The following is a 43,683-nucleotide window of genomic DNA, read 5'->3' on the forward strand; positions in this document are numbered from 1 at the left end:
GTCGTCAAGGCGGTCGTGGTGCGCACCGTCAAGGAGCGCCGCCGGCCCGACGGCAGCTACATCAAGTTCGACGAGAACGCCGCGGTGATCATCAAGGCGGACAACGACCCGCGCGGTACCCGCATCTTCGGCCCGGTCGGTCGCGAGCTGCGCGAGAAGAAGTTCATGAAGATCGTCTCGTTGGCTCCGGAGGTGCTGTAGATGAAGGTCCACAAAGGCGACACCGTCCTGGTCATCTCCGGCAAGGACAAGGGTGCCAAGGGCAAGGTGCTGCAGGCGTTCCCGACCCGCGAGAAGGTGCTCGTGGAGGGCGTCAACCGGATCAAGAAGCACACCGCGGTCTCGACCAACGAGCGGGGTGCGCAGTCCGGTGGGATCGTCACCCAGGAGGCCCCGATCCACGTCTCCAACGTGATGGTCGTCGACTCCGACGGCAAGCCCACCCGCATCGGCTACCGGCGGGACGACGAGACCGGTAAGAAGGTCCGCGTCTCCAAGCGCAACGGCAAGGACATTTAGCGATGACGACCGCAGAAAAGATCCAGCCCCGGCTGAAGCTCCGCTACCGCGAGGAGATCCGGGACGCGCTGAACAAAGAGTTCAACTACGCGAACGTGATGCAGATCCCGGGCGTGGTCAAGGTCGTCGTCAACATGGGTGTCGGTGACGCTGCCCGCGACGCCAAGCTGATCAACGGCGCGGTCAACGACTTGTCCCTGATCACCGGTCAGAAGCCGGAGATCCGCAAGGCGCGCAAGTCGATCGCCCAGTTCAAGTTGCGTGAGGGGATGCCGATCGGCGCCCGCGTCACGCTGCGCGGTGACCGGATGTGGGAGTTCCTGGACCGGCTCACCTCGATTGCGCTGCCGCGTATCCGCGACTTCCGCGGCCTGTCGCCCAAGCAGTTCGACGGCAACGGCAACTACAGCTTCGGGCTGTCCGAGCAGTCGGTGTTCCACGAGATCGACGTGGATTCCATTGACCGGCCCCGTGGAATGGACATCATCGTCGTCACGTCGGCGACGAGCGACGACGAAGGTCGGGCGCTGCTGCGGGCCCTCGGCTTCCCGTTCAAGGAGAACTGATCAGATGGCGAAAAAGGCTCTGGTTAACAAGGCTCAACGCAAGCCGAAGTTCGCGGTGCGCGGCTACACCCGGTGCAACCGGTGTGGACGTCCGCACTCGGTGTTCCGCAAGTTCGGCCTGTGCCGGATTTGCCTGCGCGAGATGGCGCACGCCGGCGAGCTTCCCGGTGTGCAGAAGAGCAGCTGGTGAAACGCGGTAGGCCCACCATGGGAACCGCTGCGAGGAAGGTGACACCCCAGTCATGACGATGACAGACCCCATCGCGGACTTCTTGACCCGTCTGCGTAACGCCAATTCGGCGTACCACGATGAGGTGACTCTGCCGCACTCGAAGATCAAGGCCAACATCGCCGAGATCCTCAAGCGGGAGGGCTACATCAGCGACTACCACGTCGAGGACGCCCGAGTGGGCAAGGCGCTGGTGGTGCAGCTCAAGTACGGGCCGAACCGTGAGCGCAGCCTCGCTGGACTGCGCCGGATCTCCAAGCCCGGTCTGCGGGTGTACGCAAAGTCGACCAATCTGCCGCGGGTGCTCGGCGGCCTGGGGGTGGCCATCATCTCCACGTCGTCGGGTCTACTCACCGACCGCCAGGCAGCCAGGCAGGGCGTGGGCGGCGAAGTCCTCGCGTTCGTGTGGTGAGGGAGTAGTAGACATGTCGCGAATTGGTAAGCAGCCCATCACGGTTCCTGCCGGGGTGGATGTGACGATCGACGGGCAGAACGTGTCGGTCAAGGGGCCCAAGGGCACCCTGGAGTTGACCGTGGCCGAGCCGATCAATGTCGCTCGCAACGACGACGGCGCGCTGGTGGTGACCCGCCCCGACGACGAGCGCCGCAATCGCTCGCTGCACGGTCTGAGCCGCACCCTGGTGGCCAACCTGGTCACCGGGGTCAGCGAGGGCTATGTCCGCAAGATGGAGATCTTCGGCGTCGGTTACCGCGTGGTGCTCAAGGGTTCCAACCTGGAGTTCGCACTCGGTTACAGCCACCCGGTGGTGATCGAGGCGCCCGAGGGCATCACCTTCGCGGTGGAGACCCCCACCAAGTTCTCGATTTCGGGGATCGACAAGCAAAAGGTCGGCCAGATCTCGGCGAACATCCGCCGCCTGCGCCGCCCGGACCCCTACAAGGGCAAGGGTGTGCGCTACGAGGGCGAGCAGGTCCGCCGCAAGGTCGGAAAGACAGGTAAGTAGTCATGGCGCAAGCACAGGCAGACTCCGCCCGTAAGCCGGTGGGGCAGAGCGTATCCGCAACTCGGCGCGTGGCCCGGCTGCGTCGGCACGCGCGGCTTCGCAAGAAGATCGCGGGTACCGCAGAGCGTCCGCGCCTGGTGGTGCACCGCTCGTCGCGGCACATCCACGTGCAGCTCGTCAACGACCTGACCGGCACCACGGTGGCGGCCGCGTCGTCGATCGAAGCCGATGTGCGCGCGGTCGGCGGTGACAAGAAGGCACACAGCGTGCGGGTCGGTCAGCTGATCGCCGAGCGCGCCAAGGCGGCCGGCATCGACACGGTGGTTTTCGACCGGGGTGGCTACACCTACGGCGGTCGGATCGCCGCCCTGGCCGACGCCGCACGCGAGAACGGACTGGCGTTCTGATGAAAAGCTTTGTGATGCACAACAGTGGAAGGACCGCATAATGGCGGAGCAGCCGACCGGGGCAACCGCGCAGGGCGCTGGTGACACCCGTGATAACCGCGGCGAGGGCCGCGGTCGTCGTGACGCCGGCCGCCGCGACGGCGGCCGGGGCGGTCGCGACGGTGAGAAGAGCAACTACCTGGAGCGGGTTGTCAACATCAACCGTGTTTCCAAGGTCGTCAAGGGTGGTCGCCGGTTCAGCTTCACCGCGCTGGTGATCGTCGGCGACGGCAACGGCATGGTCGGTGTCGGATACGGCAAGGCCAAGGAAGTTCCCGCGGCCATCGCCAAGGGCGTCGAGGAGGCCCGCAAGGGATTCTTCCGGGTTCCGCTGATCGGTGGCACCATCACCCACCCCGTGCAGGGTGAGGCCGCAGCCGGCGTGGTGCTGCTGCGTCCGGCCAGCCCCGGTACCGGGGTCATCGCCGGCGGTGCGGTGCGCGCGGTGCTGGAATGCGCGGGCGTGCACGATATCCTGTCCAAGTCGCTGGGTAGCGACAATGCGATCAACGTGGTGCATGCCACCGTGGCCGCACTGAAGATGTTGCAGCGTCCCGAGGAGGTGGCGGCCCGCCGCGGCCTGCCGATCGAGGATGTGGCGCCGGCGGCGATGCTGAAGGCGCGTCGGGAGAGCGAAGCGCTGGCGGCCGCCGCCGCGCGCGAGGGATCGGCATAAACCATGGCAGAGCTGAAGATCACCCAGGTGCGCGGCACTATCGGCGCACGCTGGAAGCAGCGGGAAAGCCTGCGCACCCTGGGGCTGCGGAAGATCCGCCAGTCGGTGGTGCGTGAGGACAATGCCCAGACCCGCGGGCTGATCCGGGTGGTTAACCACCTCGTGACCGTAGAGGAGGTCGGCAAGTGACCATCAAGCTGCATGACCTGAAGCCGGCGCCGGGTTCGAAGACCAAGCGGACCCGTGTCGGTCGAGGCGAAGGCTCCAAGGGTAAGACCGCGGGCCGCGGCACCAAGGGCACCAAGGCACGCAAGAACGTGCCGGCGACCTTCGAGGGTGGCCAGATGCCGATCCACATGCGGCTGCCCAAGCTCAAGGGCTTCCGCAACCGGTTCCGTACCTCCTACGAGGTCGTCAACGTCGGCGATCTGGGGCGGTTGTTCCCCGAGGGTGGCACCGTCGGGGTCGACGAGCTGGTCGCCAAGGGTGCGGTTCGCAAGAACACGCTGGTGAAGGTGCTCGGCGACGGCAAGATCGCCGTCAAGATCGACGTCACCGCGCACAAGTTCAGCGGCAGCGCCCGCGAGAAGATCAGTGCCGCCGGCGGTTCGGCCACCGAACTGTAGGCTGCGCGAGCAGACGCGAGAGCCCCGGCACGCCTGGCGTGCCGGGGCTCTCGCGTCTAGCCGGCGCCGCGAAAGTGCCGCCACGCAGACATTGTTCGAGTAGACCCCTGCGTGGACGCACTCTCGCGTCTGCTCGGCGCTACATCTGCGGTCGCGCCCCCAGCACGTCGCGGAACAGCGCCTGCCGCAGGGCGAACTCCCGGGGATCGCTGTAGAGGTGAAAGCCCAGGCGGTTCATCACGTAGCTGAACCCGACACCGGTGTCGGGGTCGGCGAACCCGAATGAGCCACCCAAACCCGGTGTTCCATAGGCCTTGTCGGAGGAGCCGAAGACCAAACCGCCAGCCGGTTTGGTCAGCCCCAACGAGAAGACACCAACCACCTTGAGCACCTTGTCGCGCTCGCCGCGGGTGGGCGGCGCCGGCGTGGCAGCCAGCCCGGCGAGCACCTCGGGGCCCAGACCCAACCCCGCATCCGCGGTCGCCGCCGCGCCGTAGAGTCGGGCGATGCCCGAGGCGGTCCTGATCCCGTTGGCGGATGGGATTTCCACCGCCCGCACCTCGTCGCGGTTGTAGTCGCCTGCCCACGGGTTCACATCACTGGGCAGGCGACCGGCCCGGGCCATCAGGCCGGCCGGGTTGAGCGAGGCGGCAAGCAGCTGCGGCGGTATCGAGTTGACGTGCAGCAGAGCCTCCGCACGCGAGAACTGGTGCAAGTGCGCCACCCGGTCACGGGACACCGAATCGGGTAGCCCGATATGCAGATCCAGCCCGAGCGGACCGGCGATCTCGTCGGCGAAGAAGCGGCCCAGGGTGCGCCCGGCCGGATCGGTGCGACGGATCAGCTCGGACTCATACCAGCCCAGCGTGATCGCGTGATAGCCGTGCCTGGTCCCCGGCGCCCAGATCGGGCGCTGGACCGCCAGGATCGGCGCCAGCCGCTCGGGGTCGGCCACATCGGCCAGGGTGGGGGCCGGTTTCATCACCGGCAGGCCGGCCTGATGGGCCAGCAGTTGACGCACCGTCACCTGGGCCTTGCCCGCCTGGGCGAATTCCGGCCAGTGATCGGCGACCTTGTCGTCGTAGCCGAACAACCCCCGCGACACCGCCAGCCCGACCGCGAGGGCGGCGACACCCTTGGTGCTGGAGAACACGTTGACCATGGTGTCGGGCTGCCACGGCTGTTGAGTCAGGCCGTTGCGGTAGCCGCCCCACAGATCGACCACTTTGACCCCGTCGCGATAGGCGGCGACGGCGGCGCCGACCTCGCGTCCGCCGGCGAAATTCGTGCGAAACGCGTCGGCGACCTTGCCGTAGCCCTCATCGACGTCGCCGCCGATCAGGTCCGGCGAAACCTTGACCTTGAGCACCATCCGGCGTTTATACCGCGACCGGGGGCCTGTGATCACCGAATCGCGGGGAATCGGACGGCGTCGGTAGGCTCGATGGCATGTTCTCCTTGGTTCCCGGTTTGCCCGGCCTCGATGATCTGCGCGACGTGGCCCGCCGGGTCGACACCGCCCGCCACCACGGCGTGCCCAACGGCTGTGTGCTGGAGCTCGACCTGCAGTCGGTGCCGCGCGAGACCAGCGGATTCGATCCGCTGGCGATCATCAGCAGCGGCGGACGGCCGCCGGTGCTGCGCGACGTCGTCGCCGCGATTCATCGGGCCGCGGAGGACCCCCGCGTATCCGGACTGATTGCGCGCGTGCAGATACCGGCCGCATCAGCGGGGCCGGTGCAGGAATTGCGCGAGGCGATCGCGGCGTTCACCGCCGTCAAGCCTTCACTGGCCTGGGCGGAGACCTATCCGGGCACACTGTCCTACTACCTTGCATCGGCGTTCGGTGAGGTCTGGATGCAGCCGTCGGGGACGGTCGGGCTGATCGGCTTCGCCACCAACGCGATGTTCCTGCGCGGTGCGCTGGACAAGGCCGGCATCGAAGCTCAGTTCGTGGCCCGAGGCGAATACAAGTCGGCGGCAAACCTTTTCACTCAGGACAGCTACACCGACGCCCACCGCGAAGCCGACACCGCGCTGGTGCAAAGCCTGCATGCGCAGGTGCGGGCGGCCGTCGCGCAAGCCCGTGACCTCGACGCCGACGCCGTCGATCGGCTGGCCGACCGCGCCCCGCTGCTGCGCGACGACGCGGTGGACGGCGGCCTGATCGATCGGATCGGATTCCGCGACGAGGCCTACCTGCGGATCGCTGAACTGGTTGGTGCTGAAGGCATCTCCAGCGCCGACGGCGACGGTGCACCCCCGCGGCTGTACCTGTCGCGCTATGCGCACGCCACCGCCGACCGGCCAGGACCCAGCCTTCCGGGGCGCAAGCCCAAACCGGCGATTGCGGTCGTGACGGTCGCCGGCGCCATCGTGAGCGGCCGAGGGGGGCCGGGCGTGCTGCCGGTGGGCGCCAACTCCAGCGCCGGCGGCGACACCATCGCCGCGGCGCTGCGAGAAGCCGCCGCCGACGACGAGGTGGCGGCGATCGTGCTGCGGGTGGACAGCCCCGGTGGATCGGTCACCGGGTCGGAAACCATCTGGCGTGCGGTTGCCGAAGCGCGCAAAGCCGGCAAACCGGTGGTGGCGTCGATGGGATCGGTGGCCGCATCCGGCGGCTATTACATCTCGGCGATCGCGGACGCGATCGTCGCCAACCCGGGCACCATCACCGGTTCGATCGGCGTGGTGACCGGCAAACTGATTGCGGCCGGACTCAAGGAACGTCTGGGCGTCGGCAGTGACGCGGTGCGCACCAACGCCAACGCCGACGCCTGGTCCACCAATGCGCCGTTCACCGCCGCGCAGCAGGCCCAGGTCGAGGCCGAAGCCGACCTGTTCTACGCCGACTTCGTCGCCCGGGTCGCCGAGGGGCGAAAGCTGTCCGTGGACGCGGTCGAAGCGGTGGCCCGGGGCCGGGTGTGGACCGGAGCCGACGCGCGGGACCACGGCCTGGTCGACGAACTCGGCGGGCTGGTCACCGCGGTACGCCGCGCCAAGGTGTTGGCCGGACTGCAGCCCGACGCGGAGATCCGCACGTTCAGCTACCCCGGGTCGTCGATCTGGGAGTTCCTGCGGCCCCGGCCGTCCTCGCAACCGGCCGCGGCGTCGTTGCCGCAGGCGGTCGGTGCGCTGCTGGTGCGCTCCCTGATCGGGGTGGTGGAGGAGACCCAGCACCGGGTGAGTGGCGCCAGCGTGTTGTGGCTGGGGGAGAGCCGGTTGTAGCGCCTGGCCGGTTGTCGTCCCACCAGTCCCATCCGTCCCGGATTTCGGGGTAGTTGGTGTTGCGCCCGAGTTCGAGCGACAACCACGGAGAAAGCCCTGGTGGGCGGTGATCGCGCGGCCTACGAGTCATCACTCGCGACCCTGGCACCCCGTCCGCCTCACTCGCCTCAGATTGTCGCTCCTGAGCGAGTGCCCGCGTCAGAGCGACAACGCGTTGTCGCTATCAGCCGGGCACCGGCTCGCCATCGACGCATCGTGAGATGCCTGTGTCGCATGGGACGGTGAGCACGCGCGGCAGCCTGCGAAAACGCCGAAATGTCGCTCGGACGCGGGCACCCCAGCACATGCCTGAGCTGCCGCGACCAAAGTGACAGATGAGATCAACGGCCGACGAACTCCGGTGTGCCGCGGGTCAAAAACGCCTGCACCCCGATGGCGGCGTCCTCGCTGGTGAACAGTCGCTGCACGGTCGGCACCAGGTCGGCCTCGGCGGCCGCGTCACCGGCACGCACGGCCTGACGCGCGCTGCGCAGAGTGGCCTGCACACCCAGTGGCGCCTGGCGGGCGATGGTCTGGGCGATCTCGATCGCGCGGGTCAGCTGCGCGCCGTCGGCGACCACCTCCTGCACCAGGCCGATGCGGTGGGCTTCGGCGACGTCGAAGGTCTCGGCGGTCAGCAGCCAGCGCATCGCATTGCCCCAACCGGTGGCGCGGGGGAAGCGGATGGTGGCGCCGCCGAACGGGTAGATGCCGCGGGCGATCTCGAGCTGCGCGAAGGTCGCGTCCTGGGCGGCCACGACGATGTCGGCCGCCAGCATCAGCTCGATACCGAGGGTCAACACCTTGCCGTGCACGGCAACGACCATCGGTTTGGACAGCTGCTGACCATCCGTCTGCCACGGGCTGACACCGCCGTCGGGGACATGGGTCATACCGCTCTGGATGTCGGCGGCGACGTTGGCCAGATCCAGGCCGGCAGTGAACATGCTGCCCTCGCCGTAGAGCACGCCGACACGAACGGTGTCGTCTCGCTCGAGCTCACCGTAGGCGGCGGCCAGCTCGCGCAGCATCGTCGAGGTGAACGCGTTGCGCTTCTCCGGCCGGTTCAGGCCGATGATCTGCACGTGGCCGTCGCGGCGAACCCGCAGCGTTTCGTAGGTCATGGGACTCCTCGCCTCGGATTATGTAGAGCGCTATACATGGCTCGTTATGTATGCCATCATAGATAGACCTGTCGGTCAAGAAGATGGAGTCTCATGCGAAGCCCTCGCGAGCGGATGGTGAGGTCGGCGGCGATGCTGATCCGGGAACGCGGCGCCCACGCCACCGCGATCTCCGACGTGCTGGCGCACAGCGGCGCGCCACGCGGTTCGGCCTACCATTACTTCCCGGGCGGGCGAACCCAGCTGCTGTGCGAAGCGGTCGACTACACCGGCGACTTCATCGCGGCGGCCATCGGCCGCGCCGAGCGCAGCGTCGATCTGCTCGACACGTTGACCGCCTTCTATCGACAGCAACTGCTGGAAACCGACTTTCGCGCGGGCTGCCCGATCGCGGCGGTGTCGGTGGAGGCCGGCGAGCCAAACGACCGCGACAAGATGGCGCCGGTGATCGAGCGAGCCGCGGCGGTCTTCGATCGGTGGAGCACGCTGACAGCTCAGTGCTTCGTCGCCGACGGAGTGGCACCCGGGCGGGCTGATGAGCTTGCCGCACTGATGATCTCGGCGCTCGAAGGCGCGATCCTGCTGGCCCGGGTGCGCCGCGACGTGCAGCCGTTGGAGGCTGTGCACCGGCAACTGCGAACCCAACTGGAAGCCGAAACTTCAGGAGTGACGCCATGAGCCAAACGGACTGGCAGCCCACCGCCTGCATCCTGTGTGAATGCAACTGCGGCATCGTCGTGCAGGTCGACGACCGCAGCCTGGCCCGTATCCGTGGCGACAAGGCGCACCCCGGCACCCAGGGCTACACCTGCAACAAGGCGCTGCGGCTGGATCACTACCAGAACAACCAATCCCGGCTGACCTCCCCGCTGCGCCGACGCGCCGACGGCAGTTTCGAGGAAATCGACTGGGATACCGCGATAAGCGAGATCGCAGACGGCTTCAAGGGTATTCGCGACAGCTACGGTGGCGACAAGATCTTCTACTACGGCGGTGGCGGGCAGGGCAACCACCTGGGCGGTGGCTACAGCGGTGCCTTCCTCAAGGCGCTGGGCTCACGCTACCGCTCCAACGCGCTGGCGCAGGAGAAGACCGGCGAGTACTGGATCGACAGCCAGCTCTACGGCGGGCACACCCGTGGCGAGTTCGCCCATGCCGAGGTGTCGGTGTTCGTCGGCAAGAACCCGTGGATGTCGCAGAGCTTTCCGCGGGCCCGGACCGTGTTGCACGAGATCGCCAACGATCCGCAACGATCCATGATCGTCATCGACCCGGTGATCACCGACACCGCCAAGATGGCCGACTTCCATCTGCGGGTTCGGCCGGGGACCGACGCCTGGTGCCTGGCTGCGCTGGCAGCCGTCCTGGTTCAGGAAAACCTCTGCAACGAGACCTTTCTCGCCGAGCATGTCAGCGGTGTCGATGCGGTGCGCGCGGTGTTGCGCGACGTTCCGGTCGCCGATTTCGCGGAGTGTTGCGGGGTCGAGGAAGCGTTGCTGCGCGCCGCCGCCCGACGCGTCGCCGGCGCGGCCAGTGTGTCGGTGTTCGAGGACCTCGGTGTACAGCAGGCGCCCAACAGCACGTTGTGCTCGTATCTGAACAAGCTGCTGTGGATCATGACCGGAAACTTCGCCAAACGGGGTGCACAGCACCTGCACTCGTCGTTCGCGCCGCTGTTCAACCAGGTGTCCGGTCGCACCCCGGTCACCGGTGCGCCGATCATCGGCGGGCTGGTCCCCGGGAACGTGGTGCCCGAGGAGATCCTGACCGACCATCCCGACCGCATCCGGGCGATGATCGTGGAAAGCAGCAACCCGGCGCACTCCCTGGCGAACTCCGCGTCCTGCCGCGAGGCATTCGAGTCGCTGGAACTGCTGGTGGTGGTCGATGTCGCGATGACCGAGACCGCCCGCCTCGCGCATTACGTGCTGCCGGCGGCGTCGCAGTTCGAGAAGCCGGAGGCGACATTCTTCAACCTGGAATTCCCGCACAACACCTTCCAGCTGCGCCGGCCACTGTTCGACCCGCTTCCCGGAACACTGCCCGAACCAGAGATCTGGGCGCGGCTGGTCCGTGCGCTCGGCATCGTCGACGACGCCGATCTGCGGCCGCTGCGTGCGGCCGCCGAGCAGGGCCGCGAGGCTTACACCGCAGCATTTTTCACCGCGTTGGGCAGCAACCCGACGGTGGCCCGGCTGACCCCGTACGTGCTCTACGAAACGTTGGGCCCGACATTGCCCGAGGGATTGGCTGGCGCGGCGGCGCTGTGGGGTTTGGCGCAGAAGACGGCGATGACCTACCCGGACGCGGTGCGCCGCGCCGGGCACACGGACGGGAACGCGCTCTTCGACGCCATCCTGGACAACCCTTCGGGGGTGGTGTTCACCGAGCACGAGTACGAGCAGGACTTCGACCTGATCACCCACCCCGACCGCAAGATCGCGTTGGAAATCCCCGCGATGCTCGACGAGATCGCGGTCCTGAGCGATCGGCCGTCGCACACCACCACACCGGAGTTTCCGATCGTATTGTCGGCCGGTGAGCGGCGCGCGTACACCGCCAACGACATCTTCCGCGACCCGACCTGGCGCAAACGTGATGCCGAAGGGGCACTGCGGATCAGCGTCGAGGACGCCGCCGCTCTGGGGCTGGCCGACGGTGACCGGGCGAAGATCACCACCGCGGCCGGCAGCGCCGAGGCCACCGTCGAGATCAACGACACCATGCAGAGCGGGCATGCCGCCCTGCCCAACGGCTACGGCTTGGACTACGTCGATGCCGACGGACGCCGCCAGGTTCCCGGTGTCGCACCCAACGCGCTGACCTCCACCGGCTGGCGTGACGCCTACGCCGGAACCCCGTGGCACAAACACGTTCCGGCCCGCATCGAGGCGATCCGCACGGCGGTCGACCAGGCGCACCCCGCGGAGTTGGTCGCGGCCGTAGACTGACGCCTGTGGGCAAGCGGGTGCTCATCACCGGCGCCTCCTCCGGGGTAGGGGCCGCACTGGCCCGGCGACTGGCCGAACAAGGTGCCGTGGTCGGGCTGATTGCGCGCCGCGAACACCGCCTGGCCGAGGTGCTGGCCGACTGTCAGCGCACCTCACCGGCCTCGGTGATGTGGGTGGCCGACCTGGCCGACACCGCGGCGCTGGATGGCCTGGCGGCGCACGCCTGGGATGCGCTGGGCGGCGTCGACGTGCTGGTCAACAATGCGGCAATCCCCAAGCGCCGCAGCGTCACCGCGCTCGATCCGGCCGAGGTGGAAACCGTCATGCGGGTCAACTTCTTCGCGCCGATGCGGCTCAGCCTGGCCGTGCTGCCGCGGATGCTGGCGACCGGCGCGGGCGTGATCGTCAACGTGTCCAGCATGGGCGGACGGCTGGGCATCATCCACGAATCCGCCTACAGCGCCAGCAAGTTCGCGCTGTGCGGGTGGAGCGAGGCGATGGCCGTCGACCTGCACGGCACCGGAGTATCGATCAAACTGATCGAGCCGGGACCCGTCGACACCGAGATATGGGATCAGCCCGACAACGAGGCTCCGCTGTACACCGGACCGAAGGTGTCGCCCGAGGACGTCGCCGACGGCATCATCGCCGCACTGGGCAGTCACCGCTTCGAGCACTACCTGCCTGATCTGAAAGCGGTCGTCGACGCCAAGAACACCGACCTGGACGCCTATATCGCCGGGGCGGCGGCGATGGCACCGCCATGAGGGCACTGGTCTACGGGGTGCCCCCCGAGCCGGTGTCAGCGCCGGACGCGTTGGCCCACAGCCCGATCGCGCTGCAGCAGATACCCGATCCGACCCTGCTACGCGATGATTGGGTGATCACCCGGCCGCGGCTGACCGGCATCTGCGGGTCGGACTCCAAGCAGATCCTGCTCGACTTCGGCGAGGGTGACGCCGACAACGCGATGGCCGCGTTCTGCTCCTTCCCGCAAGTCATGGGCCACGAAGTGGTGGCCGACGTGGTGGCGGTCGGTCCCAAGGCCCGCGGCATCGAAGTCGGGCAGCGGGTGGTGCTCAACCCGTGGCTGTCGTGCGGTCCGCGCGGCATCGATCCGGTGTGCCCGGCCTGTCAGAGCGGCGACTACAGCCTGTGCTGGAGTTTCTGCGACGGCGACATCAAACCCGGCATCCACACCGGGGTGTCGGCGGACGTCACCGGCGGCTACGCCGAACTGATGCCGGCCCACGACAGCATGCTCTTCGACGTGCCGGCGTCGGTGCCCGACGAGGCCGCGGTGTTCGCCGACCCGTTCTCGGTGTCCCTGCACGCCATCACCCGGCACCCGCCGCCGCCGTCGGGGCGGGTGCTGGTCTACGGCGCGGGCTCGCTGGGGCTGTGCGCGGTGGCGATCCTGCGGGCGCTGTACCCGGATGTGGCGGTGGCGGTGGCGGCGCGCTTCGACGCGCAGGCCGGGCTGGCCCGCCGGTTCGGAGCCGAACTCGTGCTGGCGCATGAACCCCGGCTGGCGCTGATCGAGGAACTGGTCGCCTGGGGCGGTGGTCGGCTACGGCAGCCGCTGCAGGGCCTGCCGATGGCCTATCCCGGCCCGATCGACGTCGTCTACGACACCGTCGGCAAGCCGGAAACCTTCGAGGTCGGGGTGCGGGTGCTCACCGCTCGCGGCACGCTGGTCAAGGCCGGGGTGCATGCGCTGGGTCGCTGGGAGTGGAGCCCGTTGTATTTCAAGGAGATCCGCTGGGTGGGTTCCAACGCATTCGGGATCGAGGAAGTGGTCGGTGTGCGCCGACATGCCATCGCCCACTATCTCGACCTGGTCGCCGACGGCCGAATTGATCTGCGGCCCATGCTGACTCACACCTTCACACTGGAGCGGTGGCGGGACGCGTTCCTGGCGCTCGCCGATCAGGGCCGCAGCGGGGCCGTCAAAGTCGCATTCGATCAGAGGTAGCCGATGCCGCACCAGCACACCTACACCGTCGAGGTCGCCTGGACCGGCAACCGGGGGTCCGGCACCAGCGATTATCGCGGCTACGGGCGAGAGCACGAGGTCAGGGCCGAGGGCTGTCCGCCATCAGCACGGCTGACTCTGCGTGTATGGCGGAAAAGTGCGAGTGGCGTAGCGCGAAAGCGCATGGGCGCGGCGCGGTTCAAGGTCTGGGATGCCGGTTACGAGTCCTCGGTGGCTGTGCTGCGTGATGTGATGGGAGACAGCGACTTTGACGCTGCCTGGGCAGACGGCGCCGGGCTGTCCACTGAGGAGGTGATCGCCTACGCGCAGCGGGGCCGGGGTGAACGCCGACGGCCTGCCAGCGGCTGGGGCTCGCTGACGCCGGCCGAGCGCGACGTGGTCCGACTCGTCGCTGACGGGCTATCCAACTCGGACATCGGTGCCCGGTTGTTCATCTCGCCGCGGACCGTGCAGACCCACCTCACCCACGTCTACACCAAACTCGGGCTGACCTCCCGCATGCAACTCGCCCAGGAGGCGGCCCGGCACGCCTGAGTCGGCGCTCAGGCCCGCAGCTCGACGAATCCGGCTGCACTGAAATCACCATCAAAGGCAAAGGCCTCGTGGATCTTCCTTTTGCGCATCAGGACGAAGCTCGTCGCGTCGACAAACGAGTATTCGCGCTCGTCGTGGCGGGTGAGCCACTCCCAGGCATGCTCCTCCAGTTCGGCGGTAATGTGCTCGAGCCGAACCTGGCTGCTGTATCGGATGGCAGCGGCCTTGACCGCGACCCGACGACCGCAGCGCCGGTTGAGCAGCGTCCACGTTTCACCCAGGACGTGGTTCGAGGTCACCACGATGGGCGGTTTGCTCGCCCACAGCATTGTGGCGGTCATGTGCCGCGCGTCGGTGGCGTTGCCCAGTGCGGCCCAGAAGGAGGTGTCAACGAAGATCATTGACGGGTCCGGTAGACCACGTCGTCCACGGATGCGGACAGGTCAGCTCCGGCGTCAAATGATCCGATGAAAGCATCGACCGGATCCGGCCCGTGCATGCGAAGCCGATCGGCCACATATTCCCGGATGAGTGCTGCCTTGGACTTGCGTTGCCGGCGCGCTTCGACGCCAAGCGCCTGGTCGACCTCTTCTTCGATGTAGATCTGCAGTCGCTTCATACCCGTCAAGCCTACGCCACTCAGCGATATGACGTATACAGCATGGCGTTCCGGTGCGCGTTGCGGTTGGCGCTTATACGCGCTGACGCTGATGTTTTGTCGGTGCGGTCGGTGCAGGCTGGTTAGCATGGGCGGACACGTGGACACGCCGCTGGTGAAGTGGAGTGAGCTGGGCGTGAGCGACTTGCCGACGGGAACGGTGACGCTGCTGTTGGCAGACGTCGAGGGGTCCACGCGGCTGTGGCAGACCCAGCCGGAGGCGATGACGGCGGCGGTCGCTGCGCTGGATCGCATACTGGCTGAGGTGGTGGTCGCCCATCACGGGGTGCGTCCGGTGGAACAGGGCGAAGGCGACAGCTTCGTGGTCGCATTCACCCACGCCGGAGATGCGGTTGCATGTGCCCTGGACCTGCAGCGGGCTCCGCTGCTGCCGATTCGGCTGCGCATTGGAATCCACACCGGTGATGTCCAGCTGCGTGATGAGGGCAACTACATCGGGACGACCATCAACCGTGCCGCGCGACTCCGCGACCTGGGGCACGGTGGCCAGACCGTACTCTCTGGCGTCACAAGCGATTTAGCAGTGGACCAGCTGACACCCGGTGCCTGGCTCGCTGACTGCGGCATGCATCCGCTGCGGGATCTACCCCGACCCGAACGTGTTGCCCAGTTGTGCCACCCTGATCTGAACAACGACTTCCCGCCGCTTCGCGTCGCGAAACCCGGTGCTGTGAAAAATATTCCGATTCATCTCACCAGCTTCATCGGACGCGACACGCAGATGGCGGATATCAATCGGCTTCTCGCCGAGCACCGGTTGGTGACGTTGACCGGTCCCGGTGGTGCGGGCAAGACCAGGCTGGCCGCTGAGCTCGCACGGCAACAGTCACCGCGGGTGCCCGACGGTGTGTGGTACATCGACCTGGCGCCGATCACGAATGCCGACGTAGTGCCCGTCGCAGCGGCGCGCGCATTGGGGTTACCCGATCAGCCAGGACGCTCGACGGCAGACACGTTGGTTCAGTTCATCGATTGCAGACGCATGCTCATTGTCGTCGACAACTGCGAGCATCTGCTCGATGCGAGTGCCTCCCTCGCCGGTGCCCTGCTCGCCGCGTGTCCGGAATTGCGGATATTGACGACCAGTCGGGAACCGATCGGGATTGCCGGTGAAGTCGCCTTTGCAGTGCCGTCGCTGTCGCTGGCGGACGAGGCGATCGAGTTGTTCACCGACCGGGCTGGTCGAGCCCAACCGGGCTTCGGTGTCACGTCCACCAACGCGGCAACGGTGGCAGAAATTTGTCGTCGACTCGACGGCATGCCCTTGGCGATCGAATTGGCGGCGGCGCGGGTGCGGGCGCTGACCCTTGACGAAATCCTTGATGGGCTGCACGATCGCTTTCGGCTGTTGACCGGTGGTGCCCGCAGAGCGGTGCGCAGGCAGCAGACGTTGCATGCTTCCGTGGATTGGTCACATGCGCTGCTGACCGAGGCTGAGCGGGTACTGTTTCGCCGACTTGCCGTTTTTCTCGGCGGCTTCGATCTGGAGGCCGCCCACGCGGTCGCCGGCGACGCGGGCGTGGAGCGCTATCAGCTGCTGGATCAACTCACCCTGCTTGTGGACAAGTCCCTATTGGTAGCTGAAAACAACAGGGAGCGAACCAGATACCGCCTGTTGGAGACTGTCCGGCAGTACGCGTTGGAAAAGCTTGGCGAGTCCGGCGAGTCTGACAGCGTCAGCTGTCGGCACCGGGACTACTACACCACGATGGCGGCCACGCTCGACGCGCCTGCCGATTCGAGCCATGCCCGACGGCTGGATCAGGTAGAGATCGAGATCGATAACCTCAGAGGTGCATTCGCCTGGAGTCTGGAACATGTCGACACCGGTTCCGCGTTGGAGCTGGCTGCCTCGCTACAACCACTGTGGTTCACTCGGTGGCGTCTGCGTGAGGGCCTCGGTTGGCTCGACGCGGCCCTGGCCGCCGACCCCCAAAGCGATCAGCCGGCTCGCCTGTGGGCGCTTGCCGACAAAGCCTTGTTGCTGGGGTGGATGGGTTCGGCAGAAGCGCTACAGCTGGTTGACGAGACGTTGGGCTTGGCGCGAGAAACAGCTGATCCAGCCCTCGTGATCCGAGCGTTGGCCGCGCATGGGGTCGCATTAGCCTTCGACGTCGAGAGGGCGGCAGCCGACTTCGAAGAGGCTGGCCGGCTCGCCCGCCAATGTGACGACCGATGGCGGTTGAGCCAGATTCTCAGCTGGCAAGCTACTGCCGCGATGTCGGTAGGCGACCTCGCCGCGATCGACGCAGCGGCCGGTGAGGGCTTAGAACTAGCCGAATCGATCGGTGATGGTCCCACGGCGCGCCAGTGCAAAGTAGCTCGCGCAGTTGCTCGTATGCACCGCGGGGATCTGTCAGGCGCCGTTGCCGAGATTCGAGCGGTATTGGCGGAAGCCATGGCGGTGCACGATCCGTTCAATTGCATTACCGCGCTTATCAACGAAGCCTTTGTACTGGCATGGCAGGGCGACGTTCAGGGGGCGCAAGTTGCGGTCGATGCGATTCTGGCGGATCGGGCGCCGTTAGGTGAATTCATCGATCGGGTTGTGCACGCGGCGACTGGGCTGATCCGACTCGTCGACGGCGATGCGGCGGCGTCGCGCGACGCATACGAAGCGGCATTACAACGCACGCCGCTCACGTCGGCCACAGCGTCCTCCTACGGTCCTTCGCCGTTGGCGCCGTTGGCGTGTGGGGATCTGGCGACCGCCGGCCGATGGGCCGACGATGGGGTGGCAGTCAGCAAAGGGGTTTCGCTGGTGGCCGCGCTGGTATATCGGGCGCGCGTTGCGATCGCATGCGGAGATACCCGACGTGCCGGTCACGATGCGCGCCAGGCGGTGATCTTGGCCGCAGCCTTGCGTGGGTACGTGGTGACAGTCCCAGATGCACTCGAATGTCTCGCGTATGTTGCGGGAGAAGAGGGTAGGTCCCGAGACGCTGCCCGGCTCCTCGGTGCGGCCGCCGCAGGGCGGCGACAGACCGGCATAGCCCGGTTCAAAACGTTAGATCCTGACCATGAGTCGCGGGTTGCGGTTCTCCGCGACGGCCTGGACGACAGCGAGTTCAACATGGCCTGGGGAGAGGGTGCCGCGCTGAGCATCGAGGAGGCGATCTCCTATGTGTGTCGCGGTCGCGGGGAGCGCAAGCGGTCGGCGACCGGATGGGGCTCGCTCACCCCGGCCGAGCGCGACGTTGTGCGGCTCGTTGGCGAGGGGTTGTCCAACACCGACATCGGCACCCGGCTTTTCGTGTCACCTCGCACCGTCCAAACGCACCTCACCCACGTCTACAGCAAGCTGGGGCTGACGTCGCGCATGCAGTTGGCGCAGGAAGTCGCTCGCCACAGCTGAACCAGGTGTCAGGCCACCGGTGCTGACAGGCCGCCGAATATTGCGCGTACGGCAGCCTCGTCGCCGTCGATGCCGACGGCGTCGGCGACGTCAGCCAAACCGAGCATGCCGGCTGCCAGCCCGAGAATGATCGGCGCCGGCGCGGTGATGATCGCGTCGAGCGCTTGACCATCGGGCTGACCCGCGACGACCCCGGTCGGCGTCGCGCGCACCGCGATCAGCTCCCCGTCGACAGCGACACCCACCGTCACCGGTGCGGCTGTCGATACCCGGTCGCCGAACAGGGCCGGCAGCGCCAGCGCCAGCCATTCGCCGCGGAAAACATCCCCCTCGGGCCCGCGGGTCATCAGCGGTCCCGACCAACGGATGAGCCCCTCGATCGGCTCGCGCAGCGCCGCACCCCACGGGGTCAGCGCATACGTGACGGCGTTACCGCCGTGGCCCAACCGCCGTTCGACAACCCCGGCGGTCTCCAGGTCGCGCAACCGGTCGGCGAGCAGGTTGGTCGCCACACCGGGCAGCCCGTCGCGCAATTCCCGGTAGCGGGCGGGAGCGATGAGCAATTGGCGGACGATCAGCAGGTTCCACCGGTCGCCGACGACATCGAGGGCGCGGGCAAGGCCGCAGTACTGGCCGTAGTCTCTGCTCATTCCCACCTACTTGACGTTTTCAATTATGGTTGATTATATCAAGTGTACCGGGAAGAAGGAGGCAAATATGGTTGTCGCTGAACGACCCGTGTGGGTCGACGACGAGCTGTTCCCATTCGAAAGCCGCTTCATCGACATCGATGGACACTCCCTGCACTATGTGGACGAGGGGGCCGGGCCGACCCTGCTGTTCTTGCACGGCAACCCGACCTGGTCATTCGTCTACCGTGACGTGATCCGGCTGTTGAGCGATGAATTCCGCTGCATCGCGGTCGACTACCCCGGTTTCGGGTTGTCGTCTGCGGCACCGGGCTACCGGTTTCTGCCCGAGGAACACGCGCAGGTGGTCGCCGGATTCGTTGATGCGCTCGAGCTGCGCGACGCCACGCTGGTGGCCCACGATTGGGGCGGCCCGATCGGCCTGGCCGCCCTGGCGCAGCGTCGCGGCAGGTTCGATCGACTGGTGCTGGCCAACACGTGGGCCTGGCCGATCGGCGCTGCCCATGTTCAGATCCTGTCGCACCTGATGGGCGGACCGCTGGGCCGCCTGCTGATCAGACAGTTCAATCTGTCCGTCAACGCGATGATTCCGGCCGGCCACCGACTCGGTAAGCCCAGCTCGGCTGAGATGGCGCACTACCAAAAGGCGCTGGCCAGCCCGCAGCGTCGGGAGGCCTCGGCGATCTTCGCCGGCCGCATCACCGGCAGCCGAAATTTCCTCGCCGATGTCGAAGCCGAACTGGACGGTCTCTCGTCGCTGCCGACGCTGATCGTGTGGGGCACTGGCGATATCGCATTCGGCGAGGGTGAACGCCGGCGGTGGGAGAACACGTTCACCGATCATCACACCGAAATCATCGACGGGGCAGGTCACTTCGTGCAGTCCGATGCGCCCGAACGATTCGCCGCAGCGATCCGCGACTGGCACTCCTAGCCAGCACGGTTGACTCTGCGTGCACGGCGCAGAAGTGCGAGTGGCGTGCGCCCTGGACGCAGAGTCAACGGGAGCGGAGATAGGTGTAGACGCCGCCGAAGTTGGCGTTCACCTCCTCCGGCACCGGCACCGGGCCGCCCAAAGCACGTGCTCCCCAAGCGATCTGGGCAGTGCGCTCGACCAGCGCGGTGACATGCAGCGCCTTGTCCGGCTTCGGCGCCACGGCCACCATGCCGTGGTTGGCGATCAGCGCCGCCGCCCGACCTTCCAGCGCGCGCACCGCGTTGACCCCGACCTGCGGGGTGCCCGACGCCGCGTATTCGGCGCAGCGGATGTCGCCGCCGCAGTAGATCGCGAACTCGTCGATACACGCCGGAATCGGTTGATGCGCCACCGCGAACATGGTGGCCCAGACCGGGTGGCTGTGGATGACGGCGCCGATGTCGTCGAATGCGGAAAAGCAGGCGAGATGCAGCTGCATCTCGGTGGACGGTGAACGGCCGTCGGCGGCATGCAGCACCGTCCCGTCCGGGTCGACCAACACCAAGTCGTGCAGGGTCATCTCGGCGTAGTCGACCGAGGACGGCGTGATGACCAGGTTGCCGTCTTCGCGACGAGCCGAGATGTTGCCGGCGGTGCCCTCGACCAGGCCGCGGCGCAGCATGTCCTTGGCCGCCGCCAGGACCGCGGCTTCCGGGTTGTCCACGAACCTCATGGTGCTAGCACCTCCGGGTTGACGATATGGGTCGGCCGCCGACCGGACAGCAATGCTTCCAGGTCGTCGGCCACCAGTTGCGCCTGCCGCACCTCAGTGTTCCAGGTGGCCCCGCCGATGTGCGGGGTCAGCACCACATTGGGCATGCCGGCCAGCGGATGGTCGATCGGCAGCCATTCCCCGACGAAATGGTCCAGGCCGGCAGCGGCCACCTTGCCGCTCTGCAGGGCGGCAACCAACGCATCGGTGTCGTGCAGCTGAGCGCGGGCGGTGTTGAGGAACACCACCCCGTCGCGCATGGCGGCGAACTCGGTCGTGCCGATCAGCCCGACGGTGTCCTGGGTGACCGGGGCGTGCAGCGAGACGATGTCGGCCTCGGCGAGCAGCTCGTCCAGGCTATGCCGGGCTTCCTCGTGGTAGGGGTCGTAGGCGATGACCCGCAGACCCAAACCGGTCAGCCGCCAGCGCAGCGCCCGACCCACCGCACCCAGGCCGATCAGCCCGGCCGTGGCGCCGGCGATCTCCCAGGCGCGGAATCGCTGATACGGGATGGTGCCGTCGCGAAATGTTTCGCCGGCCCGCACGTCGGCGTCGGCGACCAACAACTGACGGGTGGCCGCCAGCAGCAACGCCAGGGTCATCTCGGCGACGGCGTCGGCGTTGCGGCCCGGGGTGAACAGGACCGGGATGCCCGCGGCGGTGGCGGCGGCGACGTCGACGTTGTTCGGGTCACCCCGGGTCGACGCGATGGCCCGCAGCCCGCAGTCCAACACCGGGCCGGCCACCGCGTCGCTTTCCACCACCAGGATCTCGGCGCCTACTGCCCGGACCCGCTCGGCCAGCTGCTCAGCGCTGTAGATGCGCAGCGGACTCTGCTCGATCCACGGGTCGTAGACCACATCGGCCAACTGATGCAGTTTGTGGAATCCGTCGCCCCGCATCGGGGCGGTCACCAGCGCTCGCGGGGGAGTGGCCATGGTCCGAGTCTGCGCTAGTGCTGATCGCCGGTGCGAGGTGCGTCCCCACGGCGGCGGCGATGGGCTCGCAGACCGTAGGCGGCGATGCCGACGCCGATCACCGCGGTACCCGATAGCACCGAGGACACCGGCAGGGCACCGGCCATGACAACGCACCCGATGAGCCCGACGATCGGGATCGGCCGGGCCGGCCGATTCTCCTCGCGGCGCAGGGTGGCGGCAGAGACGTTGGCGATGGCGTAGTACAGCAACACCGCGAACGACGAGAAACCGATCGCCCCGCGCAGATCGGCGAATGCCGCGACCACCGTCACCACCGCACCGATCAACAGTTCAGCGCGGTGCGGCACCCGGAATTTGGGGTGCACCGCGGCCAACCCGGACGGCAGGTGGTGGTCTCGCGCCATCGCCAGCGTCGTCCGCGATACCCCCAGCAGCAGCGCCAACAGCGAACCCAGTGCGGCCACGGCAGCCCCCGCTTGCACGACGGGGGCCAACCACGGCGCCCCGGCCGCCCGCGCAACCTCCGCCAACGGGGCCGCCGCGGCGGCGAGCCGATCCGACCCCAGCACCGCCAGCGCCGTCACCGCGACGCCGGCGTAGGCGACCAGGGCGATGCCCAGGGCGAGCGGGATCGCGCGTGGAATGGTGCGGGTGGGATCGCGGACCTCCTCGCCGAGCGTGGCGATCCGCGCATACCCCGCGAACGCGAAGAACAGCAGCCCCGCGGCTTGCAGCACCCCGGCCGGGGAGGCACCCGCCACCTCGATGCGGGCGAATGTCGCGGCGCCCGAGCACCATGCCGCAACCACCACCGCGGCCAGCACCGCAAGCACCGCGGCGACGATCACCCGCGTCAGCCGGGCGGACTTCTGCACTCCGGCGTAGTTCACCGCGGTCAGCGCGACCACCACGGCCGCGGCGACCGGGTGGGCCTGCGCCGGCCGCGCGTAGGCCCCGACGGTCAGCGCCATCGCTGCGCAGGAGGCAGTCTTGCCCACCACGAATCCCCACCCGGCCAGATAGCCCCAGAAGTCACCCAGCCGCTTTCGCCCGTAGACATAGGTGCCGCCGGAAGCGGGATAGCGGGCGGCCAGCCGGGCCGACGAGGTGGCGTTGCAGTACGCCACCACCGCCGCGATCGCCAGCCCGATCAACAGGCCCGGACCGGCGGCTTCGGCCGCCGGCCCCAGTGCGGCGAAAATACCGGCGCCGACCATCGACCCCAGCCCGATCACCACCGCGTCGGTGGTGCCGAGGCGGCGCACTAATGCCGGCTGCCCGGTAGCTATCGGTGCTCCCGGGGGAGCGGGCGAGTGAATGCTCCGGCGAGTGCATCCAATGCGGTGGGCAGCAGACGGTAGTACGCCCACTTGCCGCGTTGAGTTCGGTCAAGCAGCCCGGCATCGACGAGGACCTTCAGGTGATGCGACACGGTGGGCTGCGACAGCCCGACCGGTGCGGTCAGTTCGCAGACGCAGGCTTCGCCGTCCGGATAACCCGCGATCAACGAGACCAGGCGGAGCCGGGTCGGCTCGGCCAGCGCCTTGAGCACGCTCGCCAGTCGCTCAGCCGCAGCCGGATCCATCACCGCCGCGGTGATCGGGCGGCAGCACGTTGCGAGATCGGCAGCCGGGAGGGTGCTGTCGGGTTGCGTTGGCGGCGCCGGCATTCCTGCAGTATCCGCTACGCATTGACGTATGTCGATGCTTCGTGCAACCCTGTCCCATAGACAGCTATCTATGGGAGATGATTCGGATGGGTGATGACCAATTGCGGGACGAGGTTCGGAGCCGGTACGGAGCGGCTGCCGCTGCGCTTCGTGGCGGGGCGACCAACAACGATGTCCTCACGGCCGCCAGCTGCTGTGGCTCCGGCGATTCGGTCGAGGTCGGCACCATCTTCGGCGCGGGCCTATACGGCGCAGATGAGCACGATGCACTGCCCGCCGACGCCGTTTCGGCAAGCCTGGGGTGCGGCAACCCGACCGCGGTCGCGGAGTTGCATCCGGGAGAACGCGTGCTGGATTTGGGCTCCGGCGGCGGGATCGACGTGCTGCTCTCGGCCCGCCGGGTCGGCCCGGAGGGGTTCGTCTACGGCGTCGATATGACCGATGAGATGCTCGCGCTGGCCGAAGCCAACAAGCTCAAGGCCGGCGTCGCCAACGTTGAATTCCGCAAAGGCACCATCGAGGACCTGCCGCTCGAAGACGGCGCTGTCGACGTGGTGATCTCGAACTGCGTGATCAACCTGTCCGCGGACAAACCAGCCGTGCTGGCCGAGATGTTCCGCGTCTTGGTTCCCGGTGGGCGAATCGGTATCTCCGACGTCGTCGCCGAAGATCACCTCAGCCCGGCCGACCGAGCCGAACGCGGTTCGCACGTCGGGTGCATCGCCGGCGCCTTGTCCCGACAGGAGTATCTTGACGGGCTTGCGGCGGCCGGATTCGTCGACGTGTCGGTGGTTTTCACGCACGAGGTTGCCGATGACATGCATGGCGCGATCGTCCGGGCGGTCAAGCCGGCGGCCCGCTGATGTTGAGACGGTTCGCCAAAGCTGAGGTATCGGTGAGCCGAATACTCGCATTCGGTCATGTAACACAAGGAGTTTCGTAGTACATGGGGTGATCGCTGAGGGCCACAGATGTGTTGCTGAATATTTGCCCTCTGGTGTAGCGTCGCACCGCGAAGGGGAGTAGTTCCTCCGCCTGGCGGCGGATGCGGATGGTCGACATGCTGGCGGTTTTCCGCCCGGTCATCCACCGGGGGTGTAGAGCTTCCGGCGAGCGAGACCTTCGGACGACCGACCATGTCGACCGAAGCCTCGCCGAGCACGACGAGACGGCCCGGTCGCCAAGCCAAGGAGGCCGACGGCCACTATGGATTTCGCGCTGCTTCCCCCGGAGATCAATTCCATCAGGATGTATAGCGGCCCCGGATCAGAGCCGATGCTGGCTGCCGCCGCGGCCTGGGATGCGCTTGCTGCGGATCTCGGCTCGGCGGCCCGGGGGTATCAGTCAGTGGTTTCGGGTCTGGCCGGCCAGTGGCAGGGCCCGTCATCGACGGCGATGGGCGCAGCCGCTGCGCCGTACGTAGCCTGGATGAACACCACTGCCGCGCAAGCCGAACAAGCCGCTGCGCAGGCCAAAGCGGCTGCGGCAGCGTATGAGACCGCATTTTCGGCCACCGTTCCGCCACCGCTGATCGCCGCCAACCGGACGCACCTTGCCGCCCTCGTCGCCACCAACTTCCTGGGTCAGAACACGGCCGCTATTGCTGCTACCGAAGCCCACTATGTCGAGATGTGGGCCCAAGACGCGGCCGCAATGTACGGCTATGCCGGTAGTTCGGCGGCGGCCACAACGTTGACACCGTTCACCGCGCCCGCCCAGAACACCAATCCGGCGGGGCCGGATAACCAGAACGCGGCGACGACCCGAGCCACCGGCACCGCTGCGGGTACCCGGGCACAGTCGACGATGTCCCAGCTGAGCTCCAGCCTGACCCAGGCACTGCAGGGACTTTCGCAGCCGTCGCCCTCCGGGCTTCCGAACCCGGCGATGGCCGGCACCGCAACCGCCGCAGGTAATGGAGCGTTTACAGCCGGGGAAACCAATGCCGGCGCAACGGGTCTGGCACTGGACGAGGTCGGGCTGGGAATCGACACGGTCGGACTCGCGGGGATGGAGGCGCCCGGTCTGGGCACCGAGTTCGCGGGTTTGGGCATCGAGTTCGGCGGCCTGGGCATCGAGATGGCACCCCAGGCCGGGTTGGGGGCGCTGGGAGGTCTGGGCCTGATCGGCGATTTCTCGCCCGCGGCGAGCGCCGGGTTGCTCGGCGGTTTGGGGCAGATGGGCGGCCTGGGCGGCCTCGGTACCGCCGGAGCGGCATGGGGGAGCATGGGCGAGGCGGCCTCCATGGGTTCACTGTCGGTGCCGGCCGCCTGGACCGCGGCCGCGCCACCGGCGATCGGCGAGATTGCCCTGCTGTCAGCGCAATCCAGCGCCGCCGCAGTTCCGGCGGTCGCGGCGGCCGGCGCGTCGGAGGTTCCCTACGCCGAGATGGCCGTGGCGGCTATGGCCGGGCGGGCGATGTCAGGCGCGACCGGTCGGGGATTCAAGGAATGGACCGGCATCATCCCGCGTGAGCGCCCGGCACCGGAACCGGCGCCGGAATCCGATTCGTCGAGCCACGCCGTCACGGGTGTCGAACTCGTCGCAGCGCTTCGCGGCCTGGCCGAACTGCGTGACTCGGGCATCTTGACGTGGGAAGAATTCGACCAACAGAAACGACGCCTGCTGGAGGGTTGAGGGGCCGCCGGCGTCAGAGTCGCAGGCCGATACCGGGCACGAAACGTCCCACGGTGCTTCGGTAGTGGTGGTAGGCGTCGCCGTGCGTGCGGACCAGGTATGGCTCTTCGACGACGCGAACATGTAGCTCGATCGTGCCCAGCAGGACTCCGAATGCGGTGAGGGCAAGCGGATTGGGTGTCATCAGCGCGATGCCGGCGGCGAAGGACAGCATGGCGGTGAAGATGGGGTTACGTACCCATGCGAACACGCCGTCGCGCACCAAGGTCGTGGTCTCGCTGGAGTCGACGCCGATGCGCCAGGACTCACCCATGTCGCGCTGGCTGTAGAGCGTTGCGGCGATGCCGGCGACGGCGAGGACCGTTCCGGTCGCGTGCAGCCATGGCAGGTCCAGCATCTGAACCGGGGACAGTGCGCCGGTGCGTTGCAGCACCGGGGCAGCACCGCCGGCGATCATCGCGACGACGAATCCGACACCGGCCAACCATTCCAGCGAGCCGGGGCGCCCGCCGATCCCGCGAAATCCGGTGGTTCCGAACCGCCGGTACTGCGACCAGCTGCGCCATCCAAAACCGAGGGCCGCGAAAATGACATAGAGCGCGATCGCGGTGGTAGCCACTTTCGCTCCTTCCTGTCGTCGGCGGTGAGTGGGCGTGAGCGGTCCTCAAAATATATGCATGAATCACAATATATGCAAGTATCGGTGCAGGTTGTCCGCGCTGGGGTCACGCGCGGGTCGGGCGTTCAGCCTGCGCTCTCGGGTCGGTCGGCCAACCCGAGGCGTAGGTGTTCGCTGTGGTAGATGGCCTCGTCGAGGAGTTGGGCGACGTGGTTGTCGTAGAGGGTGTAGACGATGCTGCGGCCCGTTCGGGTGCCGACAACCAGGCCGAGATTGCGCAGCAGTCGTAGCTGATGCGACACCGCCGACTGTTCCATGCCGACTGCTTCGGCCAGCTCGGTCACTGGTCGCGGTCCGTGTCGCAGCTCGGTGAGGATCAGCAGCCGACTCGGCGTTGCCAGCGCCTGCAGCGTCGTTGCCACATGCGTGGCCGCGGACATATCGAGTCTCGCTACGGGCCGATGGCGGCCCTGGACTCCATGCCCCATGGCTGGGGAGTTTAGCCCACCGATGCGCTTGACGTCAGATATGAAGACATGTTCATATATTCGGGCTAGGTTCGCGGATCCGAAAGTGAGTCATCGTGGCAACACTGGCGCCGGCGCCGGCGGCCTCAGCGCCTCGCGTGCGAGTGCGCCGCACCCGGATCTTCGCGCTTCCGGAGATGCGCTGGGCGGTACTGGCTTTGACGCTGTTTCTGGCCGGTGTGGCCGTCCAGTTGGCTGATGGGCCGCCGACGCTCTGGTGGGGGCTGTATCTGGTCTGTATGGCCTCCGGCGGATGGGAGCCCGGATTGGCCGGGCTGCAGGCGTTGCGGGACAAGGCCCTCGACGTGGACCTGCTGATGGTTGCCGCGGCGATCGGGGCCGCCGGTATCGGGCAGGTCGCCGACGGTGCGCTGTTGATCGTCATCTTCGCCACCTCGGGTGCGCTCGAGGCGCTCGCCACTGCCCGGACCGAGGATTCCGTGCGGGGCCTACTGGACTTGGCCCCGGACACCGCCGTCAGGGTGACCGAACAAGGAATCGAGGAGTCCGTCAAGGTCGCCGACCTCGCTGTCGGGGACGTGTTGCTGGTTCGCCCCGGCGAGCGGATCGCCGCCGACGCCACCGTCGTCGCCGGCGGCAGCGAAGTGGATCAGGCCACCATCACCGGTGAATCGCTGCCGTCGGAAAAGACCGCCGGAGACGAGGTGTTCGCCGGAACCCTCAACGGAACCGGGACGCTGCGCATCCGGGTGGACCGCCGCACCGAGGAATCTGTCGTCGCTCGAATCGCCACCCTGGTGCAGCAGGCCAGTCGAACCAAGGCTCGCACCCAGTTGTTCATCGAGACGGTCGAGCAGCGCTACTCGATCGCCATGGTCGGTGTCACGCTCGCCGTGTTCGCGATCCCGCTGCTGGCCGGAGAGGCGTTGCAGCGGGCGCTGCTTCGCGCGATGACGTTCATGATCGTCGCGTCGCCCTGTGCGGTGGTGCTGGCCACCATGCCGCCGCTGCTTGCCGCGATCGCCAACGCGGGACGCCACGGCGTGCTCGTCAAGTCGGCGGTCGTCATGGAGCAGCTCGGTGCCACCACGGCGATTGCGTTCGACAAGACCGGCACCTTGACCCGGGGCACCCCCGAATTGGTGGAAATCCGATGTCTTGCAGCTGATATCAGTGAGGATGCGCTGCTGAGGTATGCGGCGGCGGCAGAACATCCCAGCGAGCATCCGTTGGCGGCGGCCATTGTGTCCGCCGCCCGCGGCCGCGGCCACGAGCTGCCCGACGTGCAGGAATTCAATGCCCGGCCCGGCCATGGAGTGACTGCCCGCATTGAGGGGCAACACATCGGGGTCGCATCGCCGGCCGCCGTGTTGCCGGTCCTCGACTCCGCTGACCGCGATGCTGCCGCAGCCGCCGCGGTCGATGCCATGCAGTACCGCGGCTGCACCGCCGTGATCGTGACTCGCGGCGGCCAGCCCGTGGGTGTGCTCGGCCTTGCTGATCAATTGCGGCCGGAAGCCGCCGTCGCGGTCGAGGCCGCGCGCCGGCTCACCGGCACCCCGCCGATGTTGGTGACCGGTGACAACCAGGTCACCGCGGAGAGGTTGGCGGCGCAGGTCGGAATCACCGACGTGCGGGCCGGGCTGCTGCCCGACGACAAGGTTGCCGCGGTCCGGCAACTGCAAGCCGACGGCCTCTTCGTCACGGTCGTCGGCGACGGCATCAACGATGCGCCCGCGCTGGCCGCCGCCCACGTCGGCATCGCCATGGGCGGCGCCGGATCCGACCTGACCCTGCAAACCGCTGACGCGGTGGTGGTCCGCGATGACCTGACCGGCATCCCGGCCGTCATCGCGCTGTCCCGCCGAGCACGCCGAGTGGTGACCGCCAACCTGATCATCGCCGCCACGTTCATCACCAGCCTGGTGATCTGGGATCTCGTGGCAACGCTGCCGTTGCCGCTGGGCGTCGCCGGACACGAAGGCTCCACCATCATCGTCGGACTCAACGGCCTGCGGCTGCTGCGGCGGACGGCCTGGCAGGGCTCTGGCGTACGGTGACGCCGTGGCAGAACCGGTCACCGTCGGCATCGATATCGGCACCACCGCGGTCAAGGCGGTGGCCGCCGACGAGCACGGTCGGGTCGTCGCGCGCAGCCGGATTCCGCATCAGCTTCGGGTGCCGGCCGCCGACCTGTTGGAACACGACGCCGACGAGGCTTGGCGGCGCGGGCCGCTGACGGCGATACAGCAGCTGGGCCGGCCGGATGCGGCCGCGGCGGCGGTGTCGGCGATGGTGCCGTCGTTGGCTGCCGTGGACGTGTCCGGGAGCGCGCTGACCCCCGGCCTGCTGTACGGGGACGGCCGCGGCCGGGTGGTATCGGCCGGCGAGCCGGTGGCCGGGTTGCCGCCCAGCGGTGAGGCGGCCGAGTTCGTCCGCTGGGCCGCGTCCGCGGCCCCGCACGCCGCCGGCTATTGGCCGGCGTCGGCGGTCGCCAACCACGCGCTGGCCGGGGAAGCGGTCGTCGACTTCGCCACCGCCTACACGTCGTTGCCGCTGTTCGACGGAACCGGCTGGAATGACAGCGCCTGTGCCGAATACGGCGTCGCGCCCGCGCAGCTGCCGCGGGTGGACAGCCCCGGAGCCGCCGTCGGGCAGGTAGCGGACTCCACGACGGTGCTGGGCGTCGGGGCCATCGACGCCTTGTGCGAGCAGCTGGTGGCCGGCGCCGACACCGACGGCGACGTCTTGGTGCAGTGCGGGACGACGTTGATCGTGTGGGTGACCGCACCCGGGACGCCGCAAGCGCCCGGACTGTGGACGATTCCGCACACCGTCCCCGGAAAAAGCCGGATCGGCGGCGCCAGCAATGCCGGTGGACTATTCCTCGGGTGGGTGGATCGTGTTCTGGGGCCAGGAGATCCGAGCGCCATCGATCCGGGTCGGTTACCGCTGTGGGCGCCGTACCTGCGCGGCGAACGCACCCCGTACCACGATCCGGACCGCCGCGGCATGCTCGCCGGGGTCAACCTCACCCACGATGCCGCGGCGTTGCGGCGTGCGGCCTACGAGGCGTCGGGTTTCGTGGTGCGCCAGCTTATTGAGCTCAGCGGCACCCCGGTCTCGCGCGTCGTCGCAACCGGCGGCGGCACCCACGTGCAGCCGTGGATGCAGGCGATGGCCGATGCCACCGGGCTGCCGGTGCATGTTGCCAGGGTCGCCGAAGGCGCGGCGCTGGGGGCGGCGTTCCTGGCGCGAATGGCGGTGGGGTTGGAGACGTCGGTACCCGATGCATCCCGCTGGGCCGGCACCCAACAGATCATCGACCCGGACCCGGTCTGGGCCGCGGCGATGCAGGACCGCTACGGCCGCTTCCTCGAGCTGAGCGTTGACTCTGCAGCCACGGCGCAAAAGTTCGAGTAACCCGCGCCCTCAGCGCAGAGTCAACGTCCCGGAAATGTAAATGATTTCGCCGAGCGGATCGTCGTCGCCGGACTCCGGGATCTCCAGGCCGTTGCGCACGAACAGCTCGCCCCGCGATAAACCGCTGACCTCCCAGCCGTGGCCGCTCAGGTAGTCCACCACGTGATTGCGCTCGCCGCCGTACACCAGTGATCCCATGTCGATATCCACGCCCTGGTCGCGTAACACACGCGATGCTTCGCGGGACTGCTCGGCGTCGAAATCGATGATGCCCGGGACGAATTCGGTGGCGATCGTGCTGCCCGGTGCGCTCAGCGCGGTGATGTTGTCGAACAGCCGGTCCTGCGCTTCCGGTGGCAGGTAGATCAGCAGGCCTTCGGCCAGCCAGGCGATCGGCGCGGAGGTATCCAGCCCGGCCGCGGCCAGCGCGGCGGGCCAGTCGCCGCGCAGGTCGATGCCGACGGTTCGCCGGGTGGCGACGGGTTGGGCTCCCAGATCGGCCAGGGTCGCGGTTTTGAAGTCGATCACCTGCGGCTGATCCACCTCGTAGACCACCGTTCCCGCCGGCCACGACAGCCGATAGGCGCGGGCGTCGAGCCCCGACGCCAAGATCACCGCCTGGCGCACTCCGGCGGCCGCGGCGTCGCGGAAGTAGTCATCGAAGTACTTGGTGCGCACCGCCATTCCGTCGATCATGGCCTGGATCCGGGCCGGCGAGGCGTCCGGGATCATCGACAGATCCAGGTCACCGTCGATCATCTTGACGAAGAACTCGACGCCCACCGCGCGCACCAGCGGCTCGGCGTACGGGTCGTCGATCAGCCGGTGGGAATCCTTGGTCGCCATCGCGCGTCCGGCGGCCACCATGGTGGCGGTGGCGCCGACGCTGGAGGCCAGGTCCCAGGTGTCGTCATCGGCACGTGTCATCGGTTGCTCCTAGGTGAGGGTGGCGATGATGGACATCGAATTGCGCATCGCCGCGAGCAGGTCGCTGTCGGGATACTCGCGGCCGTACCCGGCGAACACCGCTGCGCGGGTGCGCTCGGCGACCTCCCAGCCCTGACCGCGCAAGTACTCACCGGCCGGGTTGCGCTCGCCGACATAGAACAGGTCGGACAAGTTGACGTCGAACCCGTACTGCCGCCACTGGTTGCCGATCGCCTGGCTGCGTTGGGTCATCGCCGCGCCGCCGTCGGGGTGGTATTCGGTGGCGAGTTGGCTACCGGGGGCGCTGAGGGTGGTGATGTTGTCGAACAGCCGGTCCTGCGCGTCTGGCGGCAGGTAGGCCAGCAGGCCCTCGGCGCTCCACGCGGTCGGCTGGCTGGAATCGAAGCCGGTGTCCCGCAGCGCCGCCGGCCAGTCGTCCCGCAGGTCCACACCCACCGTCCGCAGATCAGCGGTGGGGGAGGCGCCGATCTCGGCCATGGTGGTGGTCTTGAACTCGATCACCTGGGGCTGGTCGATTTCGTAGACCACGGTGCCAGCCGGCCACGCCAGCCGGTAGGCGCGGGAGTCCAGCCCGGAGGCCAGGATCACCGCCTGCCGGATTCCGGCATCGGCCGCGTTCAGGAAGAAGTCGTCGAAGAACTTGGTGCGTACCGCCATCACCTCGGTCATCACCCGCGGACCCTGGTTGCCGTCACCGCCCGGGAGCTCGAACTCGCCGTCGAGGAACTTGGAGAACACCTCGATGCCGACCGCGTGCACCAGCGGCGCAGCGTACGGGTCGTTGATCAGCGCGTCGGCCTCCCGGCCGGCCATCGCCCGGGCCGTGGCGACCATGGTCGCCGTGGCTCCCACACTGGACGCCAGGTCCCAGCTGTCACCTGCAGAACGGGTCATGACCGGTCGCCTCCCAAGATCCCGCTGACATACATCAGTTCGGTGAATCCGGTGTCATCGTCGTCGATCGGTTCGAGCCCGTTCGCGTCGAAGAGTTCCTTGATGCTGCTGCCGCTCATCTGCCAGCCGTGGTCGGCGAGGTAGGCCGCGGCCTCGTTGCGGTCGCCGAAGTAGATCAATTCGGTCAGATCCAGGTCCAGGCCGTGGTCACGCCACTGCTCGGTGACGGTCTGCATGCGCTCGCGCACCTTGGCCTCCCGCTCATCACGCTCGGCGGGGTCGTGGTTCGGCGTGCTCTCGGTGGCGATGCGACTGCCCGGTGCGGACAGCGCCGTCACGGTGTCCAGCAGGCGGTCCTGCGCGTCCGGCGGGAGGTAACCCAGCAGACCCTCCGCGCTCCAGGCGGTGGCCTGACCCGGGTCGAAGCCCGCCGCACGCAGCGCGGCCGGCCAGTCCTCGCGCAAATCGATGGCGACCGTACGGCGCTCGGCAGTCGGCGTGGCCCCCAGGTCGGCCAGGGCGCGGGTCTTGAACTCGATGACGTCGGGCTGGTCGATCTCGTAGACCGTGGTGCCGGCGGGCCACGCCAGCCGGTAGGCGCGGGAGTCCAGCCCGGAGGCCAGGATGACAACCTGCCGGACGCCGGCCTCAGTACACGCGTCGAGGAAGAACTCGTCGAAGAACTTGGTGCGCACCGCCATGTTGTCGCTCATTCGCTGCATCCCGGGCCGGGTGCCGGCGGCGCTGATATCGGTCGGTGACAGCTCGCCGCTCGCCAACCTGGTGAATACGTCCACCCCGACGGCCCGCACCAGCGGCTCGGCGAATTCGTCGTTGATCAGCGGATTAGGGGCACGGCCCGCGATGGCGCGGGCGGCGGCGACCATGGTCGCGGTGCTGCCGACGCTCGAGGCGAGGTCCCAGGTGTCGTTGTGTGTGCGCGGCATCGTCGGAAAATCCCTTCTCCAATAATTATTTAGCCAATATAACCAGATTCCTGGACTGTACGCTCGCCAGCTGAACGGCGGCTGAACCAGCGGTGCCGGGGAGTGAAGGGCTGCCGCGCCCAGCTGTTACTCTCGTAGACTGCTCGACGCGTGCTGGATTTGGTGGGGTCGCATTCCACTTACCTGCGGGTCGGCGCGTACATGCAGGACCAACCGACGCTGGCCCGACCAGCCCATTGGCACGCCGCGACCAGAGCTCGGCTGCGCAGGAGGAAAGAGTGCTCTCGGCTTTCATCTCGTCACTGCGGACAGTCGACCTGAGACGGAAGATCCTGTTCACGCTGGGCATCATCGTGCTGTACCGGCTCGGTGCGTCGGTCCCGTCCCCGGGCGTGGACTACCCCAACGTGCAACAGTGCATCGCGCAGGTCACCGGCGGCGACGCCGCGCAGGTCTATTCGCTGATCAACCTGTTCTCCGGTGGCGCGCTGCTGCAGTTGTCGGTGTTCGCGATCGGCGTAATGCCCTACATCACCGCCAGCATCATCGTGCAGCTGCTCACCGTGGTCATCCCGCGGTTCGAGGAGCTGCGTAAAGAAGGCCAATCCGGCCAGAACAAGATGACCCAGTACACCCGCTACCTGACGGTGGCGCTGGCGGTCCTGCAGGCCACCAGCATCGTGGCGCTGGCCGCCAACCGCGGGCTGTTCCAGACCTGCAGCCTGGACATCATCTCCGACCAGAGCATCTTCACCCTGATCGTCATCGTGCTGGTGATGACGTCGGGCGCAGTCCTGGTGATGTGGATGGGTGAGCTCATCACCGAGCGCGGCATCGGCAACGGTATGTCGCTGCTGATCTTCGTCGGCATCGCCGCCCGGATCCCCGCCGAGGGCAAATCCATCTGGGAGAGCCGTGGCGGACTGATCTTCACCGCGGTGTGCGTGGCGGCGCTGATCATCATCGTCGGCGTGGTGTTCGTCGAGCAGGGGCAGCGTCGTATCCCGGTGCAGTACGCCAAGCGCATGGTGGGCCGACGCATGTACGGCGGCACCTCGACGTACCTGCCGCTGAAGGTCAACCAGGCCGGCGTTATCCCGGTGATCTTCGCGTCGTCGCTGATCTACATCCCGCAGCTGGTCACCCAGCTGATCAAGAGTGGCCGCGGCGGCATGGGCAACGGGTGGTGGGACAAGTTCGTGTCCAGCTACCTGTCCGACCCGAGCAGCCCCGTCTACATCGGCATCTACTTCGGGCTGATCATCTTCTTCACCTACTTCTACGTGTCGATCACGTTCAACCCCGACGAGCGCGCCGACGAGATGAAGAAGTTCGGTGGCTTCATCCCCGGTATCCGGCCGGGTAAGCCGACCGCGGACTACCTGCGCTTCGTGCTGAGCCGGATCACCCTGCCGGGTTCGATCTACCTGGGTGTTATCTCGGTGCTCCCCAACCTGTTCCTGCAGATCGGCAACACCGGGCAGGTGCAGAACCTGCCCTTCGGCGGGACTGCGGTGCTGATCATGATCGGCGTCGGATTGGACACCGTCAAACAGATCGAGAGCCAGCTCATGCAGCGCAACTACGAAGGGTTCCTCAAGTGAGAGTCGTACTGCTGGGACCGCCCGGGGCGGGCAAGGGCACGCAAGCCGTCAAGCTGGCCGAGAAGCTGGGGGTCCCGCAGATCTCCACCGGCGATCTGTTCCGGCACAACATCGCCGAGGGCACCGAGCTGGGCCGCCAGGCCAAGCAGTACCTGGACGCCGGCGACCTGGTGCCGCCCGATCTGACCAACGCATTGGTCGACGACCGACTCGATCAACCCGACGCCGCCAACGGTTTTATCTTGGACGGCTACCCGCGTTCGGTGGAGCAGGCCGAGGCACTGCACACCATGCTGGAGCGTCGCCAGACGAAACTGGATGCGGTGCTGGAGTTCCGGGTCACCGAGAGCGAACTGCTCAAGCGGCTCTCCGAGCGTGGCCGCGCCGACGACACCGCCGAGGTCATCCACAACCGGATGATCGTCTACCGCGAAGAGACCACGCCGTTGCTGGACTACTACCAAGACGAGCACGAGCTGAAGGTTGTCGACGCGCTGGGCTCGCTCGACGAGGTGTTTGCGCGCGCACTGCACGCCCTGGGCAAGTAGTCATGGCGCTGCCGCGGCTGCGCAGCAAGAAGGTCGTCGCCCAGCGCAGCGCCGGAGAACTCGACGCCATGGCGGCCGCGGGCGCGGTGGTCGCCGCCGCGTTGCGGGCCGTCGCGCAGGCCGCCCTCCCCGGGGTGTCCACCCTGCGGCTGGATGAGGTCGCCGAAGCGGTGATCCGCGATGCCGGTGCGACGCCGTCGTTTCTGGGCTATCACGGATTCCCGGCGTCGATCTGCAGCTCGGTCAACGACCGGGTGGTGCACGGCATCCCGTCGGCGACCGAGCTGCTGGCTCCCGGGGACCTGGTGTCCATCGACTGCGGCGCGATCCTGGACGGGTGGCACGGCGACTCGGCATTCACCTTCGGGGTGGGGGAGCTGGCGGTGGCCGATGAGGCGCTGTCCGCGGCGACCCGGCAGTCGATGGAGGCCGGTATCGCGGCGATGCTGCCCGGCAACCGGCTGACCGACGTGTCGCACGCCATCGAATGCGGCACCCGCGCCGCCGAGACCACCTATGGCCGCAAGTTCGGCATCGTCGCCGGGTACGGCGGTCACGGCATCGGCCGGCAGATGCACATGGACCCGTTCCTGGCCAACGAAGGAAGTCCCGGTCGTGGCCCGCTGCTGGCACCCGGGTCGGTGTTGGCCATCGAACCGATGCTGACCCTGGGCACCACCAAGACCGCTGTGCTCGACGACGAATGGACGGTCGTCACCATCGATGGGTCGCGTGCCGCGCACTGGGAGCACACCGTGGCCGTGACCGAGGACGGGCCGCGGATCCTCACGGCCGGCTGACCGGTTCGCACCGGCTTGCGTTCAGCAGCCGGGAACGTTCATCCGCAGCAGGTGCAACGCACGATGTAGTTCATCCTTGACGGCGTCGTCATCGGTTTTGAGTTCGGCGGCGATCTCGGCCGTCGTCCGCCCGAGGTAATGCGACCGGTAGATCATGGCGCGTTGCCGATCGGATAACTGGGCCACCGCATCCCTGACCGCGTCCGACTCGCCGTTGATCACGCCCTGCCGCTGGGCCCGCCGTGCCAACTCTGTCCGTGGACGCCTCACCGCACCCTGACTCCAGTTTCCAGCGAAATCGTTCCCGGCCGGCGACGCTGCCCCGAACAACGCATCCCCGGTCGCAGTAAAACCGCTGCCTGGCGGCGCCATCGTCGTTCTCGCTCCCCGCCGACTCCTGCATACATTCTGCGTCAGTCTGTAGCGATCATAGACACTGTGCGGCTATCTGTGTCAACGGTGACATTATTGCCCTATTTGTCGTATATGCTCTGAGGCATGTCTGGTGCGCTGAGCTTCCAGGCCGAAGTCCGCCAACTCCTGCGCGACCGAGTCCTCGACGCGGCGCACGCGCTTGTCTGCGCGGAGGGCTGGCGCGCGGTGAACATGTCGCAGATCGCGGCCTCGGTGGGCATCAGCCGCCAAGCGCTGTACAAGGAGTTCGGTGCCAAGCAGGCGCTGGGTGAAGCCCTGGTGGAACGGGAGACCAACCGCTTCATCACCGGTGTCATTTCGGCGATGCGGACCCATCCCGATGATGTCGCTGCCGGACTGGCGGCGGGCGCAGCCTTCACCCTGAGCGCCGGCGCCGACGACACGCTGGTCAAAGCGACCCTGTCTCGCGCCCGCCACGGCGAGGCCGGGCTGACTCCGCTGCTGACGGTGGGTCCCAGACCGATCTGGGGCGGGGCGATGGACGCGATCGCCGCGGCGGCCCGCGAGTTCTACGACCTTCCGGACCCGATCGACCGGCGGTTGGACTCAATCGTCGAAGTCGACGTCCGGTTGACCTTCAGCCATCTGCTGCAGCCGATGAACAACACCATCGAGGACGCTGTCCGGCAGATCCACACCACCATCCGCGCGTTGCTGGAGGCCGCCGCCGCACAGTCCCCCTGAGCGGTGAACCGGCGAGCACCCTGACACGTCTAATCAGAAGAGGTCAGGAGGTGATCGAGTGCCAGGTGTTGCCAGCGGGCCGGCGCCCGAAGCCGCCTTGATGAAGAGTCTCTACGACGAGCACGCGGCGGCGCTGTGGCGGTATGCCTTGCGGCTGACCAGCGACCGGAACCGCGCCGAGGACGTTGTCCAGGAGACCCTGTTCCGCGCCTGGCAGCACCCGGAGGTCGTCGACGACGCCCAGCGATCGGCACGCGCGTGGCTGTTCGCCGTCGCCCGCAACATGATCATCGATGAGAGCCGCAGTGCCCGGGCGCGCCGGGAAGTCTGCTCGCTGGACCGGGCCCCTGAGCAGGCCGGTGCCGATGACGTCAGTGCGGCACTGGATCGGATGCTGATCGCCGATGCGATGGTGCAGCTGTCGGCCGAGCATCGCGCGGTGATTCACCGGTCGTATTACAAGGGATGGACCACCGCGCAGATCGCCGCCGACCTGGACATCGCCGAAGGCACCGTGAAGTCGCGGCTGCACTACGCCATCCGCGCATTGCGACTTACACTGCAGGAAATGGGAGTTACACCATGACAGCGCACTGGCCGACAGGCGGTGAACCGTCCGGCTACGAAAACCACGACTACGCGATGTGGGACGCGGCCTACGTGCTGGGCGCGCTGTCGGCTGCCGATCGCCGGGAATTCGAGACGCACCTGCGCGGCTGCGCCTCCTGTCGGGAGTCTGTCGGCGAGCTGAGCGGCATGCCGGCCTTGCTGTCGAAGCTCGACCGCGATCAGGTGGCCGCGATCGCCCCCGACACCGAGGCGCCCGAGCTGCCCCAGCTACGCCCCGAGGTCCTGACCTCGCTGTTGACCACGGTTGGACGGCGGCGACGCCGTGCCCGCCTGATGGCCTGGACAGGTTCGGCCGCGGCCGCCGTTGTGCTCGCGATCGGTGTATTCGTCGGTGTGTCAGCTCATTCCGGCACGGCACCGGCACCGCAGACCAGCATGTCGGCGCTGCCGATGGCACAGGTCGGGACGACCGCGCTGACCTCGACGATCGCGGTCAGCAACCAACGCTGGGGGACGCTGATCGACCTGCAGTGTGTCTGCCTGGCCCCGCTGAACGCCCCGCACGACCGGCTGGCGATGGTGGTGGTCGGTCGCGACGGCGCCAGCACCCGGCTGGCCACCTGGGTGGCCGAACCGGGCCACACCGCGATGCCGACCGGCAGCATCTCGACGCCCATTGATCAAATCGCCGCAGTGCAAGTGGTTTCCGCCGACAATGGGCAGGTGCTGCTGCAGCGCTCGCTGTAGCGACCGATGAACTGAAGTCCCGCGCAGGTCGTGTTACCGGCATCATCATCTTCAGTTAGGTGAGCGGATGTCCAGGCAACACCGGGTGGTCGATCACATCGTCGAGTACCTCGCGGGAATCGGCATCGGCCACATCTTCGGCGTCGACGGGGCGAATATCGAAGACCTCTACGATGCCGCGCATTTCCAATCCGGGCTCACCGCGATACTGGCCAAGCACGAGTTCTCCGCGGCGACGATGGCAGACGGATACAGCCGCAGCGGCGCGGGCCTGGGGGTGGTCGCCGCGACCTCGGGCGGGGGAGCGTTGAACCTTGTTCCGGGGCTGGGGGAATCGCTGGCCAGTCGGGTGCCGGTGTTGGCGTTGGTCGGTCAGCCCCCGGCGGCGATGGATGGCAGGGGCAGCTTTCAGGACATCAGTGGCTGCAACGGTTCGCTGAACGCCGAGCAGCTGTTCGCCACCGTCTCGGTGTTCTGCCGGCGGGTACATGCTCCCGGCGAGATCGCCGGCGCCCTGTCGTCCGCTATCGCCGCAGCGCAGGGCGGCGGGCCGGCAGTACTGTTGTTGCCCAAGGATGTTCAGCAGGCCAATGTGGCCGTCAACGGTCACGGAGGCTGTACACGGCCCGCGGCTCGCGTCGGTGACCCGCATCCGATCGTGCGTGCCCTGCGGCATGCGCAGGGGTCGGTCACCATCATCGCCGGTGAGCAGGTCGCCCGTGACGATGCCCGCGCCGAACTCGAGGCGCTGCGGGGACTGCTGCGGGCGCAAGTGGTCTGTGTGCCCGACGCCAAGGATGTCAGCGGCTCGCGGGGCTTCCGCTCGTCGTCGGCGCTGGGTGTCACCGGCGTCGTGGGGCATCCCGGGGTGGCCGAGGCGGTGGCCGCCAGCGCGGTGTGCCTGGTGGTGGGTACCCGGCTGCCGGTCACCGCGCGCTGCGGCATCGACGAAGCGCTGGCGACCGTTCCAACGCTCTCGATCGGTTCGGCACCGCCGTATCTGCCCTGCACCCATGTGCATTCTGCGGATCTGCGCGCATCGCTCACCATGCTGGTGGGTGCGATGCGTGGTTGGACGTCCGGCCTGCGGGCCGCTGACCTCCTGTCGCGGGCCGAACTTCGGCCACCACGCCATCACGGGCCGGGGGTGCGCTATCGCGACGCGATGGCGGTGCTGGACGCGCTGGTCCCGGCCGGCGTCGACATCGTCGTCGATGCCGGCAACACCGGTGCGTCGGCGCTGCATCACCTTCCGGTACGCCGCGACGGACGATTCGTCGTCGCGCTGGGCATGGGGGGGATGGGATACAGCTTCGGAGCCGGGATCGGCATGGCGTTCGGCAGGGCCCGACGCACTCTGGTGCTGGCCGGTGATGGGGCGTTCTTCATGCACGGCATGGAGGTGCACACCGCGCTGCAGTACCGGCTGCCGATCACCTTCGTGCTGTTCAACAACAACGCGCACGCGATGTGTGTCACCCGCGAACAGCTGTTCTACGACGACCTCTACAGCTACAACCGATTTCGGCCCAGCGCGCTGGGGGCCGGTCTGGCCGCGATGTTTCCCGGTCTGCCGTCCACCGACGTCACCGAGATCAGCGCGCTACCACGGGCGTTACAGGACGCGCTGAACGCCGACGGCCCGTCGGTGCTCAGCGTCGAATGCTCGGCCGACGAGATCCCACCGTTCGCGCCGTTTCTAGCCGGCACACCCGATGTTCTGAAGGAGGACCGACATGTCGCTGCCCGCGCTTGACGACATCGCCGAACCGATCGAAGGCGTCGTCCGCATCGAGACATCGCCACGAGAGCAGGCCACCCCGATCATCATGGAGATGATGCGGTCGGTCTACCCGCACGACCAGGTGTTCGGCGAATTCTGCACGGTCAACAGCTACATCGACTGTCCGCCGGACGACCTGTTCGAGTACCTGGCCGACACCCGCAGCCTGGAGGAGTGGACCTACAGCCTGCGCGGCTTCAGCACCACCGACGAGCCCGGACTGTGGCTGGCCTACGACCGGCTCGGTGCCGGCTCGGGCGCTGAGACCAAGATCTACACCTGCACGGTCGCCAACCCCGAAGCCCGCACCGTCGATTACCACTGCGCGTGGGATCAGGGCAAGCACCTGTGGATGATCTACCTGATGCGGGTCCTCGACGCGCAGGCGGTGTTCGACCGGCCCGGCTCCGTCGTGCTGTGGACGAACTGCCACCATCCGTTCTACGACGACAACCCCTATCCGGAGACGGCCCCACCGCAACGCCCGGTCTGGGTCGGCGATTTCTGGGACATGTTCGGTGCCGGCCATCTGTTGGAGCTGAACAACCTCAAGGCGATCGCCGAATATCGGCACCGTCATGGGCTGCCCGTCACACCGGTGTGGATGCGATGACCCCCGTCAGCCTCACCGACGTCGCCACCTACCTGCCCGGTGAACCGATCGGGGCCGACTACTACGCCCAGTTCGCCGACTCCGACGAACTGCGGGAGAACATGATGTTTCGGGCGCCGCGGTTCCGTCACCATGTCGGGCCCGACGAGAGCGCGATCGACATGGTCGAACGCGCCACCGCCGGGCTCATCCAACGACACGGCCCCGACGTCATCGCCGGTGTCGACGTGCTGATCACCCACACCCAGGTGCCCGATATGCCGTTCTACGGCGCGGGCGGGGGTATCGCCCACCGGCTCGGTATGCGGCCCGGCTGGGTGCTCGACCTGCACAACGGTGGGTGCGCGGCGTTCGTGCTGGCGCTCAAGGTGGCACGTCAGCTGCTGGTGTCAGGCGAAGGGCGCTCCGCGCTGATCGCGGTTGCGCAGAACGCGGCGGGGCAGGTGTTCGATCAGCCCGCGGTGCGGCGCAAGGCGCAGGCCGCGGTCCCCGGTGACGGTGCGGCGGTGGGACTGTTGACGGTGTCCGACGAGTCGCCGATCCTCGATGTCGAATGCCGCAGTTACGGCGAGTATTCCGGTGAGATGACGCTGGCCACCGACCCGCCGCGCAAATGGTGGCAAGCCGGGCAGGGTGAGGTGTGCATCGCGTTCACCGAGGCCAAGATCACCAAGGTGCTGGCCCGGGGCAACCGACAGGTGCCCGAGGTGGCGATGGCGGTGTGCGACCGAATCGGGGTGCAGCCCAAGGATATCGATCTGCTGGTCACCAACCAGCCCAACCGCGTTTTCCTGCGGAACTGGCGCGAAGCGCTGGAACTGCCGAAGTCGCGACACCTCGACACCTTTGATGAGTACGGCAACCTGTTCGGGGCCGGGATCCCGATCAACCTCGACCGTGCGATATCCGATGGCCACGCCGCGCCCGGCGACGTGGTGCTGATGGCGGCCTTCGCGCACGCCGGCGACTTCGCCGGCGCGGCGGCGGTGCGGTGGGGCGGACGGGGATGATGTCGCCCACGGCGTTCGGGAATCCGTTCGCCGCCGGGGTGCTCGACGCACTGCCGGCCGCCGTCGATCCGCTGGCGCTGTCCCGCAACGAAAACCCGTTCTCCCCGCTACCGGCGGTACGGTCAGCCTTGATCCGTTCGATCGACGCGGCCAACCGGTATCCGGAATTCCTGCCCGAGCGACTGCGCGCACTGGTCGCCGACCGTATCGGGATCGGCGTTGAGCAGGTGGTGGTCGGTGCGGGCGCGACCGGGGTGGTGATGCAGGTTCTGCATGCCCTCACCCGGCCCGGAGATCGGATCGTGCTGAGTTATCCCACGTTCGACGGCTACCCCATCTTCGCCCAGATGGCGCGGCTGGCCCCGATTCCGGTGCCACTCGACCGGCACGGCCATCACGACCTGCCCGCGATGGCGGATGCCGCGGTGGGTGCCCGCGTCGTCGTATTGTGCCGGCCGCACAACCCGACCGGCACACTGGAACCCATCGCGGACGTCGAGCGCCTGCTGCGCCGGGTCCCCCGCGATACCGTGGTGCTGCTCGATGAGGCCTATGTCGAGTTCGTGGCGCCGCAACACCGGATCGACGGTCCGGGTCTGGTTCAGCGATTCCCGAATGTCGTTGTGATAAGAACCTTCTCCAAAGCCTACGGCCTGGCCGGGTTGCGGATCGGCTACGGGTTCGGTGCGCCGGAGGTCGCGCGCGCCCTGTGGGCGATGCAGCTTCCGTTCGGAATGAGCATCTGTAGCGCGACAGCGGTGGCGGCATCGTATGACGCCGAAGACCAGTTGCGGCAGCGGGTTCTACGTATCGCCGGTGAGCGGGCGTACCTGTGCCGGCGGCTGCGCGCGATGGGCGTCTACGCCACCGACGGGCACGCGAACTTCGTCTATCTGCCCGGCTCCGGACGCCCGTGGCGGGAGGTACTCGGCGACGCCGGGGTCCAGGCGCGCTACTACGCCGACGGCGGGGTGCGGATCACGGTCGGCGGCCGTGAGTCCAGCCGGGCGGTGCTGGCCGCGGTGGGTACGTGCCCGCGATGATCCCGACACTCCCGACACTGCGCGACGCGGAAACCCGTGAACGGGAACTGGCCGTCGAGCTTCACGATGTGGTGCGGCAGTACCGAATCGGCGCGCACACGGTGCGGGCTCTCGACGACGTCAGCATGCGGCTGCAAGGCGGGCAATTCGTGTCGATCGTCGGGCCGTCGGGAGCGGGCAAGAGCACACTGCTGCATCTGCTCGGAGCACTGGACACCCCCGATACCGGAACCGTCATGTTCGACGGCGAGGACATCGGCCGCCTCGACGATGCCGCCCGGTCGGCGTTTCGGCACCGCCGGGTCGGGTTCGTGTTCCAGTTCTTCAACCTGCTGCCGTCCCTGTCGGCCTGGGAGAACGTGGCGCTGCCCAAACTGCTCGCCGGCGTGCGACTGGGCAAGGCGAAACCGGACGCGATTCGACTGTTGGACCGCGTCGGGCTCGGGAACCGGTCCGCGCACCGTCCGTTCGAGCTCTCCGGCGGCCAGATGCAGCGCGTGGCGGTCGCCCGGGCGTTGATGATGGATCCGGCGCTGATCCTGGCCGACGAGCCCACCGGCAACCTCGATTCGGCCACCGGAGCGGCGATCCTGTCGCTGCTCGCCGAGGTGGCGCACGAGGCGGGCAGTGCGCGCCTGGTGGTGATGGTGACGCACAACCTGGACGCTGCGGCGGTGAGCGACCGCGTGGTCATGTTGCAGGACGGGCGGGTCTGCTCGGACATCTCGGCGGTGTGGCGGTGATCGCCGCCACGCTGAGCCGGCTGAGGGTGTTCAGCCTGCGCGAGCTGGCCGTGCACCGGCGACGCACCATCGCCACCGTGGCGGTGATGGCGGTGTCGGCCCTGTATCTGGTCGCCGTCTTCGGCATCTTCGGGTCGATCACCGGATCGGTCAACCGGCTGTCCGACGGGATCGCCGGTATTGCCGCGCTGGAGGTTTCGGGTGTCACCGACGCGGGATTCCCAGACACCCTTGCCGCCGACGTCGCCGCCGTCCCCGGTGTGGCC

Annotated in this window: 48 protein-coding genes and 1 pseudogene (1 of these 49 cut by a window edge); 34 read left to right on the forward strand and 15 right to left on the reverse strand. The window is 67.7% G+C overall.

The window, feature by feature from the left end; translation table 11 throughout:
• The 10 genes in view from rplN to rplO are tightly spaced (at most 52 nt apart) and all read left to right on the forward strand, a layout consistent with a single transcriptional unit that may run on beyond the window.
• Positions 1–201: the 3' portion of a 50S ribosomal protein L14 gene (gene rplN / locus AC5Y36_RS15500; RefSeq protein ID WP_500041810.1), read on the forward strand. The gene continues 168 nt to the left of window position 1, outside the view; only the last 201 of its 369 coding nucleotides appear in the window; its start codon lies beyond the left edge, outside the window; its stop codon occupies positions 199–201.
• Entirely contained in the window at positions 202–519 is a 318-nt protein-coding gene (gene rplX / locus AC5Y36_RS15505) for a 50S ribosomal protein L24 (RefSeq protein WP_500041811.1), read from the forward strand.
• A gap of 2 nt (positions 520–521) precedes the next feature.
• Positions 522–1,085 carry a 50S ribosomal protein L5 gene (gene rplE, locus AC5Y36_RS15510; RefSeq protein ID WP_500041812.1) on the forward strand — a complete coding sequence of 188 codons (564 nt, stop codon included), beginning with the start codon at positions 522–524 and terminating at the stop codon, positions 1,083–1,085.
• Between the two features lie 4 nt (positions 1,086–1,089).
• Positions 1,090–1,275 carry a type Z 30S ribosomal protein S14 gene (locus tag AC5Y36_RS15515; protein ID WP_500041813.1) on the forward strand — a complete coding sequence of 62 codons (186 nt, stop codon included), beginning with the start codon at positions 1,090–1,092 and terminating at the stop codon, positions 1,273–1,275.
• A gap of 52 nt (positions 1,276–1,327) precedes the next feature.
• Positions 1,328–1,726 carry a 30S ribosomal protein S8 gene (rpsH, locus tag AC5Y36_RS15520; protein ID WP_500041814.1) on the forward strand — a complete coding sequence of 133 codons (399 nt, stop codon included), beginning with the start codon at positions 1,328–1,330 and terminating at the stop codon, positions 1,724–1,726.
• Positions 1,727–1,739: 13 nt separating this feature from the next.
• Complete coding sequence (rplF, locus tag AC5Y36_RS15525; protein ID WP_500041815.1) at positions 1,740–2,279, forward strand: 50S ribosomal protein L6; 540 nt, start codon at positions 1,740–1,742, stop codon at positions 2,277–2,279.
• 38 nt (positions 2,280–2,317) lie between these two features.
• The gene (rplR, locus tag AC5Y36_RS15530; protein ID WP_500041858.1) at positions 2,318–2,686 is read left to right on the forward strand and encodes a 50S ribosomal protein L18; all 369 of its coding nucleotides are present in this window, start codon (positions 2,318–2,320) and stop codon (positions 2,684–2,686) included.
• 40 nt (positions 2,687–2,726) lie between these two features.
• Entirely contained in the window at positions 2,727–3,401 is a 675-nt protein-coding gene (gene rpsE, locus AC5Y36_RS15535) for a 30S ribosomal protein S5 (protein WP_500041816.1), read from the forward strand.
• Positions 3,402–3,404: 3 nt separating this feature from the next.
• The gene (gene rpmD, locus AC5Y36_RS15540; RefSeq protein ID WP_500041817.1) at positions 3,405–3,590 is read left to right on the forward strand and encodes a 50S ribosomal protein L30; all 186 of its coding nucleotides are present in this window, start codon (positions 3,405–3,407) and stop codon (positions 3,588–3,590) included.
• The gene (gene rplO / locus AC5Y36_RS15545; protein ID WP_500041818.1) at positions 3,587–4,027 is read left to right on the forward strand and encodes a 50S ribosomal protein L15; all 441 of its coding nucleotides are present in this window, start codon (positions 3,587–3,589) and stop codon (positions 4,025–4,027) included. Before rpmD ends, rplO begins: the two co-directional genes overlap by 4 nt.
• Positions 4,028–4,166: 139 nt before the next feature.
• On the opposite strand, the gene AC5Y36_RS15550 is transcribed toward rplO, so the two are convergent.
• On the reverse strand, positions 4,167–5,399 hold the full coding sequence (locus AC5Y36_RS15550) for a serine hydrolase domain-containing protein (RefSeq protein ID WP_500041819.1): 1,233 nt from the start codon (positions 5,397–5,399) through the stop codon (positions 4,167–4,169).
• A gap of 77 nt (positions 5,400–5,476) precedes the next feature.
• Here AC5Y36_RS15550 and sppA point away from each other — a divergent pair, with 77 nt between their 5' ends.
• Complete coding sequence (gene sppA / locus AC5Y36_RS15555; protein ID WP_500041820.1) at positions 5,477–7,255, forward strand: signal peptide peptidase SppA; 1,779 nt, start codon at positions 5,477–5,479, stop codon at positions 7,253–7,255.
• A 380-nt stretch (positions 7,256–7,635) separates the two neighbouring features.
• On the opposite strand, the gene AC5Y36_RS15560 is transcribed toward sppA, so the two are convergent.
• Positions 7,636–8,418 (reverse strand): crotonase/enoyl-CoA hydratase family protein, encoded by a 783-nt coding sequence (locus tag AC5Y36_RS15560; RefSeq protein ID WP_500041821.1) that lies wholly within the window; start codon positions 8,416–8,418, stop codon positions 7,636–7,638.
• 93 nt (positions 8,419–8,511) lie between these two features.
• Here AC5Y36_RS15560 and AC5Y36_RS15565 point away from each other — a divergent pair, with 93 nt between their 5' ends.
• The 5 genes and pseudogenes from AC5Y36_RS15565 to AC5Y36_RS15585 form a co-directional block, all read left to right on the forward strand.
• Positions 8,512–9,096 (forward strand): TetR/AcrR family transcriptional regulator, encoded by a 585-nt coding sequence (locus AC5Y36_RS15565; RefSeq protein ID WP_500041822.1) that lies wholly within the window; start codon positions 8,512–8,514, stop codon positions 9,094–9,096.
• Positions 9,093–11,369, forward strand: coding sequence for a molybdopterin-dependent oxidoreductase (locus AC5Y36_RS15570; protein ID WP_500041823.1), 2,277 nt, complete (start codon positions 9,093–9,095; stop codon positions 11,367–11,369). Before AC5Y36_RS15565 ends, AC5Y36_RS15570 begins: the two co-directional genes overlap by 4 nt.
• A 5-nt stretch (positions 11,370–11,374) precedes the next feature.
• A complete protein-coding gene (locus AC5Y36_RS15575) occupies positions 11,375–12,136 on the forward strand; it encodes an SDR family NAD(P)-dependent oxidoreductase (protein WP_500041824.1) in 762 nt (253 codons plus the stop codon).
• Positions 12,133–13,344, forward strand: a complete 1,212-nt coding sequence (locus tag AC5Y36_RS15580) for a zinc-dependent alcohol dehydrogenase (RefSeq protein WP_500041825.1) — start codon at positions 12,133–12,135, stop codon at positions 13,342–13,344. Before AC5Y36_RS15575 ends, AC5Y36_RS15580 begins: the two co-directional genes overlap by 4 nt.
• Positions 13,345–13,503: 159 nt before the next feature.
• Positions 13,504–13,899 (forward strand): annotated as a pseudogene (locus tag AC5Y36_RS15585) (helix-turn-helix transcriptional regulator); the annotation flags it as partial.
• An 8-nt stretch (positions 13,900–13,907) separates the two neighbouring features.
• On the opposite strand, the gene AC5Y36_RS15590 reads toward AC5Y36_RS15585, so the two are convergent.
• Together AC5Y36_RS15590 and AC5Y36_RS15595 are read right to left on the reverse strand one after the other, a co-directional pair.
• Complete coding sequence (locus AC5Y36_RS15590) at positions 13,908–14,300, reverse strand: PIN domain-containing protein (protein WP_500041826.1); 393 nt, start codon at positions 14,298–14,300, stop codon at positions 13,908–13,910.
• The gene (locus AC5Y36_RS15595) at positions 14,297–14,518 is read right to left on the reverse strand and encodes a ribbon-helix-helix domain-containing protein (protein WP_500041827.1); all 222 of its coding nucleotides are present in this window, start codon (positions 14,516–14,518) and stop codon (positions 14,297–14,299) included. Before AC5Y36_RS15595 ends, AC5Y36_RS15590 begins: the two co-directional genes overlap by 4 nt.
• Before the next feature lie 127 nt (positions 14,519–14,645).
• Here AC5Y36_RS15595 and AC5Y36_RS15600 point away from each other — a divergent pair, with 127 nt between their 5' ends.
• Complete coding sequence (locus AC5Y36_RS15600; RefSeq protein ID WP_500041828.1) at positions 14,646–17,933, forward strand: helix-turn-helix transcriptional regulator; 3,288 nt, start codon at positions 14,646–14,648, stop codon at positions 17,931–17,933.
• Between the two features lie 8 nt (positions 17,934–17,941).
• On the opposite strand, the gene AC5Y36_RS15605 is transcribed toward AC5Y36_RS15600, so the two are convergent.
• Positions 17,942–18,583 (reverse strand): winged helix-turn-helix transcriptional regulator, encoded by a 642-nt coding sequence (locus tag AC5Y36_RS15605; RefSeq protein WP_500041829.1) that lies wholly within the window; start codon positions 18,581–18,583, stop codon positions 17,942–17,944.
• 67 nt (positions 18,584–18,650) lie between these two features.
• Between AC5Y36_RS15605 and AC5Y36_RS15610 the strand changes: the two genes are divergently transcribed.
• Positions 18,651–19,517 (forward strand): alpha/beta fold hydrolase, encoded by an 867-nt coding sequence (locus AC5Y36_RS15610; RefSeq protein WP_500041830.1) that lies wholly within the window; start codon positions 18,651–18,653, stop codon positions 19,515–19,517.
• Between the two features lie 64 nt (positions 19,518–19,581).
• On the opposite strand, the gene AC5Y36_RS15615 is transcribed toward AC5Y36_RS15610, so the two are convergent.
• Genes AC5Y36_RS15615 through AC5Y36_RS15630 form a run of 4 tightly spaced genes read right to left on the reverse strand, consistent with a single transcriptional unit; the run spans position 19,582 to position 22,881 of the window.
• Positions 19,582–20,232 (reverse strand): L-fuculose-phosphate aldolase, encoded by a 651-nt coding sequence (locus AC5Y36_RS15615; protein ID WP_500041831.1) that lies wholly within the window; start codon positions 20,230–20,232, stop codon positions 19,582–19,584.
• Positions 20,229–21,209, reverse strand: a complete 981-nt coding sequence (locus AC5Y36_RS15620) for an NAD(P)-dependent oxidoreductase (protein ID WP_500041832.1) — start codon at positions 21,207–21,209, stop codon at positions 20,229–20,231. Before AC5Y36_RS15620 ends, AC5Y36_RS15615 begins: the two co-directional genes overlap by 4 nt.
• Before the next feature lie 14 nt (positions 21,210–21,223).
• Positions 21,224–22,501: an APC family permease gene (locus AC5Y36_RS15625; protein ID WP_500041859.1), complete on the reverse strand. Its 1,278-nt coding sequence runs from the start codon at positions 22,499–22,501 to the stop codon at positions 21,224–21,226.
• The gene (locus AC5Y36_RS15630; RefSeq protein ID WP_500041833.1) at positions 22,498–22,881 is read right to left on the reverse strand and encodes an ArsR/SmtB family transcription factor; all 384 of its coding nucleotides are present in this window, start codon (positions 22,879–22,881) and stop codon (positions 22,498–22,500) included. Before AC5Y36_RS15630 ends, AC5Y36_RS15625 begins: the two co-directional genes overlap by 4 nt.
• An 86-nt stretch (positions 22,882–22,967) precedes the next feature.
• Between AC5Y36_RS15630 and arsM the strand changes: the two genes are divergently transcribed.
• Both arsM and AC5Y36_RS15640 read left to right on the forward strand, forming a co-directional pair.
• A complete protein-coding gene (gene arsM, locus AC5Y36_RS15635) occupies positions 22,968–23,744 on the forward strand; it encodes an arsenite methyltransferase (RefSeq protein WP_500041834.1) in 777 nt (258 codons plus the stop codon).
• A gap of 343 nt (positions 23,745–24,087) precedes the next feature.
• Entirely contained in the window at positions 24,088–25,518 is a 1,431-nt protein-coding gene (locus AC5Y36_RS15640; protein ID WP_500041835.1) for a PPE family protein, SVP subgroup, read from the forward strand.
• A gap of 13 nt (positions 25,519–25,531) precedes the next feature.
• Here AC5Y36_RS15640 and AC5Y36_RS15645 read toward each other — a convergent pair whose 3' ends face one another.
• A complete protein-coding gene (locus AC5Y36_RS15645) occupies positions 25,532–26,137 on the reverse strand; it encodes a methyltransferase family protein (protein ID WP_500041836.1) in 606 nt (201 codons plus the stop codon).
• A gap of 125 nt (positions 26,138–26,262) precedes the next feature.
• Positions 26,263–26,625: an ArsR/SmtB family transcription factor gene (locus AC5Y36_RS15650; protein WP_500041837.1), complete on the reverse strand. Its 363-nt coding sequence runs from the start codon at positions 26,623–26,625 to the stop codon at positions 26,263–26,265.
• 95 nt (positions 26,626–26,720) lie between these two features.
• Between AC5Y36_RS15650 and AC5Y36_RS15655 the strand changes: the two genes are divergently transcribed.
• On the forward strand, positions 26,721–28,685 hold the full coding sequence (locus AC5Y36_RS15655) for a heavy metal translocating P-type ATPase (RefSeq protein WP_500041838.1): 1,965 nt from the start codon (positions 26,721–26,723) through the stop codon (positions 28,683–28,685).
• A 4-nt stretch (positions 28,686–28,689) separates the two neighbouring features.
• Positions 28,690–30,048, forward strand: a complete 1,359-nt coding sequence (locus tag AC5Y36_RS15660; protein ID WP_500041839.1) for a xylulokinase — start codon at positions 28,690–28,692, stop codon at positions 30,046–30,048.
• Between the two features lie 9 nt (positions 30,049–30,057).
• On the opposite strand, the gene AC5Y36_RS15665 is transcribed toward AC5Y36_RS15660, so the two are convergent.
• From AC5Y36_RS15665 to AC5Y36_RS15675, 3 genes are read right to left on the reverse strand one after another with little or no spacing between them, the layout of a single operon-like run.
• Positions 30,058–30,975, reverse strand: coding sequence for a class I SAM-dependent methyltransferase (locus tag AC5Y36_RS15665; RefSeq protein ID WP_500041840.1), 918 nt, complete (start codon positions 30,973–30,975; stop codon positions 30,058–30,060).
• Positions 30,976–30,984: 9 nt separating this feature from the next.
• Positions 30,985–31,890 carry a class I SAM-dependent methyltransferase gene (locus AC5Y36_RS15670; RefSeq protein WP_500041841.1) on the reverse strand — a complete coding sequence of 302 codons (906 nt, stop codon included), beginning with the start codon at positions 31,888–31,890 and terminating at the stop codon, positions 30,985–30,987.
• Positions 31,887–32,837: a class I SAM-dependent methyltransferase gene (locus AC5Y36_RS15675; protein ID WP_500041842.1), complete on the reverse strand. Its 951-nt coding sequence runs from the start codon at positions 32,835–32,837 to the stop codon at positions 31,887–31,889. The genes AC5Y36_RS15670 and AC5Y36_RS15675 overlap by 4 nt, the downstream gene beginning before the upstream one ends.
• Positions 32,838–33,115: 278 nt before the next feature.
• On the opposite strand from AC5Y36_RS15675, the gene secY reads away from it, so the two are divergent.
• Genes secY through map form a run of 3 tightly spaced genes read left to right on the forward strand, consistent with a single transcriptional unit; the run spans position 33,116 to position 35,789 of the window.
• Positions 33,116–34,441 (forward strand): preprotein translocase subunit SecY, encoded by a 1,326-nt coding sequence (gene secY / locus AC5Y36_RS15680; protein ID WP_500041843.1) that lies wholly within the window; start codon positions 33,116–33,118, stop codon positions 34,439–34,441.
• A complete protein-coding gene (locus AC5Y36_RS15685; protein ID WP_500041844.1) occupies positions 34,438–34,989 on the forward strand; it encodes an adenylate kinase in 552 nt (183 codons plus the stop codon). Before secY ends, AC5Y36_RS15685 begins: the two co-directional genes overlap by 4 nt.
• Before the next feature lie 2 nt (positions 34,990–34,991).
• A complete protein-coding gene (map, locus tag AC5Y36_RS15690; RefSeq protein ID WP_500041845.1) occupies positions 34,992–35,789 on the forward strand; it encodes a type I methionyl aminopeptidase in 798 nt (265 codons plus the stop codon).
• Between the two features lie 21 nt (positions 35,790–35,810).
• Here map and AC5Y36_RS15695 read toward each other — a convergent pair whose 3' ends face one another.
• Complete coding sequence (locus AC5Y36_RS15695; protein WP_500041846.1) at positions 35,811–36,038, reverse strand: sigma factor-like helix-turn-helix DNA-binding protein; 228 nt, start codon at positions 36,036–36,038, stop codon at positions 35,811–35,813.
• A gap of 249 nt (positions 36,039–36,287) precedes the next feature.
• Between AC5Y36_RS15695 and AC5Y36_RS15700 the strand changes: the two genes are divergently transcribed.
• The 9 genes from AC5Y36_RS15700 to AC5Y36_RS15740 all read left to right on the forward strand — a co-directional run.
• Positions 36,288–36,908, forward strand: a complete 621-nt coding sequence (locus AC5Y36_RS15700) for a TetR/AcrR family transcriptional regulator (protein ID WP_500041847.1) — start codon at positions 36,288–36,290, stop codon at positions 36,906–36,908.
• A gap of 58 nt (positions 36,909–36,966) precedes the next feature.
• Positions 36,967–37,494 carry a sigma-70 family RNA polymerase sigma factor gene (locus tag AC5Y36_RS15705; RefSeq protein ID WP_500041848.1) on the forward strand — a complete coding sequence of 176 codons (528 nt, stop codon included), beginning with the start codon at positions 36,967–36,969 and terminating at the stop codon, positions 37,492–37,494.
• Positions 37,491–38,225 carry a zf-HC2 domain-containing protein gene (locus AC5Y36_RS15710; protein WP_500041849.1) on the forward strand — a complete coding sequence of 245 codons (735 nt, stop codon included), beginning with the start codon at positions 37,491–37,493 and terminating at the stop codon, positions 38,223–38,225. The genes AC5Y36_RS15705 and AC5Y36_RS15710 overlap by 4 nt, the downstream gene beginning before the upstream one ends.
• A gap of 67 nt (positions 38,226–38,292) precedes the next feature.
• Positions 38,293–39,981 carry a thiamine pyrophosphate-binding protein gene (locus AC5Y36_RS15715; protein WP_500041850.1) on the forward strand — a complete coding sequence of 563 codons (1,689 nt, stop codon included), beginning with the start codon at positions 38,293–38,295 and terminating at the stop codon, positions 39,979–39,981.
• Positions 39,962–40,621, forward strand: a complete 660-nt coding sequence (locus AC5Y36_RS15720; RefSeq protein WP_500041851.1) for an SRPBCC family protein — start codon at positions 39,962–39,964, stop codon at positions 40,619–40,621. Before AC5Y36_RS15715 ends, AC5Y36_RS15720 begins: the two co-directional genes overlap by 20 nt.
• Positions 40,618–41,631 carry a 3-oxoacyl-ACP synthase III family protein gene (locus AC5Y36_RS15725; protein WP_500041852.1) on the forward strand — a complete coding sequence of 338 codons (1,014 nt, stop codon included), beginning with the start codon at positions 40,618–40,620 and terminating at the stop codon, positions 41,629–41,631. Before AC5Y36_RS15720 ends, AC5Y36_RS15725 begins: the two co-directional genes overlap by 4 nt.
• A complete protein-coding gene (locus AC5Y36_RS15730) occupies positions 41,631–42,674 on the forward strand; it encodes a pyridoxal phosphate-dependent aminotransferase (RefSeq protein ID WP_500041860.1) in 1,044 nt (347 codons plus the stop codon). The genes AC5Y36_RS15725 and AC5Y36_RS15730 overlap by 1 nt, the downstream gene beginning before the upstream one ends.
• A gap of 47 nt (positions 42,675–42,721) precedes the next feature.
• Entirely contained in the window at positions 42,722–43,417 is a 696-nt protein-coding gene (locus AC5Y36_RS15735; protein WP_500041861.1) for an ABC transporter ATP-binding protein, read from the forward strand.
• An 86-nt stretch (positions 43,418–43,503) separates the two neighbouring features.
• Positions 43,504–43,683, forward strand: a 180-nt coding sequence (locus tag AC5Y36_RS15740) for a hypothetical protein (RefSeq protein ID WP_500041862.1), incomplete at its 3' end; no start/stop codon positions are given.

Source organism: Mycobacterium sp. NGS50, from assembly GCF_059812545.1.

Coding starts and splice junctions, on each gene's coding strand:
- rplX (WP_500041811.1), top strand. CDS start 202: ATGAAGGTCCACAAAGGCGACACCGTCCTGGTCATCTCCGGCAAGGAC.
- rplE (WP_500041812.1), top strand. CDS start 522: ATGACGACCGCAGAAAAGATCCAGCCCCGGCTGAAGCTCCGCTACCGC.
- AC5Y36_RS15515 (WP_500041813.1), top strand. CDS start 1,090: ATGGCGAAAAAGGCTCTGGTTAACAAGGCTCAACGCAAGCCGAAGTTC.
- rpsH (WP_500041814.1), top strand. CDS start 1,328: ATGACGATGACAGACCCCATCGCGGACTTCTTGACCCGTCTGCGTAAC.
- rplF (WP_500041815.1), top strand. CDS start 1,740: ATGTCGCGAATTGGTAAGCAGCCCATCACGGTTCCTGCCGGGGTGGAT.
- rpsE (WP_500041816.1), top strand. CDS start 2,727: ATGGCGGAGCAGCCGACCGGGGCAACCGCGCAGGGCGCTGGTGACACC.
- rpmD (WP_500041817.1), top strand. CDS start 3,405: ATGGCAGAGCTGAAGATCACCCAGGTGCGCGGCACTATCGGCGCACGC.
- AC5Y36_RS15550 (WP_500041819.1), bottom strand. CDS start 5,399: ATGGTGCTCAAGGTCAAGGTTTCGCCGGACCTGATCGGCGGCGACGTC.
- sppA (WP_500041820.1), top strand. CDS start 5,477: ATGTTCTCCTTGGTTCCCGGTTTGCCCGGCCTCGATGATCTGCGCGAC.
- AC5Y36_RS15560 (WP_500041821.1), bottom strand. CDS start 8,418: ATGACCTACGAAACGCTGCGGGTTCGCCGCGACGGCCACGTGCAGATC.
- AC5Y36_RS15565 (WP_500041822.1), top strand. CDS start 8,512: ATGCGAAGCCCTCGCGAGCGGATGGTGAGGTCGGCGGCGATGCTGATC.
- AC5Y36_RS15570 (WP_500041823.1), top strand. CDS start 9,093: ATGAGCCAAACGGACTGGCAGCCCACCGCCTGCATCCTGTGTGAATGC.
- AC5Y36_RS15580 (WP_500041825.1), top strand. CDS start 12,133: ATGAGGGCACTGGTCTACGGGGTGCCCCCCGAGCCGGTGTCAGCGCCG.
- AC5Y36_RS15590 (WP_500041826.1), bottom strand. CDS start 14,300: ATGATCTTCGTTGACACCTCCTTCTGGGCCGCACTGGGCAACGCCACC.
- AC5Y36_RS15595 (WP_500041827.1), bottom strand. CDS start 14,518: ATGAAGCGACTGCAGATCTACATCGAAGAAGAGGTCGACCAGGCGCTT.
- AC5Y36_RS15600 (WP_500041828.1), top strand. CDS start 14,646: ATGGGCGGACACGTGGACACGCCGCTGGTGAAGTGGAGTGAGCTGGGC.
- AC5Y36_RS15605 (WP_500041829.1), bottom strand. CDS start 18,583: ATGAGCAGAGACTACGGCCAGTACTGCGGCCTTGCCCGCGCCCTCGAT.
- AC5Y36_RS15610 (WP_500041830.1), top strand. CDS start 18,651: ATGGTTGTCGCTGAACGACCCGTGTGGGTCGACGACGAGCTGTTCCCA.
- AC5Y36_RS15615 (WP_500041831.1), bottom strand. CDS start 20,232: ATGAGGTTCGTGGACAACCCGGAAGCCGCGGTCCTGGCGGCGGCCAAG.
- AC5Y36_RS15620 (WP_500041832.1), bottom strand. CDS start 21,209: ATGGCCACTCCCCCGCGAGCGCTGGTGACCGCCCCGATGCGGGGCGAC.
- AC5Y36_RS15630 (WP_500041833.1), bottom strand. CDS start 22,881: ATGCCGGCGCCGCCAACGCAACCCGACAGCACCCTCCCGGCTGCCGAT.
- arsM (WP_500041834.1), top strand. CDS start 22,968: ATGGGTGATGACCAATTGCGGGACGAGGTTCGGAGCCGGTACGGAGCG.
- AC5Y36_RS15640 (WP_500041835.1), top strand. CDS start 24,088: ATGGATTTCGCGCTGCTTCCCCCGGAGATCAATTCCATCAGGATGTAT.
- AC5Y36_RS15650 (WP_500041837.1), bottom strand. CDS start 26,625: ATGGGGCATGGAGTCCAGGGCCGCCATCGGCCCGTAGCGAGACTCGAT.
- AC5Y36_RS15665 (WP_500041840.1), bottom strand. CDS start 30,975: ATGACACGTGCCGATGACGACACCTGGGACCTGGCCTCCAGCGTCGGC.
- AC5Y36_RS15670 (WP_500041841.1), bottom strand. CDS start 31,890: ATGACCCGTTCTGCAGGTGACAGCTGGGACCTGGCGTCCAGTGTGGGA.
- AC5Y36_RS15675 (WP_500041842.1), bottom strand. CDS start 32,837: ATGCCGCGCACACACAACGACACCTGGGACCTCGCCTCGAGCGTCGGC.
- map (WP_500041845.1), top strand. CDS start 34,992: ATGGCGCTGCCGCGGCTGCGCAGCAAGAAGGTCGTCGCCCAGCGCAGC.
- AC5Y36_RS15700 (WP_500041847.1), top strand. CDS start 36,288: ATGTCTGGTGCGCTGAGCTTCCAGGCCGAAGTCCGCCAACTCCTGCGC.
- AC5Y36_RS15710 (WP_500041849.1), top strand. CDS start 37,491: ATGACAGCGCACTGGCCGACAGGCGGTGAACCGTCCGGCTACGAAAAC.
- AC5Y36_RS15715 (WP_500041850.1), top strand. CDS start 38,293: ATGTCCAGGCAACACCGGGTGGTCGATCACATCGTCGAGTACCTCGCG.
- AC5Y36_RS15720 (WP_500041851.1), top strand. CDS start 39,962: ATGTCGCTGCCCGCGCTTGACGACATCGCCGAACCGATCGAAGGCGTC.
- AC5Y36_RS15725 (WP_500041852.1), top strand. CDS start 40,618: ATGACCCCCGTCAGCCTCACCGACGTCGCCACCTACCTGCCCGGTGAA.
- AC5Y36_RS15730 (WP_500041860.1), top strand. CDS start 41,631: ATGTCGCCCACGGCGTTCGGGAATCCGTTCGCCGCCGGGGTGCTCGAC.